The sequence below is a fragment of the Streptomyces mobaraensis NBRC 13819 = DSM 40847 genome (assembly GCF_017916255.1).
Classification (GTDB): Bacteria; Actinomycetota; Actinomycetes; order Streptomycetales; family Streptomycetaceae; genus Streptomyces; species Streptomyces mobaraensis.
Map to the genome: position 1 here is coordinate 342,612 of NZ_CP072827.1, position 57,671 is coordinate 400,282.

General features: G+C 74.9%; 34 protein-coding genes and 1 pseudogene. 16 read left to right on the forward strand and 19 right to left on the reverse strand.

Translation table 11 applies throughout. The annotated features are described in order from the left end of the window. Nucleotides 1–28 precede the first annotated feature (28 nt). From J7W19_RS01280 to argC, 12 genes are all read right to left on the reverse strand, one after another. Nucleotides 29–1,738 (reverse strand): ABC transporter ATP-binding protein, encoded by a 1,710-nt coding sequence (locus J7W19_RS01280; protein WP_004945006.1) that lies wholly within the window; start codon nucleotides 1,736–1,738, stop codon nucleotides 29–31. Next, a complete protein-coding gene (locus tag J7W19_RS01285) occupies nucleotides 1,731–3,638 on the reverse strand; it encodes an ABC transporter ATP-binding protein (RefSeq protein WP_004945008.1) in 1,908 nt (635 codons plus the stop codon). Before J7W19_RS01285 ends, J7W19_RS01280 begins: the two co-directional genes overlap by 8 nt. Before the next feature lie 93 nt (nucleotides 3,639–3,731). Continuing rightward, a complete protein-coding gene (locus tag J7W19_RS01290; protein ID WP_004945011.1) occupies nucleotides 3,732–3,941 on the reverse strand; it encodes an MbtH family protein in 210 nt (69 codons plus the stop codon). A gap of 62 nt (nucleotides 3,942–4,003) precedes the next feature. Next, nucleotides 4,004–13,663, reverse strand: a complete 9,660-nt coding sequence (locus J7W19_RS01295) for a non-ribosomal peptide synthetase (protein WP_210455241.1) — start codon at nucleotides 13,661–13,663, stop codon at nucleotides 4,004–4,006. A 53-nt stretch (nucleotides 13,664–13,716) separates the two neighbouring features. Next, nucleotides 13,717–26,388 (reverse strand): non-ribosomal peptide synthetase, encoded by a 12,672-nt coding sequence (locus tag J7W19_RS01300; RefSeq protein WP_004945016.1) that lies wholly within the window; start codon nucleotides 26,386–26,388, stop codon nucleotides 13,717–13,719. Nucleotides 26,389–26,514: 126 nt separating this feature from the next. Next, the gene (locus J7W19_RS01305) at nucleotides 26,515–27,510 is read right to left on the reverse strand and encodes an ABC transporter substrate-binding protein (protein WP_004956329.1); all 996 of its coding nucleotides are present in this window, start codon (nucleotides 27,508–27,510) and stop codon (nucleotides 26,515–26,517) included. Between the two features lie 50 nt (nucleotides 27,511–27,560). Beyond that, entirely contained in the window at nucleotides 27,561–27,800 is a 240-nt protein-coding gene (locus tag J7W19_RS01310) for a phosphopantetheine-binding protein (protein WP_004956331.1), read from the reverse strand. 44 nt (nucleotides 27,801–27,844) lie between these two features. Then, a complete protein-coding gene (locus J7W19_RS01315; protein WP_004956333.1) occupies nucleotides 27,845–29,239 on the reverse strand; it encodes a lysine N(6)-hydroxylase/L-ornithine N(5)-oxygenase family protein in 1,395 nt (464 codons plus the stop codon). Between the two features lie 247 nt (nucleotides 29,240–29,486). Next, nucleotides 29,487–30,677, reverse strand: a complete 1,191-nt coding sequence (locus J7W19_RS01320) for an acetylornithine transaminase (RefSeq protein ID WP_411848819.1) — start codon at nucleotides 30,675–30,677, stop codon at nucleotides 29,487–29,489. Next, entirely contained in the window at nucleotides 30,674–31,606 is a 933-nt protein-coding gene (gene argB / locus J7W19_RS01325; protein ID WP_004956520.1) for an acetylglutamate kinase, read from the reverse strand. The genes J7W19_RS01320 and argB overlap by 4 nt, the downstream gene beginning before the upstream one ends. Continuing rightward, on the reverse strand, nucleotides 31,603–32,754 hold the full coding sequence (gene argJ / locus J7W19_RS01330) for a bifunctional glutamate N-acetyltransferase/amino-acid acetyltransferase ArgJ (RefSeq protein WP_210455242.1): 1,152 nt from the start codon (nucleotides 32,752–32,754) through the stop codon (nucleotides 31,603–31,605). Before argJ ends, argB begins: the two co-directional genes overlap by 4 nt. After that, nucleotides 32,751–33,776: an N-acetyl-gamma-glutamyl-phosphate reductase gene (gene argC / locus J7W19_RS01335; protein WP_210455243.1), complete on the reverse strand. Its 1,026-nt coding sequence runs from the start codon at nucleotides 33,774–33,776 to the stop codon at nucleotides 32,751–32,753. The genes argJ and argC overlap by 4 nt, the downstream gene beginning before the upstream one ends. A 273-nt stretch (nucleotides 33,777–34,049) precedes the next feature. Here argC and J7W19_RS01340 point away from each other — a divergent pair, with 273 nt between their 5' ends. Next, the gene (locus J7W19_RS01340) at nucleotides 34,050–34,352 is read left to right on the forward strand and encodes a hypothetical protein (RefSeq protein ID WP_004953812.1); all 303 of its coding nucleotides are present in this window, start codon (nucleotides 34,050–34,052) and stop codon (nucleotides 34,350–34,352) included. Nucleotides 34,353–34,967: 615 nt separating this feature from the next. Next, nucleotides 34,968–36,194: a cation:proton antiporter gene (locus J7W19_RS01345; RefSeq protein WP_004953814.1), complete on the forward strand. Its 1,227-nt coding sequence runs from the start codon at nucleotides 34,968–34,970 to the stop codon at nucleotides 36,192–36,194. Nucleotides 36,195–36,205: 11 nt separating this feature from the next. Here the strand turns inward: J7W19_RS01345 and J7W19_RS01350 are convergent, their stop codons facing one another. Next, nucleotides 36,206–38,650, reverse strand: a complete 2,445-nt coding sequence (locus J7W19_RS01350; RefSeq protein ID WP_004953816.1) for a SpoIIE family protein phosphatase — start codon at nucleotides 38,648–38,650, stop codon at nucleotides 36,206–36,208. 209 nt (nucleotides 38,651–38,859) lie between these two features. Between J7W19_RS01350 and J7W19_RS01355 the strand changes: the two genes are divergently transcribed. From J7W19_RS01355 to J7W19_RS01375, 5 genes are all read left to right on the forward strand, one after another. Continuing rightward, on the forward strand, nucleotides 38,860–39,618 hold the full coding sequence (locus tag J7W19_RS01355) for a class I SAM-dependent methyltransferase (protein ID WP_004953817.1): 759 nt from the start codon (nucleotides 38,860–38,862) through the stop codon (nucleotides 39,616–39,618). 163 nt (nucleotides 39,619–39,781) lie between these two features. Then, entirely contained in the window at nucleotides 39,782–40,144 is a 363-nt protein-coding gene (locus tag J7W19_RS01360; protein ID WP_004953820.1) for a MarR family winged helix-turn-helix transcriptional regulator, read from the forward strand. Next, nucleotides 40,141–41,574 carry an MFS transporter gene (locus tag J7W19_RS01365; RefSeq protein WP_004953824.1) on the forward strand — a complete coding sequence of 478 codons (1,434 nt, stop codon included), beginning with the start codon at nucleotides 40,141–40,143 and terminating at the stop codon, nucleotides 41,572–41,574. The genes J7W19_RS01360 and J7W19_RS01365 overlap by 4 nt, the downstream gene beginning before the upstream one ends. 479 nt (nucleotides 41,575–42,053) lie before the next feature. Then, the gene (locus J7W19_RS01370) at nucleotides 42,054–43,463 is read left to right on the forward strand and encodes a glycoside hydrolase family 18 protein (protein WP_004953827.1); all 1,410 of its coding nucleotides are present in this window, start codon (nucleotides 42,054–42,056) and stop codon (nucleotides 43,461–43,463) included. A 148-nt stretch (nucleotides 43,464–43,611) separates the two neighbouring features. Next, nucleotides 43,612–44,424 carry a class I SAM-dependent methyltransferase gene (locus J7W19_RS01375; protein WP_004953830.1) on the forward strand — a complete coding sequence of 271 codons (813 nt, stop codon included), beginning with the start codon at nucleotides 43,612–43,614 and terminating at the stop codon, nucleotides 44,422–44,424. A gap of 24 nt (nucleotides 44,425–44,448) precedes the next feature. On the opposite strand, the gene J7W19_RS01380 is transcribed toward J7W19_RS01375, so the two are convergent. Next, nucleotides 44,449–45,897, reverse strand: a complete 1,449-nt coding sequence (locus J7W19_RS01380) for an MFS transporter (RefSeq protein WP_004953833.1) — start codon at nucleotides 45,895–45,897, stop codon at nucleotides 44,449–44,451. A gap of 141 nt (nucleotides 45,898–46,038) precedes the next feature. Between J7W19_RS01380 and J7W19_RS01385 the strand changes: the two genes are divergently transcribed. The 4 genes from J7W19_RS01385 (at nucleotide 46,039) to J7W19_RS01400 (ending at nucleotide 48,960) form a co-directional block, all read left to right on the forward strand. Further along, entirely contained in the window at nucleotides 46,039–46,365 is a 327-nt protein-coding gene (locus tag J7W19_RS01385) for an ArsR/SmtB family transcription factor (RefSeq protein ID WP_233478048.1), read from the forward strand. Nucleotides 46,366–46,665: 300 nt separating this feature from the next. Beyond that, complete coding sequence (locus tag J7W19_RS01390) at nucleotides 46,666–47,880, forward strand: IS110 family RNA-guided transposase (protein ID WP_004956465.1); 1,215 nt, start codon at nucleotides 46,666–46,668, stop codon at nucleotides 47,878–47,880. Between the two features lie 298 nt (nucleotides 47,881–48,178). Next, nucleotides 48,179–48,634 (forward strand): hypothetical protein, encoded by a 456-nt coding sequence (locus tag J7W19_RS01395; RefSeq protein WP_004941374.1) that lies wholly within the window; start codon nucleotides 48,179–48,181, stop codon nucleotides 48,632–48,634. Nucleotides 48,635–48,741: 107 nt separating this feature from the next. Beyond that, the gene (locus J7W19_RS01400; RefSeq protein ID WP_040888641.1) at nucleotides 48,742–48,960 is read left to right on the forward strand and encodes a hypothetical protein; all 219 of its coding nucleotides are present in this window, start codon (nucleotides 48,742–48,744) and stop codon (nucleotides 48,958–48,960) included. Nucleotides 48,961–49,005: 45 nt separating this feature from the next. On the opposite strand, the gene J7W19_RS01405 is transcribed toward J7W19_RS01400, so the two are convergent. Further along, nucleotides 49,006–50,283: a globin domain-containing protein gene (locus J7W19_RS01405; protein ID WP_004941377.1), complete on the reverse strand. Its 1,278-nt coding sequence runs from the start codon at nucleotides 50,281–50,283 to the stop codon at nucleotides 49,006–49,008. Between the two features lie 474 nt (nucleotides 50,284–50,757). Between J7W19_RS01405 and J7W19_RS01410 the strand changes: the two genes are divergently transcribed. Further along, nucleotides 50,758–51,291 carry a hypothetical protein gene (locus tag J7W19_RS01410; RefSeq protein WP_004941379.1) on the forward strand — a complete coding sequence of 178 codons (534 nt, stop codon included), beginning with the start codon at nucleotides 50,758–50,760 and terminating at the stop codon, nucleotides 51,289–51,291. A gap of 89 nt (nucleotides 51,292–51,380) precedes the next feature. Then, entirely contained in the window at nucleotides 51,381–51,572 is a 192-nt protein-coding gene (locus tag J7W19_RS01415; RefSeq protein ID WP_004941380.1) for a hypothetical protein, read from the forward strand. Between the two features lie 104 nt (nucleotides 51,573–51,676). On the opposite strand, the gene J7W19_RS01420 is transcribed toward J7W19_RS01415, so the two are convergent. After that, nucleotides 51,677–52,303 carry a hypothetical protein gene (locus J7W19_RS01420; RefSeq protein WP_004941382.1) on the reverse strand — a complete coding sequence of 209 codons (627 nt, stop codon included), beginning with the start codon at nucleotides 52,301–52,303 and terminating at the stop codon, nucleotides 51,677–51,679. A gap of 226 nt (nucleotides 52,304–52,529) precedes the next feature. After that, nucleotides 52,530–53,795 (reverse strand): MFS transporter, encoded by a 1,266-nt coding sequence (locus J7W19_RS01425; RefSeq protein WP_004941383.1) that lies wholly within the window; start codon nucleotides 53,793–53,795, stop codon nucleotides 52,530–52,532. A gap of 124 nt (nucleotides 53,796–53,919) precedes the next feature. On the opposite strand from J7W19_RS01425, the gene J7W19_RS01430 reads away from it, so the two are divergent. Together J7W19_RS01430 and J7W19_RS01435 are read left to right on the forward strand one after the other, a co-directional pair. Then, nucleotides 53,920–54,480 carry a CGNR zinc finger domain-containing protein gene (locus J7W19_RS01430; RefSeq protein ID WP_004941385.1) on the forward strand — a complete coding sequence of 187 codons (561 nt, stop codon included), beginning with the start codon at nucleotides 53,920–53,922 and terminating at the stop codon, nucleotides 54,478–54,480. 25 nt (nucleotides 54,481–54,505) lie between these two features. Continuing rightward, nucleotides 54,506–55,141 (forward strand): annotated as a pseudogene (locus J7W19_RS01435) (ADP-ribosylglycohydrolase family protein); the annotation flags it as partial. Between the two features lie 244 nt (nucleotides 55,142–55,385). On the opposite strand, the gene J7W19_RS01440 reads toward J7W19_RS01435, so the two are convergent. Both J7W19_RS01440 and J7W19_RS01445 read right to left on the reverse strand, forming a co-directional pair. Next, nucleotides 55,386–55,736 (reverse strand): winged helix-turn-helix domain-containing protein, encoded by a 351-nt coding sequence (locus J7W19_RS01440; RefSeq protein ID WP_040888632.1) that lies wholly within the window; start codon nucleotides 55,734–55,736, stop codon nucleotides 55,386–55,388. Continuing rightward, nucleotides 55,733–56,146 (reverse strand): hypothetical protein, encoded by a 414-nt coding sequence (locus J7W19_RS01445; RefSeq protein ID WP_004941391.1) that lies wholly within the window; start codon nucleotides 56,144–56,146, stop codon nucleotides 55,733–55,735. The genes J7W19_RS01440 and J7W19_RS01445 overlap by 4 nt, the downstream gene beginning before the upstream one ends. 214 nt (nucleotides 56,147–56,360) lie before the next feature. Between J7W19_RS01445 and J7W19_RS01450 the strand changes: the two genes are divergently transcribed. Next, nucleotides 56,361–57,554: an MFS transporter gene (locus J7W19_RS01450; protein ID WP_004941393.1), complete on the forward strand. Its 1,194-nt coding sequence runs from the start codon at nucleotides 56,361–56,363 to the stop codon at nucleotides 57,552–57,554. Nucleotides 57,555–57,671: the final 117 nt, after the last annotated feature.

The following is a 57,671-nucleotide window of genomic DNA, read 5'->3' on the forward strand; positions in this document are numbered from 1 at the left end:
GACCGAGGTTAGGCTACCCTAACCCAGATCATGAGCCGCACGCCATCCGCCCGGCCACCCGCCCTTGTTCGAGCCGGATCACCCGCGGCAGCCGCGCGATGGTGGCCGGCCGGTGGGCGATGACGATCAGGGTGCGGTCCTCGCTCATGCCGTCGAGGGCGTGCTCCAGCCGGGCCGCCGTCACCGGGTCGATGTCGGCAGTGGCCTCGTCGAGGACGAGCACCGCGGGGTCGGCGAGCGCCGCCCGCAGCAGTCCGACGATCTGCCGCTCCCCCGCCGACAGCCGCTCGCCCCGGACGCCGACCTCGGCGTCCAGGCCGCCGAGGTCGCGCAGCCAGTCCTCCAGCCCCAGCTCGCGGACGGCCCGTTCCATGGCGGCCCGGTCCGGGGCGCTGTGCACCAGCTCCAGGTTGCGGGCGACCGTACCCGTCACCATGCGGACCTCCTGCGGCACCAGCACGACGCGGCGCCGCAGTTCGGCCTCGGACAGCTCCCGCAGGTCCGTACCGGCGAACGTGACGGTCCCCCGGTCGGGGGCGTAGAGCCCGCAGAGCAGCTTGGACAGGGTGGTCTTGCCGGAACCCGTCTCGCCGACGACACCGACGCGGTCACCGGCCGGGAAGGCCAGGGACACGTCGGAGAGCACCCGGGTGCCGTCCTGGTACCCGTACTCCACGCCCTCGCAGCGCAGTTCCCCCCGGACCGGCAGGTCCGCCGCGCTCCCGGCGGCGGGCGCCGCGGGCTTGACCCGCTCGGTGGCGGCGAGCAGGTCCAGCAGCCGGGCCAGCCCGGTCCGCGCGGTCTGCACATGCCCGACGAGCTGCGACAGGTCGGAGAAGGAGTCGAAGAGGTTGCGGCTGGCCAGGACGAAGGTGACGACCGTGCCGATGCTGATGTCGCCGCGCGACGCCTGCCAGCCGCCGAAGAGGAGCAGCGCGACGAGCGCGACGCCCTCGATCAGGCTCACCAGGTCGATGCGGTTCTCCACCCGGACCGCCCGCCGGGCGGCGGTCACCGCGACGGCGTTCTCCCGCCCGAAGCGGCGCATCCAGCCGGGCAGTCCGCCGGCGGTCTGCAGCGCCTCCCGGACGGCGAGGGTCTCGGTGAACGTGGCGGCCACGGTGGCCTCGGCCGTCGCCTTCCCGCCGAACGCGGCGGACGCGTCCCGCTGGAACCAGCGCATCGCCAGCAGCGCAGGCGGGACGAACACGACCAGCTGCACCAGGGCGAGCTGCCAGGAGTAGAAGAACAGCACACACAGCGTGAACACCAGGGTGGCCGTGGCGGACACCAGGTTCCGCAGGTGCATCCGGACGAACGCGGCCAGCGCGGCCACCTCGCCGGTGGTGCGGCGCAGCAGTTCGCCGGTGCGGTGCGACTCCAGGAACCGCAGCGGCGCCGAGGCCAGGTTGGCGACGGACCGCTCGCGCAGGCTGCGGACGACGTTCTCGCCGGCCTTGGCGAGCAGGAGTTCGCCGGAGCGGGCCAGGCCGAGCTGGACGACGGCGAGGGCGACCAGCGCCCCGGCGGCGACCAGCAGCCCGGTGCGGTCGTGGTGGTCGAGCGCGTCGGTGGCGCGGCCGACCAGGGGGGCGACGGCGACCAGCGCGGCGGAGTCGGCGAGGCCCACCACGACGGCGGTGATCAGGGCCCGCCGGTGCGGACGGAGGTGGGGGGCGGCCCGGCGCAGTACGTGCCGCTCGTCGGGCCGGCCGTCGAGGAGTACGGGCTCAGCCACGGTCGGCCTCCGGGTGCGCGGCGGACAGGGCGGGCACGGCGGCGGCCTCTCTCGGGGTGGTGGTGCCGCGGTCGGCCAGGGTGACGACGCGGTCGGCGGCCTCCAGGACGGCCGTCCGGTGGGTCGCGAACAGGACCGTACGGCCCTCGGCCCAGCTCCGCAGCCGCTTGAGGACCAGGGCCTCGGTGGTGGTGTCGAGGGCGGACGTGCAGTCGTCCAGCACCAGCACCTCGGGGTCGCCGAGCAGCCCGCGCGCGAGGGCGAGGCGCTGGATCTGCCCGCCGGACAGGGCCGTTCCGCTCTCGCCGAGCGGGGTGTCGTAGCCCTCGGGCATGGCGGCGATCTGGTCGTGGACGCAGGCCGTCTCGCAGGCGGCCCGCAGGGCCTCGTCGGACAGGTCGCGGCCGAGCCGCAGGTTCTCGGCGACGGTGCCGGACAGCAGCAGCGGCCGCTGCGCCACGTAGCCGATCCGGCGGCGGACGTCGTCGAGCGCGGCGTCGCGCAGGTCGGTGCCGCCGTAGCGGACGGCGCCGGTGGCCGGGTCGTCCAGCCGGGCGGGCAGCCGCAGCAGGGTGCTCTTCCCGGAGCCGGTGGCGCCCTGGACGGCCACGAACTCGCCGCGCCGGACGGTCAGGTCGAGCGGGGCGAGGACGGTGACGCCGTCGCGCACGGCGCTGACCCCGGACAGCTCCAGGTCACCGCCGGGGGTCAGGGCGACCGGCTCGGCCGGGTCGGTGACGGTGGACGTGAGGGACAGCGCCTCGTCGATCCGGGCGGCGGCCACGTCGGCCTGGCCGCGTTCCAGCAGCCGGGTGACGAGGACGCGGGTGGCCAGGGTGACGGTGGCCATCCACGAGGTGAAGGCGACCAGCCCGCCGATGGTCAGCCGGCCGTCGAGGACGGCGAGTCCGCCGACGCCCACGCCGACCGCGACGGCCAGCCGGGGCACGAAGGGCGCGACGGCGGCCCAGTCCGCCTCGATCCGCGCGGCCTTGACGGTCTTGTCGGTGACCGTGGCGCTGGCGGTGTCGTGCCGGTCGAGCAGCGGCCGGTGGCCGCCGGTGCCGCGCAGCCCGGTGCCGACCTGGAGCAGGTCGGCGACGGCCTCGGCGCGGTCGCCGTGGGCGGCCGACAGCTCGTCGCTGGCGGCGCCGAAACGGCGCGGGAAGTACAGGTTGACCCAGGTGAGGAAGGGCAGCATGCCCACCGTCACCAGCAGCAGGACGGGGTCGAGCGCGGCCAGGCCGGGCAGCACGACGGCGAAGGTGGTGGCGAGCACCACCCAGACGGAGAGGCCGTGCACCCACTCCCGGACCATGTCGGTGTCCCGGGTGGCGCGCATGGCCAGGTCGCCGTGGCCGCGCTCGGCGAGGGCTGCCCGGTCGAGCCCGGCCAGCCGGCCGAGCAGCCGCGACCGCAGGTCGGCACCGACCCGCGCGTCGGTGACGCTCGCCCAGTACTGCCAGCCGTACAGCCCGGCGAACTGCACACAGGCGGCGAGCGCGGTGGCGCCGGACCACAGCAGCAGCACCCGGTTGTCGTCCTTCTGAATGCCGTCGTCCAGGGCCCGCTGGACGCACCACGGGACGGCGAGCAGCGCGACCTGGCGGAGGCAGGCGGAGACCATCGCGGCGAACAGCGTGGCCCGGTGCGGGCGCAGCGAGCCACGCAGCAGGCGGCGGGCGCGGCGGCGGCGCTCGGCGGGGAGGCTCTTCGGGTCGTCGTCCTCGGCCGCCGCCTCGTCGACGGCGGCCGATGCCTGTTCGGCCACCGGCCCGGTGGCCGGCGCCCGTTCGTCGGTGGGGGCCCGGTCCTTCGCGGGCTCGTCGGCCGGCCGGTCGCCCGGTGGACGGTCGGCGTGGCCGGGGCGGTGCTCCGGCTGGGCGGGGTGGGTGCTCACGACGTCAGGTATCCGATCCGAGGGGTGGTTCGACCGCGCGGTCCGGCCGGGACGACCGGTCCGGACCGCGCGGGGCGGGGGCGGGGGTCCGGGTCAGGACCGCGCGGCGAGACTGGCCGGGCGCATGTCCGTCCAGTTGGCGTCCACGTACTCGGTGCAGCCCTGGAGGCTGTCCTCGCCGTGCACGACGGTCCAGCCGGCCGGGACCTCCGCGAACACCGGCCACAGCGAGTGCTGGTTCTCGGCGTTGACGAGGACGTAGTAGCGGGCGTCGTTGTCCTCGAAGGGGTTGGTGGCGCTCATCTGCGGTGCTCCTTTGGTGAGGTGGAGTGGTTCGTGTCGATTGTTGGTGATCTTGGGGTGGTTCAGGAAGGGGCCGTGATGGTCTCCGGGGCCTCCTCGCCGGACCGGGCGGTGAGGAAGGCCGCGAGCTCGGCGACAGTGGGCCGGGCCAGCAGGTCGGTGACGGTCACGCCGGGGCCGAACGCGTCACGGACGCCGTGCAGCAGGGACATCAGCAGCAGCGAGTGGCCGCCGAGGTCGAAGAAGCCGTCGTCGACGCCGACGTCGGGCAGTCCGAGCACCTCGGCGAAGACGTTACACAGCGTCTCCTCCACGGCGTCGCGCGGGGCCCGGCCGGTCGGGCCGACGGCCGTGTCGGCGGCCGTGGGGGCGGGGAGGGCCTTGCGGTCGAGCTTGCCGTTGACGGTCAGCGGCAGCGCGTCGAGGACGACGAACGCCGACGGGACCATGTACTCCGGCAGCGAAGCGGCGAGCGACCGGCGCAGCGCCGCCACGTCCACGGCACCGGCCGGGACCAGGTAGGCGGCCAGCCGCTTGACGCCCGGGGTGTCCTCGCGGACCACGACGGCGGCCCGCGCCACGGAGGCATCCGCGGTCAGCGCGTCCTCGATCTCCCCCGGCTCCACCCGGTAACCCCGGACCTTCACCTGATCGTCGACCCGGCCGAGGAAGTCCAGCAACCCGTCCTGCCGCCACCGCACCACATCACCCGTCCGGTACATCCGCGCACCCGGCTCACCGAACGGATCCGCCACGAAACGCCCCGCCGTCAGACCGGGACGGCCGAGGTAGCCCCGGGCGAGTCCGACGCCGGAGACGTACAACTCGCCGGGGACGCCGACGGGCACGGGCCGGAGGTGGGCGTCGAGGACGCGGGCGCGGGTGTTCCAGATCGGACGGCCGACGGTGGCCGTGTCGCTGTCCAGCGTGCCGCCGCCGAGCGTGTTGATCGTGTACTCGGTCGGCCCGTAGAGGTTGTAGCCCATCACGCCGGGGGTGTCGCGCAGCCGCGTCCAGAGCGACTCCGCGACGGCCTCACCGCCCAGCAGGACGAGCGCCGGCCGGTGCCGGTCCTCGTCCAACAAGCCGCACTCGACCAGGGCTTGGGCGTAGGACGGCGTGACATTGATGACGTCGATCGCGTGCTCGGCGCAGTAGGCGGCCAGCCCCTCCGCGTCCCGCCGCAGCGACTCGTCGAGAACGTGCACCTCGTGCCCCTCGACCAGCCACAACAACTCCTCCCACGACATGTCGAAGGAGAACGACACCGTATGCGCGATCCGCAACCGCCGACCACCCGCGGCCGCAACCACCGGCTCGAAAATCGCCTCACGGTGATTGAGCTGCATATTGGTCAAACCGCGGTACGGCGTCACCACACCCTTCGGCCGACCCGTCGAACCCGACGTGAAAATGACATACGCGGCAGCATCCAGGTCGACGACCGCGTCCACGGGACCGGCCGGGAAGTCGGCCAACTCCTTTGCGACGCGCGGGTCGTCCAGCTCGACGACCGGGACGTCGGGCACATCCGGCATCCGGTGCCGGGCGGTCGAGTCGGTCAGCAGGACGACGGGACGGGTCTCGGCGACCATGAACGCGAGTCGGTCCACCGGGTAGTCGAGCTCCAGCGGCAGGTACGCCGCCCCGGTCCGCAGCACCGCGAACAGCGCCGCGACCATCTCCAGCGAACGCGGCAGCCCCAGCGCCACCACCCGCTCGGGACCGGCACCCCGGGCCGCCAACAGCCGCGCCAGCCGGTTGACTTCGGCGTCAAGATCGGCGAAGGTCCAGACCCGCCCGCCGGCCACCAGCGCCACCGCGTCCGGGACGGTCGCCGCGCGCTCTGCCAGCAGTTCCGCCACCGACTTCTCCGGCAGTTCCCGGTCCGTCGCCGCCCACTCCCCCAGGACCAGGTCGCGCTCGCGCCCGGTCAGCACGTCCAGGGTGCCGACACGGCGGTGCGGGTCCTCGGCGATCTGGGCGAGGAGGGAGAGGAGGCGTTCGACGAGGGCCTCGGCGGTGACGCGGTCGTAGAGGTCGGCCGCGTACTCGAAGGCGATGTCGATCTCCTCGGCGGTGGGCGTCTCCTCGAAGTTGAAGTCGAGTTCGAACTTGGCGGCGCCGAGCTCGAAGGGCAGGATGCGGCTCTCCAGGCCCAGGAGCCGGCCGGCGCGGCCGTCGTTGTTCTGGTACCCGAGCATCACCTGGAACAGCGGGTGCCGGCCGGCAGCGCGCGGCGGGTTGAGCGCCTCGACGAGGCTGTCGAACGGCAGGTCCTGGTGGGCGAAGGCGGCCAGGTCGTTCTCCCGTACGCGGCCGAGGAGTTCGGCGAACGTCGGGTCGCCGGACAGGTCGTTCCGCAGCACCAGGGTGTTGACGAAGAAGCCCACGAGACCGTCGAGCGCCGCGTCCGAGCGGCCCGCGACGGGCGCGCCGAGCGGGATGTCGTCGCCGGCGCCCAGCCGGTGGAGGAGCGTGGCGACGGCGGCCTGGAGCACCATGAACGTGGTGGTGCCGGTGGCCGTCGCGGCGTCGCGGAGGCCGCGGTAGACGGCCGGCGGCACCTGGGCGCGCACGGTGTCGCCGCGGTGGCCGGTGTCCCGGCCGCGCGCCCGGTCGCGGGGCAGGGCGAGTTCCTCAGGCAGCCCGTCCAGGGCCTGCCGCCAGTAGGCGGTCTGCCGGTGGTGTGCGCTGTGCTCGTCGGCCGGGTCGCCCAGCAGCTCGCGCTGCCAGAGCGTGTAGTCGGCGTACTGCACGGGCAGCGGCTCCCAGCCGGGTGCCGTGCCCGCCGCGCGGGCGGTGTACGCGGCGGTGAGGTCGTCGATGAACGGCAGCATCGACCACTCGTCGCCGGCGATGTGGTGGAAGAGGAGGACGAGGACGTGGTCCTCGGGCGTCACCTCGAACGCCGTGACCCGCAGCGGCAGTTCGCGCGCGAGGTCGAAGGCGTGGCGGACGGCCGCCTCGACGTCCGCCGTCAGCGTCTCGTCCGTCGTCTTCGCGGTGTGCAGCGCGTCGGCGGGGTCGGGCGCGTCGAGGATCCGCTGCACGGGCCGGCCCTCGTGCTCGCCGACGACCGTGCGGAGGCTCTCGTGGCGCCGGGTGACGTCGACGACGGCGTGCCGCAGCGCGTCCTCGTCGAGCGCGCCGTTGACGCGGACGACGAGCGGGACGTTGTAGGCGGCCCCGGAGCCGTCGAGGTTCCGGAGGTACCACATGCGCCGCTGGGCGTGCGAGAGCGGCAGTTCGGCCGGGCGCTCGCGGCGGGTCAGGGCGGGGCGGCGGTCGGCGCCGGGGGTGGTGCGCTCGGCGAGGGCGGCCGGGGTCGGGGCCTCGAAGAGGTCGCGGACGGCGAGGTCGGTGCCCAGTTCGGCGCGGACGCGGCTGACGAGGCGGGTGGCGAGCAGGGAGTGCCCGCCGAGGTCGAGGAAGTGGTCGTCGGGGCCGACCGAGGGGACGCCCAGCACCTCGCCGAAGAGGGCGCAGAGGAGTTCCTCGCGCTCGGTGCGGGGGGCGCGGCCGGTGCCGCCGAGGTCGGGGGCGGGGAGGGCCTTGCGGTCGAGCTTGCCGTTGACGGTCAGCGGCAGCGCGTCGAGGACGACGAACGCCGACGGGACCATGTACTCCGGCAGCGAAGCGGCGAGCGACCGGCGCAGCGCCGCCACGTCCACGGCACCGGCCGGGACCAGGTAGGCGGCCAGCCGCTTGACGCCCGGGGTGTCCTCGCGGACCACGACGGCGGCCCGCGCCACGGAGCCATCCGCGGTCAGCGCGTCCTCGATCTCCCCCGGCTCCACCCGGTAACCCCGGACCTTCACCTGATCGTCGACCCGGCCGAGGAAGTCCAGCAGCCCGTCCCCCCGCCACCGCACCACATCACCCGTCCGGTACATCCGCGCACCCGGCTCACCGAACGGATCCGCCACGAAACGCCCCGCCGTCAGACCGGGACGGCCGAGGTAACCGCGCGCCAGGCCCACACCGGACACGTACAGTTCGCCCGGCACACCGATCGGGACCGGCCGCAGCCAGGCGTCCAGGACGCGGGCGCGGGTGTTCCAAATGGGACGGCCGACGGTGGCCGTGTCGCTGTCCAGCGTGCCGCCGCCGAGGGTGTTGATCGTGTACTCGGTCGGCCCGTAGAGGTTGTAGCCGATGAGACCGGGAGTCTCCTTGAGGCGCGTCCACAGCGACTCGGGCACGGCCTCGCCGCCGAGGAGGACGAGGACGGGCCGGTGCCGGTCGCCGTCCAACAGGCCGCATTCCACGAGCGCTTGGGCATAGGAGGGCGTCACATTGATGACGTCGACCTCGTGCTCGGCGCAGTAGGCCGCCAGCCCCTCCGCGTCCCGCCGCAGCGACTCGTCAAGGACGTGCACCTCGTGCCCCTCGACCAGCCACAACAACTCCTCCCACGACATGTCGAAGGAGAACGACACCGTATGCGCGATCCGCAACCGCCGCCCACCCGCGGCCGAGACCACCGGCTCGAAAATCGCCTCACGATGGTTCAACTGCATATTCGTCAAACCCCGATAAGGCGTCACCACACCCTTCGGCCGACCCGTCGAACCCGACGTGAAGATCACATACGCGGCGGCATCCAGGTCGACGTCCGCGTCCACGGACTCACCCGAGAGCGCGGCGAGTTCGGCGGTCACGGCCGGGTCGTCGAGCTCGACGACCGGGACGCCGCGGACGTCGGGCATCCGCCCGCGGACGGTCGAGTCGGTGACCAGGACGACGGGACGGGTCTCGGCGACCATGGAGGCGAGGCGGTCGGCCGGGTAGTCGAGCTCCAGCGGCAGGTAGGCGGCACCGGCGCGCAGGACGGCGAACAGCGCGGCGACCATGTCGAGCGATCGGGGCAGCCCGAGGGCGACCACCCGGTCGGGTCCGGCGCCCCGGGCGAGGAACAGCCGTGCGAGGCGGTTGATCCGCGCGTCGAGCTCGGCGTAGGTCCAGGCGCGGTCCCCGGCGACGAGGGCGACCGTGTCCGGGACGGCGGCGGCGCGCTCGGCGAGCAGGTCGGCCACCGACTTCTCCGGCAGTTCCCGGTCCGTCGCCGCCCACTCCCCCAGCACCAGCCCGCGCTCGCGCCCGGTCAGCACGTCCAGGGCGCGGACGGGCACGTCGGGACCGGCCGTGATCCGGTCGAGCAGGGTGACGAGCCGCCCGGCGTGCTCCTCGACCGTGGCGCGGTCGAAGGCGTCGGGACGGAACTTCCATTCCAGGGTCATCCGCTCACCGGGGTTGGCGGTGAAGATGAGCGGGAAGTGCGTGGCGTCGACGTCCGTGACGCCCTCGACGCCCAGGGCCTCGCCGACGCGGTCGCGCTCGTCCTGGTCGACGGGGGTGTTGCGGAGCACCTGGAGGGTGTCGAAGAGGCGGCCGAGGCCGGTGGTGCGCTGGATGGCGCCCAGGCTGAGCTGGTGGTGCGGCAGGAGGGCCGCCTGTTCGCGCTGGAGGCGGGTGAGGAGGCGGGCCGCCGTCTCGTCGCGGTCGAGGCGGACGCGGACGGGGACGGTGTTGAGGAACATGCCGACGGTCCGCTCGATGCCGGGCAGGTCGGCGGGGCGGCCGGAGACGGTCGTTCCGAAGACCACGTCCTGCCGGCCGGTGATTCCGGCGAGCAGCAGGCCCCAGACGCCGGAGAGCACGGTGTTGAGGGTCAGTCCGTGGGTCTGGGCCCAGCCGGTGACCCGGGCGCTCAGTTCTGCGGTGAGTTCGGTGGAGTGCTCCTCGGGGAGGAGCGAGGCGCGCTCGCGGGCGTGCGGGGCGACGAGCGTGGGCTCCTCGACGCCGGCCAGGGCCGCGCGCCACGCCTCCTCGCCGGCGGCGGTGTCCTGGGCGTGCAGCCAGGCGAGGAAGTCCTGGTACGGGAGGGGCTGTTCGCCCTCGGGGCTCGCGAGGGAGCCGGTGGTGACGAGCGCGTGGCAGTGGGCCAGCAGTTCCTGGAGGAACAGCCCGGACGACCAGCCGTCCCACAGCAGCGTGTGGTTGGTGACGAGGATGTGCTGGCGGCCGTCGGGGGTGAGGACCGAGACCAGGCGCAGCAGCGGCGGGTTCGTCAGGTCGAAGCGGGTGCGGGCCTCGGCTGCCTGGAGCCGGGCGAGTTCGGCCTCGGCCGTTTCCGGGACGAGGTCGCGCAGGTCGGCCTCGGTAAGGGGCACGTCCACGGCGTCCGGGACGTACTGGACGGGCTCGTCGAGGCCGTCGTGCAGGAACCCGGCGCGCAGGTTGGGGTGGCGGTCGAGGACGGCGGTGACGGCGGTGCGCAGCACGTCGAGCGGGACGGGCCGGCGGAGGGTGACGACGTCGCGGGAGGTGTAGACGTCGAGCGCGTCCTCGTCGTACAGGGCCTCGAACAACAGGCCGCGCTGGAGCGGGGAGAGGGGCCAGACCTCGGCCCCCGCGGGCGCGGCGGCGAGGGCCTCGTCGCTCGGCCGGGGCAGCTCGTGAACGGCGGACGGGGTGGCGGTGTCCTCCCCGCGGGCGCGCTCGGCGAGCCCCGCCGGAGTGCGGCCCTCGAAGACGTCGCGGGGGCTGAGGGCGAGGCCCTCGGCGCGGGCGGCGCCGACGAGGCGGATGGAGGTGATGCTGTCGCCGCCGAGGCGGAAGAAGTCGTCGTGGACGCCGGCCCGGGGCAGGTCGAGGACCTCGGCGAAGATCCGGCAGAGCAGGGCCTCGGTGGCGTCGGCGGGTTCGCGGTCGTCGGTGTGCCCGGCGTAGTCGAGGGCGTCGTCGGACGGGAGCGCGGCCCGGTCGATCTTGCCGTTGACGTTGAGCGGGAGCGCGTCGAGCACGGCGAAGGCGGACGGCACCATGTACTCGGGCAGCCGGGCCGCGCAGACGGCCCGCAGTTCCCCGGTGTCGGGGGTGGCGCCGGGGGCGGGGACGACGTAGGCGACGACGCGCTTGACGCCCGACGCCGTCGTACGAACCAGGACGGCCGCGTGGCCGACGGCCGGCTGCTCCGCCAGGACGGCCTCGATCTCGCCGAGTTCGATGCGGTAGCCGCGGATCTTGACCTGGTCGTCGGTGCGGCCGAGGAAGTCCAGGCCGCCGTCCGGGCGGCGGCGGACGAGGTCGCCGGTGCGGTACATGCGGCTGCCGGCCGGGCCGTAGGGGTCGGCGACGAAGCGGGACGCGGTGGCGGCCGGGCGGTTCAGGTAGCCGCGGGCGAGCTGGGCGCCGGCGAGGTAGAGCTCGCCGGGGACGCCGACGGGCACGGGCCGCAGCCAGGCGTCGAGGACGTGGGCGCGGGTGTTGCGCAGCGGCCGGCCGACGGTCGGGGTGGGGCTGTCGGCGAGGTCGGCGGCGAGGGCGTCGACGGTGAACTCGGTGGGCCCGTAGTAGTTGACGCAGGTCAGGCCGGGTGCGGGGTGCAGCCGTGCCCACAGCGCCTCGGGCACGGCCTCGCCGCCGAGCAGCAGGACGGCCGGGCGGTGCGGGGCGTCGGCGTCGAGGAGGCCGCTGTCGAGGAGCTGCTGGGCGTAGGTGGGGGTGACGTCGAGGGTGTCGACGCTGTGCTCCCGGGCGTACGCGACGACGGCCTCGGCGTCGCGGCGCGCGTGCTCGCCGAGGACGTGCAGCTCGTGGCCACCGATCAGCCAGATGAGCTGTTCCCAGGAGGAGTCGAAGGAGAACGAGGCGGTGTGCAGGGCGAGCAGCCGGTCGCGGCCGGTGGCGCGGACGGCGGCGGCGAAGACGGTGTCGAGGTGGTCGTGGGCGAGCGCGGTGAGGCCGCGGTGCTCGATGACGACGCCCTTGGGGCGGCCGGTGGAACCGGAGGTGTGGATCACGTACGCGGGGTGGCCGGGGGCGATCGGTCCGCCGCGCTCGGCGTCCGTGAGCGGTCCGCCGGGCAGCGCGTCGAGGGCCGCGTGGACGTCCGGGTCGTCGAGGAGGACGACGGCGGTGCCGGGGAGTTCGGGGAGCCGGGCGGCGACCTCGCGGGTGGCGACGAGGAGGGCGGGCCGGGTGTCGTCCAGGAGCAGGGCGAGGCGCTCGTCGGGATGGTCGAGGTCCAGCGGCAGGTAGGCGCCGCCGGCCTTGAGGACGGCGAGGATCGCGGTGACGGACGCGGTGGTGCGGGGCAGGGCGAGGGCGGCGACCCGTTCGGCGCCGAGGCCCCGGTCGCGGAGCAGCCGGGCGAGCCGGTCGGAGCGCTCGTCGAGTTCGGCGAAGGTGATCCGCTCGGTGCCGCCGTCGAGGGCCGGTCCGGCGAGGGCGGTGGCGTCGGGGGTGCGGGCGGCCTGCGCGGTGAACAGGTCGGTGACGGTGCCCGCCGGGACGGGGTGCTCGCCGCCGTCGGCGGCGGCGGTCAGCTCCGCGCCTTCGCCGGGCAGCAGGGTGTCGAGCCGGGCGAGCGGGGTGTCGGGCTGCTCGGCGAAGAGGGTGAGCAGGCGCAGGAAGCGGTCGGTGACGCGGCGGGCCGTCGTCTCGTCGAACAGGTCGGGACGGTAGCCGAGTTCGAGGCGCAGGGTGGCGCCGGGCAGGACGGACATCGTCAGCGGGTAGTGGGTGGCGTCGCGGGCGCCGAGGCCGGTGACGCGCAGGCCGCTGCCCGCGGCGGCCGTGCCGAGGGTGTCGGAGACGTCGTCGCTGCCGCTGTAGTTCTCGACGACCAGCAGCGTGTCGAACAGCGGCCCGTCGACGGCGGTGAGCCGCTGGATGCCGCCGAGGCCGAGGTGCTGGTGGTCCATGAGGGCGGCCTGTTCGGCCTGGACGGCGGCGGCGGTGCTCGCGAGGGTGGCGTCGGGGGCGAGCCGGACGCGCACGGGCAGGGTGTTGATGAACAGGCCGACCATGGTGTCGGCGCCGGGCAGGTCGTCCGGGCGGCCGGAGACCGTGGTGCCGCTGACGACGTCGGCGGCGCCGGTGAGGGAGCCGACGAGGACGCCCCAGAGGGTGTGGGCGACGTTGCCGAGGGTCAGGCCGCGGGCGCGGGCCACGGCGGTGACGGCGGCGGTGAGTTCGGGCCCGGCCTCGGTCTCGACGGCGCCGGGTTCGACGGCCGCGCCGAGGGCGGCGCCGGGGGCCACCGGATGGGGTTCGGTGAACCCGTCGAGGGCGGCGGCCCAGGCCCGGCGGGCGGCCTCGGTGTCGCGGGTGGCGAGCAGTTCGAGGTGGTCGCGGTAGGGGCGGACGGGCGGGAGGGCGGCGAGGTCGCCGCGCGAGCCGACGAGGGTGAGCAGCTCCCGGACCAGGATCGGCATGGACCAGCCGTCGAGGAGGAGGTGGTGGCAGGTGATGACCAGGCGGGCGCGCTCGTCGGCCAGGCGCAGCAGGGTGAGCCGCAGGAGGGGCGGTTCGGCGAGGTCGAAGCGGTGGTTCCAGTCCTCGGCCATGGCGGCGCGGACGGCGTCCTCCTGTGCCGCCGGGTCGGCGGCGAGGGCGGTGAGGTCGCGTTCGCGCACGGGGGTGTCGGCGTGGCGCGGGACGAACTGGACGGGCTCCTCGCCGTCGTCGTACCAGAAGCCGGCGCGCAGGTTGGCGTGGCGGCGCAGCAGGGCGTCGGCGGCTGCCGTCAAGTCGGCCGTTTTCAGTGGGCCTTCGAGGTCGAGGTGGGACTGGACGACGTAGACGTCGCGGGCGTCCTCGTCGTAGACGGCGTGGAAGAGGAGGCCCTCCTGGAGGGAGGACAGGGGGTAGACGTCCTCCAACGCGGAGCCCGCTGCGGAGTCGGCCTGGATCGGTGCGGTGGCGTCATTCATGGTGGGGTTCTCGGTCCAGGAGGGAGAGGGGGCGGTGGGCTGCGGGTCGGGGTTCATCGGCGCCTGCGCAGGCGGGCTTCGAGGCGGTCGATGCGCTTCTGGTCGAGGCTGACCAGGCGGACGTCGGACGGGGTGATGCCGCCGGCGTGCGGGTCGGCGGTGTGCCGGGCGAGGGCGTCGAGCGCCGCGAACAGGCGGTCGGCGAGGTCGGCCACCTGGTCGTCGGTGAACAGCGCCCGCGGCCAGCTCCATTCGACGGCCAGTTCCGGCCGGCCGTCGGCGCCGGTGGTGACGACGGCGTCGAGCTCCAGCGGGTACGGCACCGGCATGGCCGGGTCGGGTGCGGCGCCCTCGGCGACGGCGGCCCGCTCCGCGTCGGGGGCGAACGGCCAGCGACCGTCGCGCGGCCCGCCCTGGTGGTCGGTGCGCCCCCGGTAGTTGAAGAGGAGCTGGGAGGCGGGGAGCGCGGCGAGCAGCGGCGCGGTCTGGGCGTTGAGGTGGCGCAGCAGGCCGTGGCCGAGTCCGCGGTCGGGGGCCGCCCGCAGCTGCTCCTTGACCCGCTTGAGGGCGTCGCCGGCCGCCGGGCCGCCGGCCAGGGCGGCGGCCACGTCGAGGCCGGAGACGTCCAGGCGGACGGGGTGGACGGTGGTGAACCAGCCGACCGTGCGCGACAGGTCGGGGGTGAGCCCGGCGGTGTCGCTGCCCCCGCGCCCGTGGCCTTCCAGGTCGATCTGGAGGGCGCCGGTGTACGCGGCGGGCAGGGCCGGGTTCGCGGCCCGGCGCCAGCCGGCGGCGGCGAGCGCGAGACCGGCCAGCAGGACGTCGTCCACGCCGGCGGAGAACGCCTGCGGCACGGCGGTGAGCAGCGGTTCGGTGCGGTCGGCGGGCAGGGTGCGGCGCAGGGTCCGCAGGGTGGCGGTGGTGTCGCGGCGCGGGTCGACGGGCGTACGGGACAGGGGTGCCTGCGGCCCGGCGAGCGCGGTGCGCCAGTGGGCGGCCTCGGAGGCGCGGGCCCGGGTGTGGGCGTGCTCCAGCAGTCGAGCCGTCCAGGTGCGCAGCCCGGTCGCCTCGGGTTCGAGGGCGGGGGTGCGGCCTTCGGCCCGGGCCGCGTACGCCTCGGCGAGTTCGGGGAGCAGGACGCGCCAGGAGACGCCGTCCACGGCCAGGTGGTGGACGGTCAGCAGGAGCCGGCCGTCGGCGTCCGGCCCGGCGTCGCCGTGCACGGCGCGCAGGACGGTGCCGGTGGCGGGGTCGAGCGCGGCGGCGGAGGCGTCGGCCTCCTTGACGAGCAGGTCCCGCAGGGCGGCGGCGTCCAGGCCGGTGAGGTCGGCCTGCCGCAGGGTGGCCGGGTCCGTCACGGCGGGGGCCGTGTCGGCGGGCAGGATCTCCTGCGTCCACAGCCCGTCGGTCCGGTCCAGGCGCAGGCGCAGGGCCGGGTGGTTGCGGGCGAGGTCGGCGAGGGCCGCGCGCAGGGGCTCGGCGCGCAGTCCGGCCGGGACGGTGAGCAGCACCGACTGGTTGAACCGGTCGATGGGACCGCCGCGTTCGCGCAGCCAGTGCACGACGGGCAGCAGGGGCAGCTCGCCGTCCTCGGCCACGGGCGCGGCGACGGGTTCCTCGCTGGGGGCCGTGCCGCCCGCCGCCGCGAGGGCGGCCGGGGTCGGGTGCTGGAAGACGTCCTTGGCGGCGACGGCGAAGCCGGCCTTGCGGGCGGCGCCGACGAGCTGGATGGAGACGATGCTGTCCCCGCCGAGGGCGAAGAAGTTCTCGTCCTCGCCGACCTCGGGCAGGCCCAGGACCTGCGCGAAGACGGCTGCCATGGCGGCGGCCGGGGTGCGCTCGGCACGGGCGGGGGTCGCCGGGCGGGCGGCCCGGCCCGGCTCCGGCAGGGCCTTGCGGTCGAGCTTGCCGTTGACGCTCAGCGGCAGCGCGTCCAGCAGGGCGACGACGGCGGGGACCATGTGCTCGGGAAGCTTGGCGGCGAGGGCCGCGCGCAGGTCCTCCGGGTCGGGCGTGGCACCCGGGGCCGGGACGGCGTAGCCGACGAGCTGCCGGGCGCCGCCGGGTGCCAGGGGCCGGGCGACGACGGCGGCCTGGGCGACGGCGGGCAGTTCCGTCAACGCTGCCTCGATCTCGCCGAGTTCGATGCGGAACCCGCGGATCTTCACCTGGTCGTCGGTGCGGCCGAGGTACTCCACAGAACCGTCGGCGCGGCGCCGGACGAGGTCGCCGGTGCGGTACATGCGGCTGCCGGCCGGCCCGTACGGGTCGCCGACGAAGCGGGACGCGGTCAGGCCGGGGCGGTTGAGGTAGCCGCGGGCGAGTTGGACGCCCGCGAGGTACAGCTCGCCGGGGACGCCGACCGGGGCCGGGCGCAGGGCCGCGTCCAGGACGTGCAGGCGGGTGTTCCACACCGGCCGGCCGATGGGGACGACGCCCGCGCCGGGCTCGGCCCGGTGGTGGGTGACGTCGACGGCGGCCTCGGTCGGCCCGTACAGGTTGTGCAGCTCGATGTGCGGCCACAGCGCGGCGAACCGGTCCACGGCGGCGGCGGGCAGCGCCTCACCGGAGCAGAAGACGCGGCGGACGCCGCGCAGCCCGGCGCGGATCGCCTCGTCCTGCTCGGCCGCCGCGGTGAAGGCGGCGAGCATGGACGGGACGAAGTGGGCGGTGGTGACGCCGGTGTCGGCGGCGAGGGCGGCCAGGTAGTCCGGCTCGCGGTGCCCGCCCGGCCGGGCCAGGACCACGGCCGCGCCGCCGACCAGCGGCAGGAAGAACTCCCAGACGGAGACGTCGAAGCTCGCCGGGGTCTTCTGGAGGATCCGGTCCGCGGGCCGGATGCCGTACGTCTCCCGCATCCAGTCGAGGCGGTTGACGATGGCCTCGTGGGTCACCACGACGCCCTTGGGGCGGCCGGTGGAGCCGGAGGTGTAGATGACGTACGCGGCGTGGTGCGGCGCGGCTTCCACCGGGGCGGCGGCTGCCGGGCCGGGCTCGTCGGCGAGGACGACGGGCGTCCCGTCGAGGCGCGGCAGCCGGTCGCGCACGGCGCCGACGGTCACCACGGCGACCGGCGCGGCGTCGGCCACCATGTCCGTCAGCCGATCGGCCGGGTGGTCGAGGTCCAGCGGCAGGTAGGCGGCGCCGGACTTCAGGACGCCCAGCAGGGCGACCATCAGCTCGGCCGAGCGCGGCACGGCGACGGCCACGATCCGGTCGGGCCCGGCGCCGAGGGCGGCCAGCCGCCCGGCCAGCTCACCGGCCTGCTCGTCGAGTTGACGGTACGTCAGCTTCTGGCTCTCGTACACGACGGCCGTCGCGTCGGGCGTCGCGGCGAGTCGCTCGGCGAACCGGGTGACGAGGGTGCCCGGGGCCACGGTGTGCTCGGTGGCGTTCCACTCCCCCGCCAGGGCCCGGCGCTCGCGCGGGCTGGTGACCTCGACGCGGTCCAGGGGCCGGCCGGGGGCGGCGAGGGTCTGTTCCAGGACGTGCAGCAGCCGCTCGGCGAGGAGTTCGGCGGTGGCGTGGTCGTAGAGGTCGGCCGCGTGGATGACGGTGAGGTCGGTGTGCGCGCCGTCGGCGGACTCCACGAAGGTGAACGCCAGGTCGAAGCGGGCCGCGTGCAGCGGATCGGGGAGCAGCGCGGTCCGGGCGCCGAAGAGGGCGTCCAGGCCGGCGGCCTCCTTGCGGTGCTGGACCATCACCTGGAACAGCGGGTGCCGGCCCAGCGACCGCTCGGGGCCGACGATGTCCACCAGCCGGTCGAAGGGCAGGTCCTGGTGGGCGAGCGCCCCCAGCACGGTCTCCCGGGCCCGCTCGACGAGCCGGTCGAAGGTGAGCGCGGCACCCTCGGGGGCGGTCAGGTCGTGCCGCAGGACGAGGGTGTTGACGAAGAATCCGACGACGTTCTCGACGGCCTCGTCCGCGCGCCCGGCGACGGGCGTGCCCAGGGCGACGTCCGTGCTCCCGGCGAGGGCGCCCAGCAGCAGGGCGCCGGCCGCCTGGGTGACCATGAACGGGGTGACGCCGGCGCGGTGAGCGTAGCCGCGCAGCGCCCGGTGCAGGGCGTCCGGCAGCCGCATCCGGACGGCGCCGCCGCGGCCGGTCGGCTCGGCCGGGCGGGGGCGGTCGGCGGGCAGGGTCAGCTCGTCGGGGAGGCCGGCGAGCCGCTCGGTCCAGTAGGCGGTCAGCCGCTCGTCGGCGGGCAGGTCGCGCTGCCACAGGGCGTGGTCGGCGAACTGCAACGGGAGCGGCTGCCACGCGGGCGCGGTGCCCTGACGGCGCGCGGCGTAGGCGGTGTCGAGGTCGCGCAGGAGCACGCCCTCGGACCACTCGTCGCCGACGATGTGGTGCAGGGCCACGCACAGCACGTGCGTCTCCGGTCCGGCCGTGAGCAGCGTGGCGTGCACCGGGGGCGCGGCGGCCAGGTCGAAGGCGCGGGCGCCGGCCTCGGCGACGGCCTCGTCCAGCCGCTCGGGGGCGACCTGCCGCACCTCGAACGGGATCCGGGCCTCCTCGGACGGCAGCACCTTCTGGTACGGGCGGCCGTCGGTGTCCGGGAAGGCGGTGCGCAGCGCCTCGTGGCGGGCCACGACGTCGGCGAACGCGGCGCGCAGGGCGTCGGCGTCGAGCGGTCCGTCGATCCGCAGCGAGCAGGGGATGGTGTAGGCGGTGCTCGGGCCCTGGAGCTGCTGGAGGAACCAGAGGCGGGCCTGCGCGGGCGACAGCGGCACCTCGGCGGGGCGCGGTCCGGCGGTGGGGCCGGGGCGGTCCGCGCCCGCGCCGTCCAGCCGGCGGGCGAGGGCGGCCGGGGTGCGGGCGTCGAACAGGTCGCGGATGGTGACGGGCGTGCCGAGGACCGTACGGACGCGGCCGACGAGGCGGGTGGCGAGCAGCGAGTGGCCGCCGAGGGCGAAGAAGTCGTCGTCGGGGCCGACGGCGGGCAGGCCGAGGACGTCGGCGAACGCGCCGCACACCAGGGCCTCGCGCTCGTCGCGCGGCGCCCGGCCGCCGCCGGCCGCGCCGGCGAAGGCGTCGGCGCCGGGCTCGGGCAGGGCCCGCCGGTCGAGCTTGCCGTTGACGTTCAGCGGCAGCGCGTCCAGGAGGACGATCGCGGCCGGGACCATGTACTCGGGCAGCCGCTCGGCGAGCGCGGCCCGCAGGCCGGCCGGGTCGGCGGTGGTGCCGGGCGCGGGGACGGCGTAGCCGACGAGGCGCTTGACGCCGCCCGCCGTGCCGCGTGCCAGGACGGCGGCCTGGGCGACGTCCGGCAGGGCGGCGAGGGCGGCCTCGACCTCGCCGGTCTCGACGCGGAAGCCGCGGATCTTCACCTGGTCGTCGTCGCGGCCGAGGTAGTCGAGGGTGCCGTCGGCGCGCCACCGGACGACGTCGCCGGTGCGGTACATGCGGGTGCCGTCCGGGCCGTACGGGTCGGCGACGAAGCGGGACGCGGTGAGGCCGGGCCGGTTGCCGTAGCCGCGGGCGAGGCCGGGCCCGGCGATGTACAGCTCGCCGGGGACGCCGGCCGGGACCGGGCGCAGCCGGGAATCGAGCACGTACACGCGGGTGTTGGCGATGGGCCGGCCGACGGACGGCGCGGGGCTGTCGTCGAGGGCGGCGCCGAGGGTGTCGACGGTGTACTCGGTGGGGCCGTAGAAGTTGTGGCCGATGACGCCCTCGGTGTCCCGGATGCGGGTCCACAGGGCCTCGTCGACGGCCTCGCCGCCGAGCAGGAAGAGCACCGGACGGTGCCCCTCCCCGTCGCTCTCACCGTCCAGCAGGCCCCACTCGACGAGCTGGCGGCCGAAGGACGGGGTGACGTCGAGGGTGTCGATCCGGTCGGCGCGCAGCCGGGCCGCGAGGGCCTGCGGGTCGCGGCGCGACTCCTCGGTGTAGACGTGCAGTTCGTGGCCGCAGACCAGCCAGAGGAGCTGTTCCCAGGAGGAGTCGAAGGAGAACGAGGCGGTGTGCGCGGCGCGCAGCCGGCGCCCGCCGGCGGCGTCCACGGCGCGGGCGAAGACGGTGGCGCGGTGGTGGTCGAGCATGTTGGCCAGGCCGCGGTGCGGCACCTGGACGCCCTTGGGGCGGCCGGTGGAGCCGGAGGTGTGGATCACGTACGCCAGGTCGTCGGGGCCGGGGCGGCGCGGGGTGACGCCCGGGTCGCCGTCGTCGCGCACGTCCTCCAGGAGGACGGTGGTACGGCCGTCGAGGGGCAGGCGCGCGACCTCCTGACGGGTCGTCAGGACGGCGATGGGTGCCGCGTCTTCCAGCATCAGGGCCATGCGGTCGGCCGGGTGGTCGAGGTCCACCGGCAGGTAGGCGGCGCCCGCCTTGAGGGTGCCGAACAGGGCGGCGACCAGGTCGGCGGAGCGGGGCAGGGCCAGGGCCACGACGGTGTCCGGTCCCGCGCCGAGGGCGGTGAGGCGGCGGGCGACGGCGTCGGCGCGGGCGTTCAGGTCGGCGTAGGTCCGGCGCCGCCCGCCGCACACGACGGCGGTGGCGTCGGGCGTCGCGGCCACCTGCGCCTCGAAGGCGTCGACGACCGTGCCGGCGGGCACGGCCCGCTCGGTGGCGTTCCAGGCGTGCAGCAGGGTGTCGCGCTCGGCCGGGGCGAGGACGTCGAGGGAGCCGACGGGCGCGTCCGGGCGGGCGGCCATGGCGTCGAGCAGCCGCAGCAGGCGTGCGCCCAAGTCGGTGGCGCGGGCAGCGGTGAAGGTGTCGGGCCGGTACTCGACGGTGATGCGCGGGGCGTCGCCCGGCAGGACGAGGACGGACAGCGGGTAGTGGGTGGCGCCGCGGTGGCCGATGCCGGTGACGCGCAGGTGCCCGGGGCGGCCGGACGGGTCGGGGGCGGTCAACTCGTCCGCGTCGACGGGGTAGTTCTCGAAGACCAGGAGAGTGTCGAAGAGGGTACCGAGCCCGGCCTGGGCCTGGATGTCGGCGAGCCCCGCGTACTGGTGGTCGAGCAGCCGCGACTGCTGCCCCTGCAGGCGGGCGAGGGCGGCGGCGACGGTCTCGTCCTCGTCCACCGTGAAGCGGACGGGGATGGTGTTGCTGAAGAGGCCGACGATGGACTCGACGCCGGGGATGTCGGCGGGCCGGCCGGAGACGGTGGCGCCGAACACGACGTCGGTACGGCCGGTGAGCCGGCTCAGCAGGACCGCCCAGGCGCCCTGCACGAGGGTGTTGAGGGTCAGGCCGTGGTCGCGGGCGAGCGCGGTGAGGGCGGCGGCGGTCGCGGCGGGCAGCGGCAGGTCGACCTCGCCGGCCGTGGCGCCGGCGGCCGGGTCACCGTCGGCCAGGGTGTCGGCGAGCAGCGTCGGGGCGGTCAGGCCGTCGAGCGCCGTCCGCCAGGCGGCGGTGTGCGCGGCGGCGTCCTGGCGGGCGAGCCAGGCCAGGTGGTCGGCGTAGGAGGCGGCGGGCGGGAGGGCGGAGGCGTCGCCGCCCGCCGCGTAGGCGGCGATGACCTCGCGCAGCAGCACGGGCGTGGACCAGCCGTCCATGACGAGGTGGTGGCGGGTCAGCACCAGCCGGTGCCGCTCGGCGCCGAGGCGCAGCAGGGCGCAGCGGAGCAGCGGCGGCCGGGCCGGGTCGAACGGGGTGGTGGCCTCGGCCGTCTCGACGGCCTCCACCGCGTCGGCCGGCGCGTCCGTGAGGTCGTGGACGGTCCACGGGACGGTGACCCGGGCGGCGACGGTCTGCACCGGGCGGTCGGCGGCGGTGTGGTCGAAGGCGGCGCGCAGGGCGGGGTGGCGGTTGGCGACCGCGTCGACGGCGCGGCGCAGGGCGGCCTCGTCGAGCGGGCCGGTCAGCTCCAGGCCGGTGAGGGAGGTGTAGAGGCCGTCGGCGCCGGTCTCGTAGAGGGCGTGGAAGAGGAGGCCGTCCTGGAGCGGGGAGAGCGGCCAGACGTCCTCGGTGCCGGGCCGGGCGTCGAGGACGCGGTCGAGCGCGGCCTGGCCGAGCCCGGCGAGCGGGACGTCGGAGGGGGTGGGCCGGGGCTCGCCGGCCCGGGCGGCCCAGGCGGTGAGCGCGTCCAGCGCGCGGAACCAGCGGTCGCCGAGGTCGCGGACGGCGTCCTCGGTGAGGACGCCCTCCGGCCAGGTCAAGACGGCGGTCAGCTCGGGGCCTCCGGCGCGGTCGTGGACGAACGCGCCGACCTCCAGGGCGTGCGCGGCGGGCAGTTCGGGGTCGCAGGCGGCGGCGAACGCGTCGCCGGACGGCGTCCAGGGGGCGTCGCCGGCGGCGAACCGGCCGAGGTAGTTGAAGAGCAGCCGCGGCGCGGGGGCGGCGGCGAGCACGGCACGCGCCTCGGGGTCGAGGTACCGCAGCAGGCCGTACCCGGTGCCGTCGTCCGGCAGGGCACGGAGCTGCTCCTTGACGAGGGTCAGGGCGCGCCCGACGTCGGCCGGGTCGACGCCTTCCAGGTCCAGGCGGGCGGGGTACTCGCTGGTGAGCCAGCCGACGGTGCGGGAGGTGTCGGCGCCGGGGACGAGGTGGTCCTGGCGGCCGTGGCCCTCCAGGCGCAGCAGCAGGTCGGCGCGGGCCGCGGCGCCCCGCCGCTCGCGGCGGCGGCCGAGCACGGCCAGGGCGAGGCCGGTGAGCAGCACGTGGTCGACCCCGGCCCGGCGGGCGGCGGGCACGTCGGCGAGCAGCGGCGCGGTGCGGTCGGCGGGCAGGGTCAGCCGCAGGGTGCGGCTGGTCGCGGCGGTGTCGCGGGCCGGGTCCACGGCCCGCTCGCCGACGAGCGACCCGGCGCCGGACTCCAGCACCTCGCGCCACAGCGGCAGTTGGGCGCGGACGGCGTCGGAGGCGGCGGCGGTGTGCAGGCCCTTCGCCCAGCGGCGCAGCGGGGTGCTCGCCGGCGCGAGCGCCTCGCCCTCGTACGCGGCCCGCAGGTCGGGCAGCAGGACGCGCCAGGAGACGCCGTCGACGGCCAAGTGGTGCACGGCCAGCACGAGCCGGCCGGGCGTGTCGGGGCCGAGGTCGCACCAGGTGGCGGCGAGGACGGTACCGGCGTCGGGGTCGAGGCGGTCCACGGCGGCGGCGCGCTCGCGCTCGACGGCGGCGTCGGGGTCGCCCTCCCTGGTGGCGTCCACGCGGTGGAGGGCGATGCCGGGGGCGGCGTGGACGGGGAGGATCTCGGTGGTCCACGTGGGGGCACCGGCGTCCGTGTCGCCGGTGCCGGGGGCCGGACGACACCCGGCACCGGTCGCGGACGGGTCCGCGGCGGACCCGGAGGTACCGGCCTCGCGCTCGACGACCGCGGCACGGCCGTCCCTCCGGTCCGCGACCGCGCCGTACCCGCCGGACTCGGTGCCGACGGCACCGCCGGGCACCAGCCGTATCCGCAGCGCGTCATGATGGCGCGTCAGCTCGCCCAGCGCCCTCGTGAGCCGCTCCGGGTCCAGCCCCGCGGGGACCGTGACCACGGTCGTCTGGGCGAACCGCCGTACCGGGCCGCCGCGTTCGCGCAGCCACTCGGTGATGGGGGTGGCGGGAAGCGGGCCGGTCGCGTCCTCGCGGCGGTCCTCGGTCGCGCCGCCGTCCCCGGCCAGGCGCTCCGCGACGGCCGCCACGGCCGCGATCGTCTTGCGCTCGAAGACGGTCCGGGGCGTGACGCCCCAACCCGCCTGCCGGGCGCGGCTGCCGAGTTGGATGGCGGAGATGCTGTCGCCGCCGAGGGAGAAGAAGTTGTCGTCGACGCCGACGGCGTCCAGGCCGAGGACGTCGGCGGCGACCTCGGCGAGCACCCGCTCGGCCTCGGTGCGCGGGGCGCGCGTCGCGGGCGCGGCGGCGGGCGCCGGGTCGGGCAGGGCCTTGCGGTCGAGCTTGCCGTTGAGGCTGAGCGGCAGGACGTCGAGGAGCACGACGACCGGCGGGACCATGTGTTCGGGCAGCGTGGCGCCCAGCGCGGCCCGCAGCTCCTCGGGGTCGAGGGTCCGCCCGGCGGCGGGCACGGCGTAGCCGACGAGGCGGCGCGCGCCGCCGGGGGTGGCCGCGCGGGCGGTGACGGCGGCCGCGGCGACGCCGGGCAGCGCCTCCAACGCGGCCTCGATCTCGCCGAGTTCGATGCGGAAGCCGCGCACCTTGACCTGGTCGTCCGTCCGGCCGAGGTATTCGACGACGCCGTCGCCGTGCGCGTCGACGGCCCACCGGACGAGGTCGCCGGTGCGGTACATGCGCGTACCGTCCGGCCGGTACGGGTCGGCGACGAAGCGGGAGGCGGTCAGGCCCGGGCGGTCGAGGTAGCCGCGGGCGAGCTGGACGCCGGCGAGGTACAGCTCGCCGGGGACGCCGACCGGGACCGGGCGCAGCTCGGCGTCCAGCACGTACAGGCGGGTGTTCCACACCGGCCGGCCGATCGGGACGGTGCCGGCGCCGGGCCGGGTGCGGTGGTAGGTGACGTCGACGGCGGCCTCGGTGGGCCCGTACAGGTTGTGCAGCGGCACCTCGGGCAGCGCGTCGTACCAGCGCTCGACGACGTCGCCGGGGAGGGCCTCGCCGGAGCAGAAGGCGCGGCGCAGTCCGGCGCAGGAGCGGGCGGCGGCCGGCTCCTCCAGGAAGGCGCGGAGCATGGAGGGGACGAAGTGCAGGGTGGTGACGTGCCGTTCGGCGATGAGCCGGGCCAGGTAGGCGGGGTCCTTGTGGCCCTCGGGGCGGGCGAGGACGACGGTGGCGCCCTCGCACAGGGCCCAGAAGAACTCCCAGACGGAGACGTCGAAGCTGGCGGGCGTCTTCTGGAGCACGCGGTCGTCGGCGCGCAGCCGGTAGGCGTGCTGCATCCAGGCGAGCCGGTTGACGATGGCGCGGTGGGTGACGACGACGCCCTTGGGGCGGCCGGTGGAGCCGGAGGTGTAGATGACGTAGGCGGCGTCGTCGGGGCCGGGGCGGGTGACGGCGGCGTTCTCGGCGTCTTCGGACGCGGGGCGGGTGGCGGCGGCGCCCTCGCCGTCCTCGTACGCCTCGTCCAGCAGCAGGGCGTTCTCGCGGAAGGCGGCCGGGAGCCGGTCCAGGACGGCGTGGACGGTGACGACGCGGACCGGGCGGGCGTCCTCGGCCATGGCGGCGAGCCGGTCGGCCGGGTAGTCGGTGTCGAGCGGCAGGTAGGCGGCGCCGGACTTGAGGACGCCGAGGAGGGCGGTCATCAGCTCGGCGGAGCGCGGCACGGCGACGCCGACGATCGTGTCGGGTCCGGCCCCGGCGGCGGCCAGCCGGCGGGCCAGCGCCTCGGCGCGGGCGTCGAGTTCGCGGTAGCTGAGGAGGGTGTCCTCGAAGATGACAGCGGTGGCGTCGGGGGTGGCGGCGGTCCGTTCGGCGACGCGCTCGACGAGGGTGGTGGCGGCGAGGGGCCGTTCGGTGGCGTTCCAGGTGCGCAGGACCGCCTCCCGCTCGCCGTCGGCGAGGAGTTCGGCGCGGCCGAGGGTGAGGTCGGGGTCGGCGGCGAGCCGGGCGACGAGGTCGGCGCAGCGCTCGGCGTGGCCGGCGAGCGTGGCGGTGTCGTAGAGGGCCGGGTTGGCGTCGAACTCCAGGTGCAGGACGCCGTCGGGGCTCTTGGTGACCGACACCGACAGGTCCTCGACCGGGCCGGAGGCGAGGTTCACGGTGTGCCCGGGGACGCCCGCGAAGTCGAGGTCGAGGTCGAAGGGCTTGATGTTGAGCATCGGCCCGTACAGCCGCGCGTCGCCGCCGACGAGGCCGAGGTCGCGGCGGATGTCCTCGCCGCGGTAGTGCTGGTGGCGGCGGGCGTCCTTGAGCTCTCCGGCGGCGCGCCGGATGAGGTCGGGGAGGGTGTCGGTGCCGGCGACGGACAGCCGGACGGGCAGCACGTTGACGGCCATGCCGGGGACGCGGAGGGTGCCGGGGGCGCTGCGGGCCATGAAGTGCATGCCGAGGACGGCCTCGGGGGTGCCGGTCATCCGGTGCAGGTAGGCGGCGACACCGGCGGTGGCGGCCTCGGCCCAGGTGGCGCGGACGCCGTCGGCGCGGGCCAGGACGGCGGCGGAGCGCTCGGCGCCGAGGGTGACGCGGTGCCGGAGGAAGGTGGAGGACGCCTGGGCGGTCTGCTCGGTGAGGCCGGTGGCGGCCGGGCGGCCGGTGTGCCGGCCGGTCCAGTAGGCGCGGTCGGCGGCGGGCCGGTCGGAGGCGAGGTAGGCGCGGTCGGCCTCGACGAGCCGGGCGACGGGCTCGAACGGCGAGGCGGGGACCGGCTCGCCGTGCACGAGCGCGGTGTAGACGGCGGCGACGCGGCGGGTGAACAGGGCGACGCTGTAGCCGTCGACGACCAGGTGGTGGAAGTACTGGAACCACAGGTGGTGGTCGGGGGCGACGGTGACCAGCAGGGAGCCGGTGAGCGCCGGGGGTTCGCCGTCGGCGGCGTCGAGCCGGGGCGGGCAGGACAGCTGGGCGCGGACGAGCTCCACGGCGGCGTCCACCGGGGAGGCGGCGCCGGTGGTGTCGAGGCGGGGCAGGTGCCAGGCGGCGGCGTCGAACGGGACGGGGACCTGTACGGTGCGGCCGTCGCGCTCGGCGAGCCGGACGTGCAGGCCGTCGGCCTCGGCGAGGGTGCGGCGGAGGGCTTCCTCCAGGGCCGGGACGTCCAGCGGGCCCTTGAGTTCCACGTACTGGCCGACGTTGTAGCCGGGGTTCTCCGGGTCGATCCGCTGCGCCGAGAGCACGCCCTCCTGGGCTCGCGTGAGCTCCAGGGTCCGTCCTGCGTCGCTGGTCACCTCTGGCATGGCGCCTTCCGGGTCGTTCGTAGGGGGTGGGAGTGGGGGTACGCGTGCCGGGGTCCGCCGGCCCGTCCGCCGGCGGGCCCCGGTGCGCGGGGGGTGAGGGGGTGGACCCCCGCCGCCCTACAGGCTCTTGAGGATCTTCTCGATCTGGTCGAGCACGTCGATCGAGGTGCCGTAGCGGTCGCTGGTGGCGTAGGTGACGGGCAGCACGTGGCCGTCCTTGGCCGCCTTGAGCAGCTTCCAGGAAGGCTTGTCCTGGAGTTCCTTGGTCTCCTTGGGCACCTCGCCGGTCGCCGCCGTGCGCGGGACGAGGATGACGTCGGCGTCGGAGAGGACGTCGATCTTCTCCTGGGAGTAGGTCACCTCGTGCTCCTTGCCGTCGGCGGACGCCTTGGCGAAGCCGGCGCCGACGTCGGAGAGGACGCGGCCGACCCAGGAGGTGCGGGTGTCCACGAGGAACTCGCCGTTGCCGTAGGAGGAGGCGAGGGCCCACTTCACGGACTTGAGCTTGTCGGCGTAGGTCGACTTGATCTTGTCGGCCTTCTCCTTGTAGGTGGCCTTCAGCTTGTCGAGGGCGTCCTCCTTGCCGACGGCCCGGGCGATCTTCTCCTGGGCGTCGTAGAGGTCGCCGGGGGTCTTGATGCCGAAGTAGAGCGTGGGGGCGATGCCCTTGAGCCGGTTGATCTTCCAGTCGAAGGCGGCGGCGCCCTCGACGATGATCAGGTCGGGCTTGAGGGAGGCGACCTTCTCGATGTTGGTCTCGATGCCGGAGCCGATCGAGGTGATCTTCTTGCCCTGTTCCTTCTGCGAGGGCAGGAGCTCCATCGGGTTGTTCTCGTCGATGGCGCTGGTGCCGACCGGCTCGACGCCGAGGTCGAGCAGGGCGCCCGTGGCGTAGGAGATGCTGACGATGCGCTCGGCCTTCGCCGGTACCGTCACCTTGCCGTCGCTCGTCTCGATCACCCGCTTCCCGCCGTCGCCCGCCGCGGGCTTGGCGTCGTCGGACGAGTCGTCGCTGCCGCAGGCGCTCACGGTGAGCAGGGCGGCGGCGGCGAGCACGGCCGCGACGCGGCTGCGGCCGGCCTTGCGGCCACGACGGACGGGACGGGTGTTCATGGTTCTCCTTGAGCGGTGCGGTGCGAGGGGCGGGATGGGGGAGGCGGGGGTCAGCCGCCGGCGGTGAGCAGGGTGTGCCAGCCGCGCAGGGTGGGGTCGGCCTCGGCGAGTTCGGTGAAGTCGGCGGCAAGGCCGCGGGCCCGCCAGCGTTCCACCAGGCTCATCAGCCGGATCGAGTCGAGGCCGAGGTCGCGCAGGTCCTCGTCGTCCGGCAGGTCGGCGGGGTCCTCGCCGAGGACGTCGGCCACGTCGAGGCGGAGGGTGTCGAGCGGGACGGGGGGCGTGGGCATGCGGAGTCCTTCGGGGGCTTGAGCGTGGAGGGCGGGGGTGCGGTTCAGCCGACGGGCGCGGCGACGGTGTCCGCGGTGTCGGCCCGTCCCCCGGCCCCGGCCCGGCCCGCGAGGACGTCCCGTTCGGTGCGGCGCAGCAGCAGCGAGTCGCAGATCTCGCCGGAGCGGACGGCCAGGGTGGAGAGCAGGGAGGAGGTGATGCCGTGGGTGTGCTCGGTGCCGCCCTGGAGGTAGATGCCGACGCGGACCCGGTCGGTGGTCAGGACGCGGTGGTCCCGGTCGACGCGCAGCCGGCCCTGCTCGTCGGTGAGGCATTCGGCGGCCAGGCCGCCGAGGAGTTCGCGGGGGTCGGCCGGGTGGTAGCCGGTGGCGAACACCACGGCGTCGCAGTCCAGCGTGAACGTTTCCCCGGAGGTCAGGGAGCGGATCACCGCGCGGGCGCCGTCCGCCAGGTCCTCGACGGCGGTGAGCCGGCTGGTGTTGAGGATCCGCAGCCGCTCGCGGCCCTGGACCTTCTCCTGGTAGGCGGTGCGGTAGAGCTGCTCGATGAGCTCGCCGTCGACCACCGAGTAGTTGGTGTTGCGGTGGTAGCCCAGCAGGGTCCGCTTGACGTCCTCGGGGGCGTCGTAGAAGTGGTCCACGGCGGCCGGGTCGAAGATGCGGTTGGCGAAGGGGCTGTCGTCGGCCGGGCTGTAGCCGTAGCGGGAGAAGACCGCGCAGACCTCGGCGTCGGGGAAGGTGCGGTGCAGGTACTCGGCGCTCTCGGCGGCGGACTGGCCGGCGCCCACGACCACGAACCGGCGGTGCCGGCGGGCGGCCGGCTCGGCGGCGCGGAACAGCAGGTCGCGGTTGTGCCAGACGTGCGGCCCGAGGGCGACGCCCTCGGGGAGGCGGGGGGCGAGGCCGGTGCCGAGGGAGAGGTTGCGGGCGCGCCGCACGGTCTCGTCGGCCGGGTCCCCGACAGCCCGCGAGACGACGTCCACGGCCTCGACCGTCGCGCCGTCCCGCACCGCGTGCACGGCGGTCGCGGTGCGGCCGTAGTCCACGGCGGAGCCGAACTCGGCGGCGCACCACTCCAGGTAGTCGTGGAACTCGATCCGGGTGGGGAAGAACGTCTTCTGGTTGATGAAGTCGGCGAGCCGGCCGCGGTCACGCAGGTAGCACAGGAACGAGAAGCGGCTGCTGGGGTCCCGCAGGGTGACCAGGTCCTTGAGGAAGGACACCTGCATGGTGGCGCCTTCGAGGAGCATCCCGCGGTGCCAGCCGAAGCGCTCCTGGCGCTCCAGGAAGCCCGCGCGGATCGGGCGGTCCGGGGCCCGGCGGTTGTGGTCGTCGATCGCGATGGCGAGAGCCAGGTTGGCGGGACCGAAGCCTATGCCGACCAGATCCTCGATGGGGGCGCCCGCCGTGTTCGCGCTGTCCCCGCGCCGTGCCGACATGCTCATCCTCTCGTCGTACCGCCCGTTCCGACTTTTACGGCCGTGCCGGCCGGGCATGGGTCGGGAAGGGCAACCCGCACACTCGTTGATTAGGTATGCCTAACCTAACTTTCTCGGCAGGTCAGGTGTCAAGTCCACCGTCAGATCTCGCGCCACAGGGGCCCCTTGGCGAGCCCCTCCCGAACGCCGGACGGGCCGGGTGGGCGCGCGTCGGCGCGTCCCTCCCGGCCCGTCTCCCCCGGAGGGGTCAGACGTCGAGCATCCGGGGCAACGCCCCGACGAAGGAGTCGACTTGCCCCTGTTCGATGACGAGCGGCGGCGCGAGCCGGACCACGTCCGGGCCCGTGGCGTTCACCAGGAACCCCGCCTCCAGGGCCGCCCGCTGCACCCGCGCGGCCACCGGCCGGTCCAGGACGAGTCCGAGCAGCAGCCCGGCCCCGCGCACCGCGCGCAGCAGCGGATGACCGGACGCCCGGGCTCCGGCCGCCAACCGCTCGCCCATGCGCCGGACATGGGCGAGGACGTCCTCTTTCTCCAGCGTGTCGAGCACCGCCAGGGCGGCGGCGCAGGACACCGGGTTGCCGCCGAACGTCGAGCCGTGCTGCCCGGGCGACAGCAGCCCGGCCGCGTCGCCGAAGGCCACGGTGGCCCCGATCGGCAGCCCGCCGCCGAGCCCCTTGGCCAGCGTCATCACATCGGGCAGCACACCGTCCGCCTGATGGGCGAACCAGTGGCCGGTGCGGCCGATACCTGTCTGGATCTCGTCCAGGACGAGCAGGGCCCCGGCCGCCCGGGTGATCTCACGGGCCGCCGCGAGGTAGCCGGGCGGTGGGACGACGACGCCGTTCTCGCCCTGGACGGGTTCGAGGACGACGGCGGCGGTCTGTTCCGTCACGGCGGCGCGCAGGGCGTCGGCGTCGCCGTAGGGGACGTGGGTGACGCCGCCGGGCAGCGGGAGGAAGGGCTGCTGTTTGGCCGGCTGGCCGGTGAGGGCGAGGGCGCCCATCGTGCGGCCGTGGAACCCGCCGTGCGCGGCGACGACGTACGGCCGCCCGGTCCGCCGGGCGATCTTGAACGCGGCCTCCACCGCCTCCGCCCCGGAGTTGGAGAAGAACACCCTGCCCTCGCGGCCCGCCAGCTCCAGCAGCCGCTCGGCCAGCGCCACCGGCGGCTCGGCCACGTACAGGTTCGACACGTGCCCGAGCGTCGCGATCTGGTCGGAGACCGCGCGGACCACGGCCGGGTGGGCGTGGCCGAGCGCGTTGACGGCGATACCGCCGACGAAGTCGACGTACGTCCGGCCGTCCGCGTCCCTGACGGTCGCCCCCTGCCCGCTCACCAGCGCCAGCGGGGGCGTGCCGTAGGTGTCCATCAACGCGCCCCGCCAGCGTCCGGCCAGCCGCTCCCCCGGTGTACGGATACCGTCGTCGCCGGTCACGCGGTCACCTCCGCCCGCGCCCCGGGCACGCCCGGCGGCGGGTCGGGCACCACGGTCGTCCCCACCGCCTCGTCCGTGAAGACCTCCAGCAGCAGCGAGTGCGGCACCCGGCCGTCCAGCACGTGCGCCGCGCCCACCCCGCCCCGGACCGCCCGCAGACAGCCCTCCATCTTGGGGACCATGCCGCTCGACAGGGCGGGGAGCAGTGCCTCCAAGTCGGTCGCGGTGAGGCGGTTGATGACGTCGTCGCTGTGCGGCCAGTCCGCGTAGAGCCCCTCGACGTCCGTGAGGACGACCAGCTTCTCCGCGCCCAGCGCCCCGGCGAGCGCGGCGGCGGCCAGGTCGGCGTTGACGTTGTACACCTCGCCGTCCGCGCCCCGGGCGACCGGCGAGACGACGGGGATCCGGCCGCGGTCGAGCAGCGCCTCCACCGTGCTCGGGTCGACGGCGACGACGTCACCGACGAGGCCGATGTCCACCGGCTCGCCGTCGACCACGGCCGGCCGCCGCACGGCGGTCATGGTGTGCGCGTCCTCGCCGGTCAGGCCGACGGCGAACGGGCCGTGCCGGTTGATCAGCCCGACGAGTTCGCGCTGCACCTGGCCGGCGAGGACCATCCGGACGACGTCCATCGCCTCCGGCGTGGTGACCCGCAGGCCCGCCGTGAACTCCGAGGCGATGCCGAGCCGGTCGAGCATCCCGCTGATCTGCGGACCACCGCCGTGCACGACGACCGGCCGCACTCCGGCGTACCGGAGCGACACCATGTCCTCGGCGAAGGCGGCCTTCAACGCGTCGTCCACCATGGCGTTCCCGCCGAACTTGATGACGACCGTCTTGCCGTGGAGGCGGCGCAGCCACGGCAGCGCCTCGATGACGGTCCGGGCTTTGGGCGCGGCGCTGCGCCGCGTGGGAAGTGTGGGGTTCATGAGGAGTAGGCGCTGTTCTCGTGGACGTAGTCGGCGGTGAGGTCGTTGGACCGGATGACGGCGGATTCGCCGCCCTCGGCCAGGTCGGCGGTGATGCGGACCTCGCGGGGCCGCATGTCGACGAGGTCGCGGTCGTCACCGACGGAGCCGTTGCGGCAGACCCACACGTCGTTGATCGCCACGTTCAGCCTGTCCGGATCGAAGGCCGCGGAGGTGGTGCCGATCGCGGACAGCACCCGGCCCCAGTTGGGATCCTCGCCGTGCAACGCGCACTTGAGGAGGTTGTTGCGGGCGATGGACCGGCCCACCTCCACCGCGTCCTCCTCCGACGCGGCGTTGATCACCTCGATGCGGATGTCCTTGCTCGCCCCTTCCGCGTCCCCGATCAGCTGCCGCGCCAGGTCCTCGCAGACCTCGCGCACGGCATCGGTGAACGCGGCGGCCTCCGGAGAGATACCCGAGGCGGCCGAGGACAGCAGCAGGACGGTGTCGTTGGTGGACATACAGCCGTCGGAGTCGACCCGGTCGAAGGTGGTACGGACGGCCGCGCGCAGGGCCTCGTCCAGGCCGGGGGCGTCCACGTCCGCGTCGGTGGTGAGGACGACGAGCATGGTGGCCAGGCCCGGCGCGAGCATCCCCGCACCCTTGGCCATACCCCCCACCACCCAGCCGTCCCGCTCCACGACGGCCGTCTTGTGCACCGTGTCCGTCGTCTTGATCGCGACGGCGGCCTGCTCGCCTCCCTCGGGGGAGAGTTCGGCGGCGGCCTTCTCGACGCCGGTCAGGAGCCGTTCCATGGGCAGCCGGACGCCGATGAGGCCGGTGGAGGCCACCGCCACTTCGGCCGCCGTCCGGTCCAGCACCCGAGCCGCGCGCTCGGCGGTGGCCCGGGTGTCCTGGAAACCGGCGGGGCCGGTGCAGGCGTTGGCGCCACCGGAGTTGAGGACGACGGCCGCCACCTCCCCCGACCTCAGCACCCGCTGCGACCACAACACCGGAGCCGCCTTGACCCGGTTGGAAGTGAACACCCCCGCCGCCGCCCGACCCGGACCCCGATTCACCACCAACGCCACATCCGGCGCACCACTGTCCTTCAGCCCGGCAGCCACACCCGCCGCCGTGAACCCCTTCGCCGCCGTCACACTCACGGAGCCACCCCTGTCGTGGAAAGTCCCAGCTCCTCGGCCAGCCCGAGGGCGATGTTCATGCTCTGCACCGCACCACCGGCAGTGCCCTTGGTCAGGTTGTCGATCGCACTGACCGCGATCACACGCCGCGCGGACTCGTCCAGGACGACCTGGACCTGCGCGGCGTTGGACCCGGTCACCGCCCCGGTCGACGGCCAGCACCCCTCGGGCAACAGACGGGCGAACGGCTCGCCGCCATACGCCTTCTCATACGCCGCGCGCACGGCGCCGGCGGTGACACCGGGCAACGCCCTGGCACTGCACGTGGCCAGGATCCCGCGGGGCATGGGCGCCAGCGTCGGCGTGAACGACACACTCACCGGCCCACCCGCCACAGCGGCGAGATTCTGCGCGATCTCCGGCGTATGCCGATGCCCACCCCCCACCCCGTACGGACTCATCGACCCCATCACCTCACTGCCCAGCAGATGCGGCCTGACCGCCTTGCCCGCCCCGGAGGTACCCGACGCCGCCACGACCACCGCCTCCGGCTCCACCAACCCCGCCCCGAAAACAGGCCACAACGCCAACGACACCGCCGTCGGATAACACCCCGGCACCGCCACCCGCCGCACCCCCCGCAACGCCTCCCGCCCCCCGGGCAACTCCGGCAACCCATACGGCCACACCCCCGCATACGGCGACCCGTAGAACCGCACCCACTCCCCCGCATCCCGCAACCGGAAATCCGCACCACAATCGATAACCAGGACGTCCGGGCCCAGCCGCTCGGCGACCGCGGCCGACCGCCCGTGCGGCAGGGCCAGGAAGACGACGTCATGCCCGGCGAGTACGTCAGGGGTCGTCTTCTCCAACACCCGTTCCGCCAGCGGGGCGAGGTGGGGCTGTACCTCGCCCACCGTCCGCCCGGCGTTGGAGTCGGCGGTCAGCGCGCCGATGTCGACGTGGGGGTGCCGCAGGAGCAGACGCAGCAGTTCACCGCCCGCGTATCCACTCGCGCCCGCCACAGCTATGCGCACCATGTCTGGTCCTCGGATCCGTTCCTCGCTCGTGGTCCTGCCACCGGTCGAAGCTTAGCTTAGGCTAGCCTTACCTTTCCTGGTCGGCGGGGCCCCTCGCGGGCGCCCTCCCGCCGCCCTCCGCCGGCGTCACCCGCGCGAGTGAGGTCTCCTCGCCGTTTGCCCAGAACAGGGCCGTTACGCGTCAACTCTTCCTGGTGAGGCGTCCGTTACTTCTGGTAGACAGCTCCCCGTCTCTCAAGGACGGCCGCCCCGCCGCCCGACGGAAAGGGAAGCATGGACGAGGAAGAAGACCGCCGCCTGTACGCGATCGCACCCGAGATCAGCCGGGTGACGGTCGGCCTGCTGCGGACGGTGGTCGGCCTGGAACCGGCCGAGCGGGTGCCGGAGGAGGCGCTGGGGGTGGCCGACGACGTGCTGGCGCGGCTCGGCACGGACGGGCTCCGGTCACTCGTCATGAGCCTGGCCGGATGGGCGGCGGTGGGCATGGAGAACGTCGCCCAGCTGACCGGCAAGACGTACGAGGCGCTCGTCGACGAGATCGAGCTGACCTGCCTCGAGGCCAACCCCGAAGGCTGAGGGCACGCGACCGCCCCGAACGGTCCAGCCACCCGGCGGGCCGCCGGTATCGGGCGGGCGCGCGGCCACCGCTCCCACCCCGGAGCGGACCCGGCGCCCTGGTGCGCCACACCGCGAACACACCCCCGGGCCGCCCTTCCCGCCCGGAGCCGCCCCCTCCTCGGCGCCTCCCGTCGGCCCCTTTCGGCTCCCCAGGGAACCCCGCACGGCCCGGGACGACCGCGCCGTGCGCCGCCGCGCGCGTCCGAGCGCCCATAGCAGCCGGCTCCCCCTCGCGGTAGGGCGGTCGGCCCGCGCCCGGAGGAAAAAGGGGGCGCACGGCTCAACTCCCCAGAAACCCGATAGGACTATTGCATTCTCCGCTAAGATGCTCCATCGAGCGATGCCATCGATCCGATGAGCGGCCCGACCCGGGCCGTGCGGGTGTGACGACGGGGACCGACTGCGCGTCAGCTCACCGGCCGGGCCGCGGCACGTGCCCCCACGCGCACCTGTCGCCCCGCACCTCCTGTGTCGTCCGACCCGTTGTCCGTCGCCGCTCCAGGACCAGGACCTCTCCCGCATTCGCGCAGGCACAGCCGCCGCAGCCCCTCGACCGCCGGAGGACAGCCGCCCATGCACCAGACCACCACGCTGCTCATCGAACTCGGCGTCGTCATTCTCGCCCTCGGTCTCCTCAGCCGGCTCGCCGGCCGGATCGGTTTCTCCCCCATACCCCTCTACCTCCTGGCGGGCCTCGCCTTCGGCCGCGGGGGCATCCGTCCGCTGGGCGCGAGCGAGGGGTTCGTCGCCACCGGGGCCGAGGTGGGCGTCGTCCTGCTGCTGCTCCTGCTGGGGCTGGAGTACAGCGCCTCCGAGCTGCTGAGCAGCCTCCGCGCCCAATCCCCGTCCGGGGCCGTGGACTTCCTGCTCAACGCCCTGCCGGGGGCCGCCGCCGGGCTCCTGCTGGGCTGGGGCGCGGTGGCCTGTGTGGCACTGGCCGGCGTCACCTGGGTCTCGTCCTCCGGGGTCATCGCCAAGGTGCTCGCGGACCTCGGCCGGCTGGGCGCCGAGGAGACGCCGGCCGTGCTCGGCGTCCTCGTCATCGAGGACCTGGCGATGGCCGGCTACCTCCCGCTGCTGACCGCACTCCAGGCGGGGCTGAGCGTCCGGGCGGGCGGGCTGATCCTGCTGACGTCCCTGGGCACGGTCACCGCCGTGCTCTACGTGGCGCTGCGCCACGGGCACGTCATCAGCCGGGCCGTATCCTCGGACAACCCGGAGCGGATGCTGCTGGTGGTGCTCGGGCTGACGCTGTCGTTCGCGGGGGTGGCGCAGGAGCTGCACGTGTCGGCGGCGGTGGGGGCGTTCCTCATCGGCATCGCGCTGTCGGACGAGGTGGCGGAGGACGCCCGGGCGCTGCTGTCCCCGCTGCGGGACCTGTTCGCGGCCGTCTTCTTCCTCTTCTTCGGGCTGAGCACCGATCCGGCGTCCGTGCCCCCCGTGCTGGGCCCGGCGCTGGCGCTCGCCGGGGTCACGGTGCTGACCAAGGTGGGGACGGGCTGGTACGCGGCCCGGCGGGCGGGTGCCGCGCCCGCGGGGCGCTGGCGGGCCGGCGGGACGCTGGTCGCCCGGGGCGAGTTCTCCATCGTGATCGCCGGTCTGGCGGTGGGCGTCGAGCCGCGGGTCGGGCCGCTGGCCACGGCCTACGTCCTGGTACTGGTGGTGCTGGGACCGCTCGCGGCGCGGTGGACGGAACCGCTGGTGCGCCGGGTGACCCGGCGGCGCGCCGTCGCGTCGGTGCCGGCGCAGGCCGGGCCGGTGCGGGCGGCGCCCGCGGTGGAGCACGCGGACACCCGCTGAGCGGGGGCGGCTCAGAGGCGGTGTCCGGGCGGCAGCGGCTGTTCGGTCCAGACGGTCTTGCCCTCCCGCTCGTAGCGGGTCCCCCACCGCTCGGTGAGCTGGGCGACCAGGAACAGGCCGCGTCCGCCCTCGTCGGTGCTGCGGGCCCGGCGCAGGTGCGGCGAGGTGTTGCTGGTGTCGGTGACCTCGCAGATCAGGCTGTGGCCGCGGATGAGCCGCAGGGTCACCTGCCCCTTCGCGTATCGGTAGGCGTTGGTCACCAGTTCGCTGACGACCAGTTCCGTCGCGAACACCAGGTCTTCCAGTCCCCACTTGGTGAGCTGTTCGGTCATCAGGCGGCGGGCGACGGCGGCGGCCTGTTCGTCGCCGGGCAGGGTCCAGGTGGCCACGCGCTCGGGGCCCAGGACGCGGGTGCGGGCGAGCAGCAGGGCGACGTCGTCGTGCGGCCGGGCGGGGAGCAGGGCGTCCACCACGGCCTTGGCCGTCTCCGGCAACGACCGGTCGGGTACGGCCAGTTGGCGGCCCAGTTCGGCGATCGCGGCGTCGACGTCGCCGCCGGGCGACTGGATGAGCCCGTTGGTGAAGAGGGCGAGCAGGCTGCCCTCGGGAAGGTCCAGTTCGGCCGCCTCGAAGGGCAGGCCGCCCAGGCCGAGCGGGGGGCCCGGCGGCAGCTCGGGCAGGGCCACCCGGCCGTCCGGGGTGACCACCGCGGGCGGCGGGTGGCCGGCGCGGGCCAGGGAGCAGCGGCGGGAGACCGGGTCGTAGACGGCGTAGAGGCAGCTGGCGCCGGTGACCTGGTCGTGGGGGAAGTCGCGGGTGTTGACCTCCTGTTCGGCGGCCAGCCGGTGCACGAGGTCGTCGAGGTGGGACAGGACCTCCTCGGGTTCCAGGTCGAGTTCGGCGAGGGTGTGGACGGCGGTGCGCAGCCGGCCCATGGTGGCGGCGGCGTCGATGCCGTGGCCGATGACGTCGCCGACGACGAGGGCGGCGCGGGCGCCGGAGAGCGGGATGATGTCGAACCAGTCGCCGCCGACGCCCTCCGCGGCGCCGGCCGGGATGTACCGGTGGGCGACCTCGACGGCGGGCAGGTCGGGCACCTCGCCGGGCAGCAGCCGGCACTGGAGGGTGAGGGCGGCCTGGTGCTGCCGGGTGTAGCGGCGGGCGTTGTCGATGCAGACGGCGGCGCGGGCGGCGAACTCGGTGGCGAGCGTGAGGTCGTCGTCCTCGAAGGGCTCGGGGCGGCGGGCGCGCCAGAGGACGACGAGGCCGAGGACGAGGCCGCGGGCGACGAGCGGCACCGTCATGACGGAGTGCACGCCGAGTTCGGCCGCGCGCTCGGCCCGTTCCTGGGCGACGGCCCGGAGCCCAGCGGGTCCCCGGCCGTCCTGGACCAGCACCGGGCGCTTCTCGGCGAGGCAGCGCGCCTGGGGGCTCTCCGGGGGGAAGACGATGCGGTGGCCGACCGGGTGCAGGGCCTCCTCCGCCTCGGCGACGACGGAGACGGCGGCGGCCCGGCAGACGGCGCCGCCGCCGTCCTGCGAGGGTTCCTCGCCGTGACTGACGTTCTCCAGGAGGTCGACGGAGACCCAGTCGGCGAGCTCCGGGACGAGGACGCCGGCCAGTTCACGGGCGGTGGTGTCGACGTCGAGGGAGGTGCCGATGCGCCGGCCGGCCTCGTCGAGGAGGGCGAGCCGCACCCGGGCGCGGTGGCGTTCGGTGACGTCCTCGACCAACTGGGTGACGCCGAGCACCCGTCCGGCGGAGTCGGTCGTCCGGAACGCCGAGACGGAGACGAACCGCTCCCGCGCCGGGGCCGCGCGGAGCCGGCAGGGCTGTTCGGTGAAGATCATGGGCCGTCCGGTCTCCAGCACCTGCCGCAGCCGGTGTTCCACGGTGTCGGCGTCGTCGGTGATGAGGAAGTCGCCGGTGCGGCGTCCGACGGCCTGCTCGGCGCGGATGCCGCCGATGTGGGCGACGGCCTTGTTGACGCGGAGGATGCTGAGGTCGGGGGCGTGCACGACCAGCCCGATGGGCGAGCGCCGGAACAGCCCGTCGAGCACGGACCGGTCGGTCTCCCACTGGATGATTTCCTCGGCGGGGGCGCCGACCAGGAACCACTCCGGTGGGGCGTCCGGCCGGACGACGCGCCGGGCCCGGACGCCGACGTGGATCCGGGTGCCGTCGCCGCGGAGCACGGGGAGCACCCCGAACCAGCCGCCGTCCCGGACGCAGGCCCTGGCCGTCTCGGCGACGGCGGTACGGTCGCGGGGCGCGAGGAGGACGTCGGCGGCGGGCCTGCCGGTCACGTCCTCGGCCCGGCGGCCCAGCAGCTCCGCGGTCTGCTCGCCCCAGCCGACGACCGTCCCCCGGTGGTCGAGCACCAGCGTGGCCGCGCGGGCGAGCGAGAACGGGTCGTCCGGGCTCTCGCTGACGGGCGTCGTGGCTCCGTCCGCCATGGGCTGCCTCCTTCCGCGCGGGGCCGGCCGGCCGCGCTCGCGCCGGGGCGCCTTCCACCCGGGACACCTTCCACAGTGACGGGTGTCGGGCCCGCACGCCCTTCGGGCGCGTCCGGCTCGGCGGGGCGGGGGCGGGCGCTGCCCGCCGTCTGCGCTCAGGACGGCAAATTGCTTTGTGCCCTCATCGATATATGGCGATGATTCGGGTTATGAACCGTGGATTCGATGATCTGGTGGCCGAGGCGGCCTCCGTTTCCGTGGACGGCTGGGACTTCTCCTGGCTGGACGGCCGGGCCACCGAGGAGCGCCCGTCGTGGGGCTACCAGAAGCTGATGGCGGGGCGGCTGGCCGGGGCGTCGGCGGCGCTGGACGTGCAGACCGGGGGCGGTGAGGTGCTGGCGGGCGCCTCGGTGCTGCCGCCGACGATGGTGGCCACCGAGTCCTGGCCGCCGAACGTCGCCAAGGCCACCGCGCTGCTGCACCCGCGCGGCGCGGTCGTGGTGGCGGCGTCGGACGAGCCTCCGCTGCCCTTCGCGGACGCGGCGTTCGACCTGGTGACCAGTCGGCATCCGGCGACGGTGTGGTGGTCGGAGCTCGCCCGGGTGCTGCGGCCCGGCGGTACGTACTTCGCGCAGCACGTCGGGCCGGCCAGCGTGTTCGAGCTGGTCGAGTTCTTCCTCGGCCCGCAGCCCGAGGCCCGCCGGAAGCGGCACCCGGACGACGAGAGCGCCGCGGCCCGGGCCGCGGGGCTGGAGGTGGTGGACGTCCGGTCGGAGCGGCTGCGGATGGAGTTCTTCGACATCGGCGCGGTGGTGTACTTCCTGCGGAAGGTGCTCTGGACCGTCCCCGGGTTCACCGTCGACCTCTACCGGGACCGGCTGCGCGAGCTGGACGAGCGGATCCGGGCGGAGGGCGCGTTCGTCGCCCACTCGTCCCGGGTGCTGTTCGAGGCCCGCAAGCCCGCCTGAACCGACGGCCGTCGAGTGGGCCGAAGGTTTCCATAAACAATGAATATAAAATTGCTATGCTTCGGGCATGAGTCGTCAAGACAGCGCACCCGGCGCGTCCGCCGCCATCGGAACAGCCCTCTACACCCTGGCCACCAGGGCCGCGAGACGCCTGCCCCGGGACATGAGCCTGACGTCCGCCGCCACCCTGGCCACCCTGGACCGGACCGGCCCGCGGCGCATCACCGATCTGGCCGCGGTCGAGGGCGTCACCCAGCCCGCGATGACCGCCCTGGTCCGGGTGATGGAGGAGTCCGGCCTGGTCGAGCGGCGGGGTGACACGTCCGACAAGCGGGTCACGCTGGTGTGCCTGACCGAGGCCGGTGCCTCCTACGTCCGGACGCGGCGCCAGGCGGGCGTCCAGGCGTTCGAGCGGTTGATCGGCGGGCTCACCGGTGACGAGGTCGAGGCGCTGGTGGCGGCCCTTCCGGCGCTGCGGCATCTGGCAGAGCTCGAAAGCCAGGACCGCGAAGGGCCGACGCGGTGACCGGGCAGCCGGTCGACGGGGCCGGGGTGCGGGCGTTCCCGGAGGCGCGTTCCGAGGCGCGACTGCTGGTCCCCGCCCTGGTGTTCGTCGCTCTGGTCGTGGCGGCGGTCGGCAGCCTCGGGGCGCCGCTCATCACCAGCGTGGCGACCTCGTTCCACGTCTCGCTCGGCAGCGCGCAGTGGACGCTGACCGTCGCGCTGCTCAGCGGTGCCGTCGCCACGCCGGTCCTGGGCCGGCTCGGTGCCGGTCCGCACCGGCGGGCCACGATCCTCGCCACGCTGGCGGTCGTCGTCGCCGGCAGCGCGCTCACCGTGCTGCCGCTGCCGTTCGCGTGGCTGCTGGCCGGCAGGGCGGCCCAGGGCGTCGGGCTCGGGCTGACGGCGCTGATGATGGGCGTGGCCCGGGACCACCTCCCCGAGGAGCGCGGCGCGGCCGTGATCGCCCTGATATCGGTGGTCTCGATCATCGGGGCCGGTGTCGGCTACCCGCTGGCCGCACTGCTCGCCGAGTTCGGCGGGGTACGGGCCGCCTACGGTCTCGGCCTGGCCGTCACCGCCGCCGCCCTCCTGACCGCGTGGCGCTCCATACCCGAAGCCCCCGAAGGCCGTTCCGCCCACGTGGACGTGGCGGGCGCGGTCGTCCTGGCCGCCGCGCTGCTCCTGGTGCTGCTCCTCGCCGGCGAACGGAGCCTGTGGAGCCGGCACCTCCCCGTGGCGGCGGGCCTCGCCGTCGTCGCGGTGGCGCTGCTCCGCGTCTGGGCCGTCGTCGAACTGCGCGGCACGACGCCCCTGGTCGATGTACGGGCGGTGCGGCACCCGGCGGTCGCCGGGGCGAACCTCGCCATGTTCGTCGGCGGGATCGGCATGTACCTCCTGCTCACGCTCGTCACCCGGTACGCGCAGACGCCGCACGGCGCCGGTTACGGCTTCGGGCTGACGACCTTCGTCGCCGGGCTGGTCCTCGTCCCGTTCTCGGTGCTGGGGTTCGTCGCCGGCAAGCTCACGCCGCGGGTCCGGACGCGGATCGCCGACCCCCTGCTCCTGGCAGGCAGCGCCGTCGTGGTCGGCGGCGGGTTCGCCTTGTTCGCCGCGGCCCGGGCGGACCTGGCCGAACTGTTCACGGCGATGGGCGTGCTCGGCTTCGGCGTCGGCGGCTTCTCGGCCGCGATGCCCGGCGTCATCCTGGCCGTCACCCCCAAGAGCGAGACGTCGAGCGCCATGAGCTTCAACTACGTCGTCCGCAGCGTCGGGTACTCCCTGGGCAGCGCCATCGGCGGCCTGATCCTCACCGCGGGCACCGGCCCCGGCAGCCCCTTCCCCGATGACAGCGCCTACACCACCGCGGCGCTGGTCGGCATCGGCGCGATGGCGGTCACGATGCTGACGAGCCTCGCCCTCGCCCGCCGGCGCCCGTCGGAGACCGACTCGTAAGCCGGGCGCGCTCATCCGGATGCCGGGGCAGCGCCTACCGCACCGATTCCGACCCCGAGAAGCCGACCGCGTGCGACAAGCCGGCCGGGCCCGGCCGTCAGAACCGGGGCGGCCGTCAAAGCCGGGGCGTTCGGACGCTCACCCGTGGCAGTCGGATCGTCGCGCATGACGCCGACCCGGCCGCCGGAAGGGCGGCGGCCTCGTCGGGACGACGGCGGATCGTCGTGGCCGAGACGCCGTCACCACCGGTCGGCGGGGGCCGAATACAGCGCGGAACAGGGGCCGCGTGCGGAGCGCACTCCCGTCTCGCGCTTGTCACGACTCCCGCCTTCCCCTCGTGCGTCGGCCCCCCTATGCTGCCCGGGGAACACCGTGGTCCAGACCAACGTCGTGGAAGCAATGGGGAGTTGCGACCGCGTCCGACCGGTCCGCGCTGTTCCGCCGAGGGGGGGTGCAGTCCCCACGCCTGCGGAGGAACCATGACGCTCTCTCCCACCGTCCGCCATGCCGTCGTCGCCTCAGGAGTCGCCCTCTGTCTGCTGACGGGGACGGCCGCCGCCCTGCCGGCCGGCGCCGCACCGTCCCCCGCGGCACCCGCCGCTCGCACCGCCGCGGTCGGCCCCCTCGGGGCCGAACTGCTGTCCGCCGCCGACAAGGTCGGTCTGACCTGGACGGGCGACCAGTCCGGGAGCAAGGACCAGAACTGGGGCAACGGCGGCACCTACCACTACGTGTTGAAGCCCGTCAGCGGACAGGCCACGCCGGACGTCGACTGGAAGGTGCGGTTCACCCTGCCCGAGGGCCAGGCCTTCGACAGCGAGTACCAGCAGGACCAGGTCACCGTCGCCGGCTCGACGCTGACCGTGGCGCCGTCCCAGGACTGGCGCAGAAAAGTTCCGCAGAACGGGCTGGAGATCATCATCGCCTGGAAGGAGGACCCGTCCCCCATAGCGGCCGTCCCCGGAAAGCCCGACGCTCCCGCCACTTGGGCCCCGTACGTCGACACCAGCCTCTACCCCGAGCCCGACCTGCCGGCGATGGCGCAGGCCAGTGGGGCCCGGCAGTTCACCACGGCGTTCGTCGTCTCGGACGCCCAGGACCGGAAGACCCCGGTGTGGGGCGGCCAGCACGCGCACCCCGTCTCGGGCAACTACGGGGTGCCGCGGATCAACGCGCTGCGGCGGGCCGGCGGTGACGTGGTCGTCTCCTTCGGCGGCGCCAACAACAACGAGCTGGCGCAGGACATCACCGACGTCGGCGCCCTCACCGAGGCGTACGGGAGCGTCGTCGAGCGGCTCAAGGCGTACAAGCTGGACTTCGACGTCGAGGGCACCGCCGTGGTCGACAAGGCGGCCAACACCCGCCGGGCCAAGGCGCTCGCGGCGCTCCAGCAGCGGTACGCGGCCAAGGGCACGCCCCTGCACATCTCGTACACGCTGCCGGTCCTGGCGAGCGGGCTCACCCCGGACGGCCTGGAGGTGGTCCGCGACGCGCTGCGCAACGGGCTGGCCGTGGAGACCTGGAACGTGATGGCCATGGACTACGGCCCTCCGGTCCAGGACATGGGCCAGGCCGCCATCGACGCGGGCACCAACCTGCACGAGCAGCTCGCGGCCCTCTACCCCGGCACCCCGGACGCGGCGGTGTGGAAGATGGTCGGCGTCACCCCGATGATCGGCGTCAACGACAGCCCCGGGGAGACCTTCCGGCTGGAGGACGCCCGCCGGCTCGCCGCCTGGGCGTCCCGGAACCACATCGGCCGGCTGTCCATGTGGTCGGCCACCCGCGACCACCCGTGCGACAAACCGACCGCGAGCCCCGTCTGCTCCGGCATCCCCGGCCAGCAGGAGTACGAGTACAGCAAGGCGCTCGGCACGTTCACCGGCTGACCCCCCGCACGGGTGAGCGACGGTACGGGGGCGTTCCGTCCCCGTACCGAGTGGTCGGCGGCCGTCTCCGGCGTGCGGGCGCACCGGGACCGGTACCGTCGGTTCCGGCAGTGCCGGGGCTCCGGATCACGACGACTCCGAGGACGGTATGACCACCACTCCTCCGCTCGGCTACGCGTTCGACAACGACAGTGAGCACGCCACCGAGCAACACCGTTGCCTCGCCGCGGCGTACGACGGCTTCAGCACCCACCGGCTCGCCCGGCTCCCGGTCGCCCCGGGGGCGCATTGCCTGGAGGTGGGCGCGGGCGGCGGCAGCGTCGCGCGGTGGCTCGCGGCCCGGGTCGCGCCGACCGGTTCCGTGCTGGCCACGGACGTCAAACCGCAGCACGCGCCGGCCGCGCCCGGCCTGCGCGTCCTCGTCCACGACGCCCGGACCGACCCGCTGCCCGAGGGCGCGTTCGACATCGTCCACGCCCGGCTGGTGCTGATGCACCTGCCCGAGCGCGACGAGGTGCTGCGGCGCCTGATCGACGCGCTCCGGCCCGGAGGCTGGCTCCAGCTCGACGAGTTCGACGAGACCACCTACGGTCCGCTGGTGCCGGTCGGCGGCTGCGACGAGGCCGCGGCGGCGGCCTACCGCGACTACCTCGACGCCAAGCTCCGTCTGCTGCGGGCGGCGGGGGTCGACCTGGCGTGGGGGCGGCGGGCCGCGACCGCCATGCACCGGGCCGGCCTCGTCAACGTCGACGCGGAGCCCGCCGTCCAGCAGTGGCGCGCCCACTCCCCCGGCACGGCCCTGCAGATCCACAACACCCACCACCTCCGCGACCGGTTCCGCTCCGCCGGCATGACGGACGCCGGGCTGCGGGCGGCCCGCGAGGTCATGAGCCACCCGGACTTCCTGGCCACCTCCTGCCTGATGTACTCGGTCCAGGGCCAGCGGCCCCTCGCCTTCTAGCGCTTGGCGCGGTCGCCGCCGGGTTCACGCCGAGCGCCCGGCCCCGGGGGTGGGTTCGGGGGCCGGTTCGGCGTCCGGTTCCGTCCCGCGGGTGGTTCGTCGGACCGCCGTGCGCAGGCCGGCGGCGATGCCGAGGAGGGCGCAGGCCGCGGCGGCGAGGTAGATCAGGCCGAGCCCCCGGCCGTCGCCCCAGCCGTGGGAGGAGCCGTAGGCGGTGACGGCCGTGCCGACGCCCGTCATCACCGCCACGGAGAGCGTCTCGCACAGCTGGAGCCCCGAACTGGCCGCGCCTTCCTGCCCCTTGGGGGCCAGGGAGAGGACGATGGTGGTGACGGCGGGGTAGACGAAGCCCATGCCGAGACCGGCGACGGCCCAGCCGCCCACGGCGAGCGCGACGCTCTCCAGCGAGGTGCCCACGGCCAGCGCGATCATGCCGTCCCCGGCCACCAGCAGCACGAAGCCGAGCACCACCCGCGCGTGCCGGCCTGACCCCCCGCCTCGGGTGTCCAGCCTGGCCTGGAGCCACGCGCCGGTGACCCAGGTCAGGGCACCGGCGGACAGGGCGAGGCCGGAGCCGAGGGTGTCCAGCCCCATGACCCGGGTCATGCCGAGCGGGAAGAAGGACTCGCCGCCGTAGTACGCGGCACTGACCAGGCCGCGCACGATCATTCCGGCGGGCATGCCGCGCCGGGCGGTCAGGGTGCCGGCGGGCAGCAGCCTGCGGAGCGCCGGCAGGGTGACGGCGAGGCCCGCCACGACCAGCGGGACCAGCACCACGGGGTCCCGGTTCTCCAGCCCCGCGAGGAGGGCGCCGACTCCGAGCACCAGCAGGAACGTGAGCGGCAGCCGGTTTCCGCCGGGCCCGGGGCCGGAGGGTGCGAGCCCGCGCAGGGCGGGCAGGGTGAGCAGGGCGGCGACGGGGACGAGCGGGACGAGCACGAGGAAGACGACCCGCCAGTCGGTCACGTTCGCCAGCGCCCCGGCGACGGCCGGACCGAGCAGGGCGGGCAGCGTCCACGCGGAGGCCACGAGGGCGAGCATGCGCGCCCGGAGCTCGTCCGGGTAGGCGCGGCCGACGATCAGGTAGGCGAGGGCCAGGACCCCGCCGACGCCCAGCCCTTGCAGGGCCCGGCCGACCAGCAGGACGTACCAGTTGCCGGCGAGGGCCGCGACGACGCAGCCGGCGACGAAGACGGTGAACGCCTGGAGGTACGGGCGGGCGGGGCCGCTGCGGTCGGCGCCCTGCCCGGCGGCGACCGTGCCGAACAGGTTGGCCAGCATGAACGCGGTGAACGCCCAGCCGAACAGGTGCACTCCGCCCAGTTCCTCGGCCGCGCGCGGCAGCACGGTGGCCACGCCCAGCCAGAGGAACGCCACCAGGGTGACCGAGGTGATCAGGCCGAAGGACAGCGCGCGGTGGCGTGGGGACAGCACGCCTTCCGTGGCGGTGGTGGTGCCGGACTCGTCCCGCATAGGACCTCCGTTCGCCGGGACGTCCACGACGCGTCTCACCGCACGCCACGCCGCCGCGGCGGCGGATCGTCCACGGGCTTTCATAGGCACTTGGCTATTTAGGCAACGGATTATATAAGCGGGATTTGATAGAGTGTCAACGTGAGCGAGATTGCGCGGAGTTCGGCGGTGGCCACGACCGAGGCGGCCGAGGTCGCGATGTTCAGGGCGCTCGGCCACCCGGTGCGGCTGGGCATCATGAAGGCGCTGGCCGAGCGGCCCGAGACGTGCGCCTGCGATTTCACCGAGCTGTTCCACGTGACGCAGCCGACCATCAGCCAGCACCTGAGGGTGCTGCGCGAGGCGGGGCTGGTGGTCACCCGCCGCAAGGGCGTGCAGATCTGCTACTCGGTACGGCCGGAGGCGCTGCACCGGCTCCACGAGGTGCTGACCGCGATCCAGCCGCCCCGCCTGGCCGCGGCGAGCTGATCGCGTCCCCTCGTCGGCCCCCGTCGGCCCCGTTACCTTTTCCGTGGCCCCGCAACGGGGCGCCTGGCCCCCGGGCTCGGTATGGCTGTGTGCCCCCTGTCGAAGTACATGACCTGGGGGGTGTTGCCGCCGGGCTTCGGGGCACCGCTTGACCGCTGATGAGGGGCCTGACGACCACTCTGGTTCGGCGCAATGCCGGACCGCTTCACGGGTGGCATGTCTGCGTAACGTGGTTGCCGGCGTGTGGTGCCGCAGGGACGGCCGGGAGTTGGGGAGACGAGTGGCGAGGGGCACGCGCACATGGTCGACACGACCGCGACAGATCTCTTCCTCGGCCTGGACCTGGGCAAGGAGTTCCACCACGCCCACGGCCGGACCGGGGACGGCAGGACCGTGCACGACAAGCGGCTGCCCAACACCGAGCCGAAACTGCTGGAGCTGTTCACCAAGCTGGTGGCGAAGTTCGGTACCGTCCTGGTGATCGTGGACCAGGTCGCCAACATCGGCGCGCTGCCGCTGACGGTGGCCCGCGCGAGCGGGTGCCGGGTGGCCTACCTGCCGGGACTGTCGATGCGGCGGGCCGCCGACCTGCATCCCGGTGAGGCCAAGACAGACGCCCGCGACGCGTTCGTGATCGCCGAGACCGCCCGGACCATGCCGCACACCTTGCGCGCGGTGGACCGTGACGACGAGGTACTGGCCGAGCTGACCATGCTCACCGGCTACGACAACGACCTGGCCGGCGAGGTGAACCGCACCACCAACCGGCTGCGCGGCCTGCTCTCCCAGATCCACCCCTCCCTGGAACGCGTGCTCGGCCCGCGCCTGGCCTACCCCTACGTCCAAGCCCTCCTGGCCCGGCACGGCTCCCCGGCGAAGCTGAAGAGACTCGGCCGGGCCCGCTGCGAGGCCCTGCTCAAAGCGCACGGCTCGCGCAAGGCGAAGCAGCTGGCCGGGGAGATCTCCGACGCGCTGGCCGAGCAGACTCTCGTCGTTCCCGGCACCGAGGCGTCCGCGCTGATCGTTCCGGGCCTGGCCGCTCAGCTCGCCGCCGCCCACACCCAGCGACAGGCCACCGAGCAGGAGATCGCCGCCCTGCTGGAGGCCCTCCCTCTTTTCCACCTCCTGACGTCCCTGCCCGGCATGGGCGTCAGGACCACCGCCGCGGTGATCGTCGCGATCGGTGACGGCACCGGCTTCCCCACCGCCGGACACCTCGCCTCCTACGCCGGACTCGCCCCCGCAACGAAGTCCTCGGGCACCTCCATCCGCGGCGAGCACGCTCCCCACCGCGGCAACCGGCTCCTCAAACGCGCCCTGTTCCAGGCCGCGTTCGCCGCGACCGGCTGCAAGAGCGACCCGTCCTCGCGGATCTACTACGACCGCCAGCGAACCCGCGGCAAGACTCACACCCAGGCGATCCTCCGCCTGGCCCGGCAACGCGTGAACGTCATCCACGCGATGATCCGCAACGGCACCCTCTACGAACCCCGCGCCCTCGACCTCGCTGCCTGACACCCACCCCACCCCCTGCCTCTTCCAGCCCGCTCCATCCCGTCACCGGCACGGCCACCCCCGCCACGCCGGCCACCGCCCTGCCCGCACCGCACCCGAGCCGCCGGGAACATCCCGCTTCGCGGGACGTTCCCGAAAACCAGCACGAACCCCTACGAACCAGCCCCGCCAGGGTTGACGAAACAGATAGGGGCACCCCCCGGTTCCGGGCCCCGATTCAAGCCGCCCGCGACCGCCCGTCGGGGCCCGGGCGCACCCCGGTTCGGGCCGCGCCCGGGCGGATCCGCAGGATGGGCGGATGACCAGCACCGAGTCCCACCCCAGCACGGAAGCCGTCGTCGCCGCCGTCCGCGAGGTCGCGGCGGAGTACGGGCGCGCGGTCACCGCCGTCACGCACGACATCGGCGCCGACCAGGTGGCCCGCCGCACCTCGGCCCCGCTCTTCGCGGTCGCCGACCCCGACGGCTCGCTGCCGCACGAGGCGTTCGTGGAACTGAGCGGACCGCCGCGCATCGAACTCACGGTCCATCCGGAGGGCGACACCCGCGTCGTCGTGGAGGGCGTGGACTTCCCGGACGTGGCGCACGAGCACGTACCGGACTTCCTGCGCGCCCTGTTCCTCGGAACCGCCCACCTGAAGAGCCGGTTCTTCCCGCCGGCCACCACCCTCGTCGTCCCGCTGCCGGGCGACGTGACATACAAGGAACATGTGGGGGCACCCCTCTCCCCCTGGCTGGCGGCCCGGCGGCGCTGAGCCCGGTCCTGCCGCCCCAGAAGTCGATCTTGCCAGGGGTAGGGTGACCGGCCGGTGCCCGTCGGAAGGTCCGCCGGACCCGGCACCGGAAGCAAGGAGAGACAGCAATGCGTCGTATGCCCACCCTCGTCGTGACCGCCGCGATGGCCGCGGGCGTCGTCTTCACGGCCCTGCCCGCGCAGTCCGCCGTCGCGTCCGGCATCACCTGCAACGTGCCGGAGATGCACCAGCAGATCACCCGGCTGCGGGACCGCGCCAACAGCCAGGACCGCTCCGGCGACCACAGCGGCGCCCGGAACACCCGGGCGGAGGCCGACGCCCTCTGATCCGGCACCAACGGGCCGGGGCGGCGTGCCGCCCCGGCCCCGGCATCAAAGGGCGCTGAGCGACGCCACACCGCGCGCGGCCGGCAGCGGGTCGTGCCGCACCCGCCCGGCGGGCAGCCCCGCCGCCGCGAGCCCCGCCGTCATCGCCCGGACGAGGGTGGGCGGACCGGCGACGAAGGCCGTGCGCCGGGACCAGTCGGCGTGCCGCAGCACCGCGTCGGCGACCGACTCCCAGCAGCCGGGCCCCGGTTCGTCCTCGATCACCGGGACCACCCGCAGCCAGGGCCGGCGCCGGGCCAGGCTCGCCGGGGTCTCGGCGTCGTAGAGGTCGGAGAAGCTGCGCGCACCCAGGAAGAGGTGCACGCCGTGCTGTCCCGCACGGCCCGAGGAGAGCTCCTCCAGCAGCGCCTTCGCGGGGGCCCAGCCGGTGTCCCCGGCCACCAGCAGGACGTCGCCGGCGAGGTCGTCGTCCAGGGTCATCGTGCCGCTCGCCGGGCCCAGGCGCAGCGTGTCGCCGACGCGGGTCCGCGCCACCAGCGCCTCGCTCACTCCCCCGTCGCCGGCCGCCCGGACGTGGAACTCCAGCTCCCCGTCCGGTCGGGGCGCGTTGGCGAACGAGTAGTAGCGCCACGCCTGGGGCACCCGCGGCGACTGGACGGCCGCGTACTGGCCGGCGCGGTAGGCGTAGGGCTCGCCGGTGCGGACCCGCAGCACCGCCACGTCCCGTCGAAGCCGCTCGTGCGCGGTCACCTCGGCCTGCCAGGCGGGCGGTTCACCGAGGGCGGCCTCGGCGCCCTCGACCATCGCGGCCACGGCGAAGCGCAGCATGCGCAGCCACGCCGCCTCCATGGCGTCCGTCCAGCGCGCGCCCGCGGTGCGGCGCAGCGCCTCGCGGAGGGCGGCCTCGAACGCCTCGTAGTGCGCGGGCCGGACGCCCAGCTTGCGGTGGTCGCGGCCGAGGCGCTTGAAGGTGGCGGTCACCTCGTCCGGGTCGTGCAGGTGGTCGATGAGGTAGCGGAAGATCTGCGCCAGATGGCGGCGCTGGAACTCCATGGACTCCGGGAACAGCGACCGCAGATAGGGCCACCGCTGGAAGAGTTCGTCGTAGAGCTCGGCTATCAGCTCGTCGAAGGGGGACACGAGGTCGAGTCCGCGCAGGATCTCCCGCTGGTCGGCCGCGCCGTCGTAGGGGGCCGTGGTCCGGCGCGGCGCGGCGGGGGCCCGCCGCTCGCCCTGGGAGAGCAGTGAGCGGCGGAGCCGCATCGCGTCGTGGCGGGCCAGCAGGCCGTGGTATTCGTCGCCGACGGGGCTCACGGTCAGCACCCCGCCGGACAGTCGCCGCGGCGCGCGTGACGGCCGTGCGGGGGATGGGCCCGGGCGCGCCGTCCCGGCGCGGGGACGTGCGGGCGGGTGGCGGGGGCGCTCCAGTCGTGGCGTGACACGGTGCGGGGACTCCTGTCGGAGGGGTGGTACGGGCCGGCTGCCTGCTGCCGCCGGTCCCGGCCGTCGCGTGGGCGGCGCGCGCCAGTATGGCACCCGGCACCTGTGCCCGAAGGGCCCCGCCCACCAGGGCCGTTCGGCCCTTCCGGGGCGTCGCCTCCACTGTTTTGACGAGGCGTCAGGGGACCCTTGGACCACGGCGGGTCCGTTCGGCCCAGGGTCCGGCCGGGACCGGGCCGCCGATCCTGGGCGCGGGCCGGGAGGAGCCGCCGACCCCGATGGCACCCGGGCTCCTCCCGGTTCCGCGCGTCGTCGGGGCCCGCGCTCCGACCAGGCTCCGCTCCGAGGAGGAACGTCATGTCCCACGCAGTGCCGGCGCTCGGCGTCGTGGTGCTGTGCGCGTCCGGCTGCGTCTGGTACCTGCCGGCCGTCATGGACGTCCGGGCGGGCGGCGACCGGCCACGGTCGCGCCGGCTGGCGGCCACCGCCTGTCTGACGGGCTGGGGGACGACGGCCCTGCTGGCCCCGCTGCTGCTGGCCGGGGCGGCCTGGCCGACGATCGGCGGTGTCGCCGCGGCGGGTGGCGCGGTCTGTGCGGCGCTGCGGTCGCGCGCCCTCGTCGAGCGGCGGCGCGAACGGCGGGAGACGGACCGGCACTGGGCGGTGCTCGGCGGCCCGGCCCCCGGTGAACCCGCCCGCCCCCGGCGGGCGTTCACCGGCTGGCTGCTCGTCGGACTGGCCTCGGCGGTGGCGGTCTTCGCGGCGGTGCTGGCCGGGGGCGCGGCGAGCGGCGCACGGCTCGCGGGCGCGGTGGCCGCCGGCGCGGTCGTCACCCTCGTCTTCCTGGGCCTGGCCGGGGTGCGGGCGCACACGACGGCGCGGCGGGCCTGACGGGGCACGGGGAGACTCCCCGTTCGCCGGACAGCCCGGCGGCCCGCGAGGGACGATGGGGCGTCGGGCGCAGCCAGAGAGGTGACGATATGACTTCCCGCATCGGCGACTCCAAGACCATCGACGCACGGGCCCGCGCGCATCTGGGGTCGAAGGGCCTGCTCCGGTGCCGCACCTGCGGCAGTTCCAAGGTGTCGGTCCACGACCAGGGCACGCTGGGGGTCCTGGTGATGTGCCAGGCGGAGGGCTGCCTCGGGGTGCACACCGTCTTCCAGAGCTGAGGGGCTTTCAGAGCCGAGGGACGACGAAGGCGGCCCCGCCGTGAGCGGCGGGGCCTTGTCGTCGGTGCGGTGGTGCGGGCGGGCCGGGGCCCGTCCGGCGGAGGTCAGTGACGGATCGCCGCCACCTGTCGCCGCTGCTCCTGCAACTGCTGCGCGGTGACCACGTCCGCCGCCTTGGCCGGCCGGTCCGCCTTCACCCCGGCCTCCGGGGCCGGCGGCGTGGCGCAGGCGACGTCCGTGCCCGTCGTGTAGACGCCGTCCTTCTTGGCCTGGCCGCCCTGGTACTCGTAGTAGACGTACGAGTAGAGGTCGATCCGCCGGCTGGGGCCGCAGGCCGAGTCGGCGGCGATGGTGTAGGTCAGCTTGACCGTGCGGGTGGCGCCCGGGATGACGGGCACGTTGTAGCGGACGACGCCGGTCTGGCCGTTGACGTCGCACTGGACGGCCTCACCGGTGCAGGACTTGAAGGTGTACTTCAGCCCGGGGTCCTGCGAGGTGGCCCAGGTCGGCTGGATCGACTGGTACACGAACTGGGTGTTCGTGGTCTGGTCGTTGGTGAAGGTCATGGTGAGGGTGACCGTGGAGCCGGGGGTCGCCGACGGCTTGTCGGCGGTGATGGTCATGGCCGGCGCGGCGGCCGCCGAGGCCGGCTGCTGGACCAGGCCGGGCAGGCCGATGCCGAGGGCGAGGAGACCGGAGAGACCGAGGCGTCTGCGTGTTGTAGGGCGCATGGCGGAGGAGAGTAGACAGCCGTGTCTCCCGTGACTGCACCGCCCGAAAGGGATCGGCCACGCTCCGGCGGGGGTGTGTGACTCGCGGTGCTGGTGCGGCACCGAATGCCGCGCGTGGACTGGTGTGCGAGTTGGCCGGGAAATGACGGACGGAGGGGGACGGGGAGGGTCGGAACGGGACGTTCCACACCGCCACCCGGCCGTTTCACCCTGCCGCCCGGCCGTCTCACCCCACCTTCCGCAGCCGCTCCGGCGTCGCCGTGCGGAGGAACGGCGGGACGGTCGCCGCCACGGCCACCGCGAAGACCAGGAAGGCGACCCGGTCCCCGAAGCCCTGGGCCAGCAGCCCCGCCGCACCCGCCCCCAGGGGCATCGCGCCCCAGCTGAGCAGCCGGTGGGCGCCGCTGTAGCGGCCCATCATCGCGTCCGGAACGAGGTGCTGGCCGATCAGCCGGGCGTTGACGGTCCACAGGGTGCCGCCGAACCCGCCGAGGAACGCCGCGCCGGCCACGGCCCACGGGCTGCCGGTCAGCCCCGGTACGGCCACCATCAGGAAGGTGGTGACCAGGTCCGCGAGGAGGGCCCGGCGCCGGCCGAGCAGCCGGTTGACGCGGGTGACGGTGAGCGCGCCGGTCAGTCCGCCGAGCCCGAGGGCACTGACCATGATCCCGTAGTCGCCGGCCGACAGGCCCATGCGCCCGGTGGCGACCACCGGCATCAGGGCCGTCCAAGCGCCCCAGCTCGTGCAGAGCACGGTGAGGGTGAGGGACATGGTCCGCAGCAGCGGCTCCCGCCACAGGAACCGCAGTCCGTCCCGGATCTCCCGGTGCACGTCCGGCCGCGGACCGTCGGCGGGGCCGGACGGTACGGACCCGGCGGCCCGGAACGAGCCGGCGAGCAGCAGGAGCAGACCGCTGCCCGCCGCGTAGGCGATCCAGACGGAGCCGAGGGCGACGCCCGTGCCGGCGGCCAGCAGGAGGCCGCCGGCGAAGGGGCCGCCGAACTCGTTGGCGGCCGTCTCCGCCCCGGCGATCCACGCGTTCACCCGTTCCCGGCGGGGCGGGGGCACCAGGGCGGGGACGAGCGCCGCCGCCGCCGTGAGCGCGAGGACCTCGGCGACGCCCAGGACGAGGGCGGCGCAGAGGAGGACGGCGATGCCCGCCCGGCCGGCGGCCACCGTCGCGGCGAGCACGCCGACGGCGAGCAGCCGCATGCCGTCCGCGATCCACAGCAGCCGCCGCCGGTCGGCCCGGTCGGCCAGGACGCCGATGTGCAGCGCCGTCAGCAGCCACGGCAGCGTCAGCGCCAGGGAGACCGCCGAGACGAGCGCCGGGGACGCCGTCAGCCGGGTCGCCAGCAGCGGGAGGACGACCTTGGTGACGCCGTCCGCGAGGTTGGTGACGACGGTGAACACCGGCAGCACGACGGAGTTGCGGTTCCCGGCGGACGGCCCCTCCGCCGCCCGCCCTTCGACGACGGCATCCCGCACCACACTCACGATTAACCCCCTATGACCAATGACCGGTTAGCGGCGAGACCGGAGCCTGGCACGAGTGACGACGGCCCGTCAACCGGTGACAGCGATAGCCGGTTAAGCTGTGGGCGGGAGGTACGAGATGCGCGAAGCACCGCCGGCGGCCCTGCTGATCGAGGCGTTCGTCAACACCGTCGACGTCGAGCAGGGGACCGACGACCTGTCCGGCCCCGCCGAACTGGCCGCCTGGTTCCGCGAGCACGGGCTCCCGGCCGGGGATCCGGCGCCCGGCGCCGAGGACCACCGCCTCGCCCTGGCCCTGCGCGCGGGCCTCCGCGAGGAACTGGGCGTCCACGTCGGCGACTCCGCCGACCCCCGGTTCGTCGAGGCCGCCGAGGCGGCGCTGGCGGCCCTGCCGTTGCGGGCCGTCCTCCGCCCCGGCGACACGGGCGCCGCCCTGGTCCCCGACCCCGGGGAGCCTCCGGCGCGGCGGGCGCTGGGCGCCCTGGCCGCCGCCTGGAGCGAACTCGCCGTCACCGGCGAGGCGGCCCGGCTCAAGCGCTGCGCGGAGCACGGCTGTGCCTGGGTCTTCTGGGACACGTCCAAGAACCGCAGCCGCCGCTGGTGCTCGATGCGGGTCTGCGGCAACCGCGCCAAGGCCCGCCGCTACGCGGCCCGGCAGGCCGCCGGCACCCTGGACTAGGGTGACCGGGTGAAAGCGACAGGAGCAGGGGTGCGGGGCGAACATGCGGGTCGCGCCCCTGGGCCTCGTGCCCGGCCTCTCCCCCGAACAACGCTCCGGTGCCGCCCAGTTGCAGTCCGGACTCACCCACGGGCACCCCGCCGCCCTCGCGGCGAGCGACCTGACCGCCTACGCGGTGCACGTGCTGGCGCAGGGCGCCCGGCCGGCGGAACTGTGCGGGCTGCTGCGGTCGTACGCCGACGAGAACCGCACCCGCTACCACGAGCGGTGGCTCGGCGACCTCTGGCGGTACGCCCACGACGCCTCCCCCGAGGCGTTCGCCGCGCGGGGCTGGGACACCTGCCTCGCGGCGCTCGACCGGCTGGAGGAGGCCCTGCGCGCTCCCGACCCGGAGGCCGATCCGTGCCTGGCGACGGGAGCGGGCTGGATCGCGGAAGAGGCCCTGGCGAGCGGGCTGTTCTGCTTCCTCCTCTTCCCCGACGAGCCGCTCACGGCCGTACGGAGGGCGGCGTGCAGCTCGGGCGACTCCGACTCCATCGCCTGCCTCACCGGCGCGTTCGCCGGCGCCCACCTCGGCGCCGGGGCCTGGCCCGCGGAGTGGACCGGCCGGCTGGAACACCGGGACGAACTGCTGGCCTTCGGCGCCGCGTGGGACGGCTGAGCAGCCCCGGGGCGCGTAGGGGCCGGCCGACCGGGTCCGGCCCCCGGCGCGGCCGGGGGGCTGGACGAGTCCGGGCGGGCCGGGCGAGTTCAGGCGGGCCCGTGTCGGCGTCGGCGCCCGTGCCTGTGCCTGTGTCGGGGCCTGTACGTGTGTCGGTGCCCGCGTCGGTTGTCGGCTTGGGTGTAGGTATCGGCTTACGGTAGGTAATCGGTTTGGGCAATCGGTGTCGGCTTGGCTATCGGTGTCAGCCGGGGTCCGGCAGGCCCGCGATGGCTCGTAGCGCGGCGAGGTGCCGCCGGTAGCCGGACCGCCCCTCGTCGGTGAGGGAGAGCCAGGTGCGGGCCCGCCGGCCCACCCGCCCCTTGGCCACCGCGACCCAGCCTGCCTCCTCCAGGGCCGCGGCCTGCTTCGAGAGCACCGAGTCGGTGATCTCCACCAGGTCGCGCACATAGCCGAACTCGGCCTTGTCTACGGACGCGAGGGCCGCCACGATCGACAGCCGCACGGGCGACGAGAGCAGCGGCGCCAGTGCGTGCCGCGGGTGCCGGCCCCGGGCGGCGGGGCTCGCAGAACTCTCAGGACTCTCAAGGCTCACCGTCGTATCCCCCGCAGGGCGCCGACGGCCGGTGGCAGGGCGCAGGCCACAGCCGCCACGACGGCAAGCGGGACGTTGCCCTTCAAGACGGTCGTGCCGAGAACCACCGTGCCGGTGTACAGAGCGGCCCAGGTGCCGATGACGGTCAGGTGCGTGCGCGCGAAGTGCCGGGGGACGACCGGCTGCCGCCCGGCGTACCACGAAAGAACGCCGACGAGCGCCGCGTTGAGGGCACCGACCACGGCCGCCGCGGCCGGTCCGTGCCAGAGGACGACCGCGGGCACGAGGAGCGGCTGCCAGCCCGCGAAGATCCACAGGTAGGCGGCGTACCAGCCGCCGCGCCGCCGAGCGGCCGTCTCGAAGCGCTGGACGCCGAGCAATCGGGCGGCGGCTTGGGTGTGTTCGGACATGGTTCCCCCCTTGTCGGTCCGGCCGGACGGGCGATCGCACCCGATCCGTTCCTTGCCAGCATGGCAGATACTTTCCACTTTGGAAAGTAATAAACACAGGCCGACCGACAATCCGCCGCGGCCACCTGACGCGGTGTTGATCTCCCCTCCCCTACGCTGAACGGCGCGCCGACGCCGGGCAGTTCACCGGCGTCCCGAGGAGGGGAGAAGCGGAATGACCAGTGCCGCACAGCCGGCTCTCTGGCGGCGGGTGGGGGTGGTCGCGGCCCTGATGGTCGCCGCCTTCACCTTCAACACGGCGGAGAACCTGCCGATCGGGCTGCTCACGCTGCTGTCGGACGATCTGGGCACCTCGCTCGGGGCCGTCGGGATCCTGGTCACCGGCTACGGCGTGACGGTGGCCGTCGCCTCCCTTCCGCTGGCCCACGCCACGCGGTCCGTCCCCCGCCGCCACCTGCTCACCGCGCTGCTCGCGGCGCTGGCGGCGGCGAACGCGGTCGCCGCCGTCGTCCCCTCCTACGCGCTGATGTTCACCGCGCGCGTGGTGACGGCGCTCGCCCAGGCGCTGTTCTGGGCGGTGATGGGGCCGGTGGCCGTCGGCCTGTTCCCCGAGCGGGTGCGCGGGCGGGTGCTCGGGGTGCTGTCCGTGGCCGGGTCGCTCGCCATGGTGCTGGGCGTCCCGGCCGGCACCTGGCTGGGCCGGCACTACGGCCGCGAGGCGCCGTTCGCCGTCCTGGCGGGCGCGGCGGCGGTCTCCATGCTCCTGGTCGCCGCCCTGCTGCCCGCCACCCGGCCCGAGGAGGGGCACGGCTCGCGCGGCACGCGCCCGGACCGGCGCCGCTTCGCGGTCGTCCTGGCCACCACGGCCCTGTCCGTGACGGGTGCCTTCGCCGGGTACACCTACGTGGTCGAGTTCCTGGGCGAGGTCGGCGGCTTCTCCGACGACTCCGTCAGCGCCCTGCTCACCGTGCCGGGTGTGGCGGGCGTCATCGGGGTGTCCGTCGCCGGTCCGCTGCTGGACCGATACCCGCGCGCCACCCTGGCCGTCCCGGTCGCCACACAGGCGGCCGGCATGCTGGGGCTGTACGCGTTCGGCGACCGGCAGGCGGCGGCCGTGGCCTTCCTGGCGGTGCTCGGCGCCTCGCTGGGACCGGTGTTCATGGCGACGCAGGCCCGGGTCCTGGAGTCCGCCCCCGGCCGTACGGAGGTCGCCCTGGCCGCGAACTCCGGGGCGTTCAACGCGGGGGTGGCCGTCGGGGCCCTGCTCGGCGGCGCGCTGCTGCCCCTGGCGGGGGTGCGCGGCACGTTCCTCGCGGGCGGCCTGCTGACCCTGGCGGCGCTGACGGCCCTGCTGGGCGAACGGCTGCTGCCGGCCGCCGCGCCGCGCGGTCCGGCGATCTCGTCCTGAACGGCCAGACTCCTCCTGAACGGCGGGGCTCGTCCCGCACTGGCAGGCCGCCCCGAACCGTCAGGCACGCCCCGCACGCCCGGCCACCCCGAACCGCCGGGCACGCCGCCCCGCACA

What these genes read in the sequence shown, in the direction of transcription:
- J7W19_RS01290 (WP_004945011.1), bottom strand. Translation starts at nt 3,941, where the DNA reads ATGAGCGCCACCAACCCCTTCGAGGACAACGACGCCCGCTACTACGTC.
- J7W19_RS01295 (WP_210455241.1), bottom strand. Translation starts at nt 13,663, where the DNA reads ATGAATGACGCCACCGCACCGATCCAGGCCGACTCCGCAGCGGGCTCC.
- J7W19_RS01305 (WP_004956329.1), bottom strand. Translation starts at nt 27,510, where the DNA reads ATGAACACCCGTCCCGTCCGTCGTGGCCGCAAGGCCGGCCGCAGCCGC.
- J7W19_RS01310 (WP_004956331.1), bottom strand. Translation starts at nt 27,800, where the DNA reads ATGCCCACGCCCCCCGTCCCGCTCGACACCCTCCGCCTCGACGTGGCC.
- J7W19_RS01315 (WP_004956333.1), bottom strand. Translation starts at nt 29,239, where the DNA reads ATGTCGGCACGGCGCGGGGACAGCGCGAACACGGCGGGCGCCCCCATC.
- argB (WP_004956520.1), bottom strand. Translation starts at nt 31,606, where the DNA reads ATGAACCCCACACTTCCCACGCGGCGCAGCGCCGCGCCCAAAGCCCGG.
- argC (WP_210455243.1), bottom strand. Translation starts at nt 33,776, where the DNA reads ATGGTGCGCATAGCTGTGGCGGGCGCGAGTGGATACGCGGGCGGTGAA.
- J7W19_RS01340 (WP_004953812.1), top strand. Translation starts at nt 34,050, where the DNA reads ATGGACGAGGAAGAAGACCGCCGCCTGTACGCGATCGCACCCGAGATC.
- J7W19_RS01345 (WP_004953814.1), top strand. Translation starts at nt 34,968, where the DNA reads ATGCACCAGACCACCACGCTGCTCATCGAACTCGGCGTCGTCATTCTC.
- J7W19_RS01350 (WP_004953816.1), bottom strand. Translation starts at nt 38,650, where the DNA reads ATGGCGGACGGAGCCACGACGCCCGTCAGCGAGAGCCCGGACGACCCG.
- J7W19_RS01355 (WP_004953817.1), top strand. Translation starts at nt 38,860, where the DNA reads ATGAACCGTGGATTCGATGATCTGGTGGCCGAGGCGGCCTCCGTTTCC.
- J7W19_RS01360 (WP_004953820.1), top strand. Translation starts at nt 39,782, where the DNA reads ATGAGCCTGACGTCCGCCGCCACCCTGGCCACCCTGGACCGGACCGGC.
- J7W19_RS01370 (WP_004953827.1), top strand. Translation starts at nt 42,054, where the DNA reads ATGACGCTCTCTCCCACCGTCCGCCATGCCGTCGTCGCCTCAGGAGTC.
- J7W19_RS01375 (WP_004953830.1), top strand. Translation starts at nt 43,612, where the DNA reads ATGACCACCACTCCTCCGCTCGGCTACGCGTTCGACAACGACAGTGAG.
- J7W19_RS01380 (WP_004953833.1), bottom strand. Translation starts at nt 45,897, where the DNA reads ATGCGGGACGAGTCCGGCACCACCACCGCCACGGAAGGCGTGCTGTCC.
- J7W19_RS01390 (WP_004956465.1), top strand. Translation starts at nt 46,666, where the DNA reads ATGGTCGACACGACCGCGACAGATCTCTTCCTCGGCCTGGACCTGGGC.
- J7W19_RS01395 (WP_004941374.1), top strand. Translation starts at nt 48,179, where the DNA reads ATGACCAGCACCGAGTCCCACCCCAGCACGGAAGCCGTCGTCGCCGCC.
- J7W19_RS01400 (WP_040888641.1), top strand. Translation starts at nt 48,742, where the DNA reads ATGCGTCGTATGCCCACCCTCGTCGTGACCGCCGCGATGGCCGCGGGC.
- J7W19_RS01410 (WP_004941379.1), top strand. Translation starts at nt 50,758, where the DNA reads ATGTCCCACGCAGTGCCGGCGCTCGGCGTCGTGGTGCTGTGCGCGTCC.
- J7W19_RS01415 (WP_004941380.1), top strand. Translation starts at nt 51,381, where the DNA reads ATGACTTCCCGCATCGGCGACTCCAAGACCATCGACGCACGGGCCCGC.
- J7W19_RS01420 (WP_004941382.1), bottom strand. Translation starts at nt 52,303, where the DNA reads ATGCGCCCTACAACACGCAGACGCCTCGGTCTCTCCGGTCTCCTCGCC.
- J7W19_RS01430 (WP_004941385.1), top strand. Translation starts at nt 53,920, where the DNA reads ATGCGCGAAGCACCGCCGGCGGCCCTGCTGATCGAGGCGTTCGTCAAC.
- J7W19_RS01445 (WP_004941391.1), bottom strand. Translation starts at nt 56,146, where the DNA reads ATGTCCGAACACACCCAAGCCGCCGCCCGATTGCTCGGCGTCCAGCGC.
- J7W19_RS01450 (WP_004941393.1), top strand. Translation starts at nt 56,361, where the DNA reads ATGACCAGTGCCGCACAGCCGGCTCTCTGGCGGCGGGTGGGGGTGGTC.